The organism is Stenotrophomonas sp. YJH_SMC_133 (assembly GCF_059370655.1).
The window spans coordinates 57,672-113,573 of the sequence record NZ_JCAFTW010000008.1 but is presented as its reverse complement, the minus strand read 5'-3'; the positions used below and the strand labels follow the sequence as shown (position 1 = coordinate 113,573).

The following is a 55,902-nucleotide window of genomic DNA, read 5'->3' as shown; positions in this document are numbered from 1 at the left end:
TCTGCACATCGGTCACGCGCGCCTGCGCTTCGGCCGGGCTCATGCCGGTTTCGCGCGCGATCAGCTGCGCCAGGTACTGGGTGTCGGCCGGATCCAGGCCATCGCCCTGCAGGCTGTTGACGATGATGCGGTTCACTTCGGCACGCACTTCGCGGCGGTCACCCATCGGGCCATTACCCGGCATCGGGCGCGGCGGCAGGCCTACGCGCACATCGCGCGGCCCGACGCTTGCAGCCGGCGGCGGTGGGGCCGGATCTGTCGCCGCCACGCCGGACGCTGCATCAGGCGCGCCCGGGGCCGGCGGCGCGCCTGCAGCTGCCGGACCCGCATCGGTAGCGTTGCGGAACAATGAATCCACCCAGTAGTTGAGGTCGCCTTCCGGGGCCGCCGCGGCAGTGCTGCCCGCGCCCGCGGCAGCAACGCCGGCCGTGGATGCGGCAACGCCCGCGGCGGCACCGGCCACCTTTGCGCCGGCGCCCAGCACGCCACCGATTGCCGATGTGAGCAAGCCCGCGGTCAGCAGCGTGGCGACGGCCCACGACACGAAGCCATGCGCGGTATCGCGGAAATAGGTTTCATCGCCATGGATCTGCGTCCACTTGGTACGCAGGCGGCCCGCCAGATAGCCACCCAGGCCGGACGCGGCCAATGCGGTGAAGGTGAGCCAGATGATGCTGGACCAACCGAAGGTCTCTTTGCTGACGCCTTCGAACGACCATGGCGACACCGACGACAGGCCGAGGCCAACACCGAGGATCAGCAGGATGAGGGAGAGTGCAGCGGCAGCGGTGGCGCCAGCGAAGATCGCGCCCCAGGAAACGGCGCTTTCGCTGGGAGGGGCGACGATCGGGGCGGTGACGACGGCGGCGACGTCAGGGCCGAGCGGTCCGCGCTCGGGTGGGTCGAATCGGGTACTCATCGGGATGGACGCTCCATTTCAGGTGCTGCGGATGCAGCTGGCGTCCTGAGGCTGCGCGAGCGCTTGTGAAGCTGGCGAGACCCTTGAATCACGCGGTCTTGGCACGATGAAGCGCGTGCCAACCAAGGTTGGCACCTACCGAAGGCGGGTGCGGCGGTAGATCCGCGCCATGCGTGGATGGGAAAGCGTGCCAACCAAGGTTGGCACCTACCGAAGGCGGTTGCGGTGGTAGATCCGCGCCGTGCGTGGATGATTTTTCGCGGGCGCCGAAATCGTGCGGACCAACGGTCCGCACCCACCAGGTCCGCTCAAAAAAAAACGCCCCGCGGATGCGGGGCGTTCTCGGCACAACCTACGCGGGGCGATCAGCCCTGGTAGTCGCGCACGTCGCTGCCGGTGTAGACCTGGCGCGGACGGCCGATCTTCATTTCCGGATCAACCTGCTGTTCCAGCCAATGCGAGACCCAGCCGGAGGTACGGCCCAGGGCGAACATGACGGTGAACATTTCGGTCGGGATCTGCAGCGCCTTGTAGATGATGCCGCTGTAGAAATCGACGTTCGGGTACAGCTTGCGGGCGACGAAGTACTCGTCCTGCAGGGCGGCCTGTTCCAGCTTCACGGCCACGTCCAGCAGCGGATCCTGCACGCCCAGCTGCTTGAGCACCTTGCTGGTCATCTCGCCGATGACCTTGGCGCGCGGGTCGAAGTTCTTGTAGACGCGGTGGCCGAAGCCCATCAGGCGGAAGCCGGAGGTCTTGTCCTTGGCCTTGACCACGGCGGACTCGACGTTGTCGGCGCTGCCGATCTCTTCCAGCATCTTCAGCACGGCTTCGTTGGCACCGCCGTGGGCCGGACCCCACAGCGCGGTGACGCCCGCAGCGACCGACGCGTACGGGTTGGCACCGGTCGAGCCGACCAGGCGCACGGTCGAGGTCGAGGCGTTCTGCTCGTGGTCGGCATGCAGGATGAACAGCAGGTCCAGTGCCTTGACCACGTCCGGGTTCAGGTCGTACTGGCCGTCAGCCGACTCGAAGGTCTGCTTCAGGAAGCGGCTGACGTAGTCCAGCGAGGTGTCCGGCTTGTTGGCCGGCAGGCCCTTGCCATGGCGGTAGATCAGCGCCGACAGGGTCGGCACCTTGGCGATCAGGCGCACGGCGGCCTTGCGGCGCTGCTCGGCGTCGGACAGGTCCAGCGAGTCGTGGTAGATGGCCGACAGCTGCGCGATCGCGGCCGCCAGGATCGCCATCGGGTGGGCATCCTTGGCGAAGCTGCCGATCAGGGTGTTGATCGAATCGTCGACGTTGGCTTCGGCGGTCAGCTCATCGGTGAAGGCCTTCAGCTGCTCGGCGCTCGGGCGCTCGCCGTTGATCAGCAGGTAGGCCACTTCGACGTAGCTCGACTTTTCCGACAGCTGTTCGATCGGGTAGCCGCGGTACAGCAGCACGCCCTTGTCGCCGTCGATGTAGGTGATGGCGGACTTGCAGCTGGCCGTCGCGGTGAAGCCGGAATCGTAGGTGAAGAACCCCGTTTCCTTGGTCAGCTTCGCGATGTCGACGCAGTCGTTGCCAAGGGTGGGTTTGATGACGGGCAGAACGACCGACTTGTCGCCGGCGTTGAGCGTGACCTGATCAAGATCGGACACTGTGTGCGCTCCTTCATGGGAAGGCGCCTGCCCAAGCGCATTGGTCAGGCACGTGAATGACGTCCTCGGCCTGTGCCGGGGATCAGGTCATTATCGCACAGCAGCATTTGCCCGGCGCTAGACAGAAGTCGTATACGACAGGCAGCCAGACACCGGCCGTTGAGCGGCCCGGATCGGCAAAAGCGTTGTCACACGAACGCAGTGTTCCGCCCATCCAAACGCCCGTTGGGTTGGCGTTGGGGAAAAACAAACGGCCGCGCAGAGCGCGGCCGTTGGTTCGAAGCTGGATCGACAGATCAGCGCGCGTAGCGCTTCTGGAACTTGTCGATACGGCCCGAGGTGTCGATGACCTTGTGCTTGCCCGTGTAGAACGGGTGCGAAGCCGAGGAAATTTCAACCTTGACCAGCGGGTATTCGTTGCCGTCTTCCCACTGGATGGTTTCCTTCGTCGCCATGGTCGAGCGGGTCAGGATCTTGAAATCGGAGGTGACGTCATGGAAGACGACGTCGCGGTAGTTCGGATGGATATCGGCCTTCATGGGCTCACACCGTAAATGGGCTGGTGGTCAAGAGTGGCATTATAAGCACCGGTTGCCGCCCGGGGCAACCGGTGCCGGTCAATCGACGTCAGTCCGCACCCAGGGCCTGGCGCACCAGGGCCTCGAAACGCTGCTGGTCGTAGGCCATCAGCAGATCGCAGTTGTCCGGCTGGCCGGTCTGGCGGTTCCAATCGACGATGGTGGCGCCGCGGCTGAACGTGCCGTTCAGCTCCACGTTCAGCGGGCGCGACTCGACCCGCAGCTGCCCTTCGGGGTTCAGCGCCCAGGCCATGGCCACCGCATCGGCGGTGTACCAGCGCCCGCCCTTGCTGTCTTCGGACAGGCCACGGGTCTTGCGCGAGATCAGTTCGTAGAAGCGGGCGCGATCGGAATCGGCCTGCAGCCACTTCTCGGCGTCCTGCAGCGGCAGGCCATGGGCGACAGTGGCCTCCCAGTCCGACACCAGCAGGTGCTTGAACGAGGTGAACACCACGTGCGCCGCTTCCGGGTCGAACGCAATGTTGAATTCGGCCGCCGGGGTGATGTTGCCGTGGCAGGTGACCGCGCCGCCCATCACCACGATGCGCTTGATGCGCTCGGGCAGGGTCGGGTCCAGCTTCAGTGCCAGGGCAAGGTTGGTCAGCGGGCCCAGCATCACCAGCATCAGTTCGCCGGCGTGCTCGTGCGACAGGCGCAGGATGGCCAGTGCGGCGTGTTCGGCTTCAGCCTGGCGGCTCGGCGGCGGCAGGTCCACGTCGCCGTAGCCGTCACGGCCATGCACGTGGGCAGCGTCAACGGAGGGATGCAGCAGCGGATCCGGGCTGCCGGCAAACACCGGTACGTCGGTGCGGCCGACGATGTCGCAGAGCTTGAGGGCGTTGCGGACGGTGTACTGCAGGCCGACGTTGCCGGCGGCGATGGTCAGGGCGACCACGTCATGCCGTTCGTCGGCAAAGGCCATCAGCAGGGCCAGGGCGTCGTCCACACCGGGGTCGGTGTCGATCAACAGGGGGATCTTGTGGGTCATCGTTGCCGTCTTCAGATCGGCAACGAAGTGTGGACCGGGATGATGACCGTTGCAAGTACGGGGGTTGGGGTTCGGCAGGGCTGCGCCCTGCACCCGCCGAATCAACGGCAAAAGCGGGTTTCCTGGGGGATGGCGGGGTGGGTCCGGTTGCGGGGGACGCTGCAAGTACGTCCATGTAAGCTCGGTCGCCGCATCCATGCGGCTCACGCCCCCGCAACCGGATCCACCCCGCCTTCGACAGATTTCCGCGGCTGTTGGTGGGTGTCGACCTTGGTCGACACATCCATGCAATGCGTGGATGAACATGGAAATGATCCAAAGCGCTGTCTGTAGAGTCGAGCCTTGTCCGACTCCCGCGCGCAGCGCGAGGTAGATCCACGCCATGCGCGGATGAGCATCCCGGAAATGGGGTCAGAGCCCTTTGCTGCACAAAGGGATCCGACCCCTGGGTACTTACGCCGAGGCGTAACGCACGGCGGTGCCGATCCAGCGCTGCACCACACGATCGGCCAGCGTGGGTTGCTGGTCCAGCAGGCGCTCGGCCAGGTCGTGCACGCCGGGCAGCAGGCCGGCGTCGCGGGCCAGGTCGGCGATGCGGAAACCGGCCAGGCCGGTCTGCCGGGTACCCAGCAATTCACCGGGACCACGCAATTCCAGATCCTTCTCGGCAATGACGAAACCATCGTTGGTTTCGCGCATGGTCTGCAGGCGCTCGCGTGCCATCTGCGAGAGCGGTGCCTGGTACAGCAGCACGCAGCGCGATACCGCCGAACCACGGCCGACGCGGCCGCGCAGCTGATGCAGCTGGGCCAGGCCCAGGCGCTCGGCATTCTCGATCACCATCAGCGAGGCGTTCGGCACATCCACGCCCACTTCAATCACCGTGGTCGCCACCAGCAGGTCGATGTCGCCGGCCTTGAACGCCACCATCGTCGCCAGCTTTTCGGCGGCTTTCAGACGGCCATGCACCAGCCCCACGCGCACGCCCGGCAACAGCGCCTGCAGCGATTCGTAGGTGGCCTGCGCCGGGGTGGCATCCAGTTCTTCGCTTTCCTCGATGAGGGTGCACACCCAGTACACCTGCCGCCCTTCCTGGCAGGCCAGTGCGATGCGCTCGATCAGCTCGGGACGACGATCGTTGTTGAGCGCGACGGTCTGCACCGGGGTACGGCCCGGCGGCAGTTCGTCGATGGCCGACACATCCAGGTCCGCGTATTCGGACATCGCCAGCGTGCGCGGAATCGGCGTGGCGGTCATCACCAGCTGGTGTGGCACGCTGTTGCCGCCCGCGCCCTTGTCGCGCAGCGCCAAGCGCTGGTGCACGCCGAAGCGGTGCTGCTCGTCGACGATGGCGAGCGCCAGATCCTGGAACACCACCGCCTCCTGCATCAGCGCGTGGGTACCAACCACCACCTGCGCTTCGCCGCTGGCGACCTGCTCCATCACCTTGGCGCGCGCCTTGCCGGTGACTTTGCCGGCCAGCCAGGCGATGCGCACACCGAGCGGTTCCAGCCAGCCGCGCAGGTTGTTGAGATGTTGTTCGGCCAGCAGCTCGGTGGGCGCAGCCAATGCAACCTGCTTGCCCTGCTCCACCGCCAGCATCGCCGCCAGCGCGGCGACCACGGTCTTGCCGGAGCCCACATCGCCCTGCACCAGCCGCAGCATCGGGCTGGGCCGCGCGAGGTCTTCGCGGATCTGCTTGAACACGCGCGCCTGCGCGCCGGTGAGCGCGAACGGCAGCTGCTTCAGCAGCGCCTTGGCCAGCTTGCCAGGACCGGCCAGCGGCGGCGCATGGTGTGCCTGCAAGGCAATGCGCTGGCGACGCAGGCTGAGGTGATGGGCCAGCAGTTCTTCCATCGCCAGGCGGCGCTGCGCCGGGTGGGTGCCGGCGGCCAGCGCGGCCAGATCGGCATCTGGTGGCGGCCGGTGCACGGTCAGCAGCGCGCTGCGCAGTGACGGCAGCCCGAGGCCATCGAGCCAGCCGCTGGGCAGCAGTTCCAGCGCGCTCTCCTCGGGCAGGCGGTCCAGCGCCTGGCCGATCAGCTTGCGCATGGTCATCGGACCGACGCCTTCGACGGTGGGATACACCGGGTCGAGGCGGTCGCCGAGTTCGGGATCGTCGTTGCGGCCCAGCACCTGGTAGCTGGGGTGGACGATTTCCAGGCCGAGCTGGCCCGGTTTGGGCGTGCCGAAGCAGCGCAACCGGTTGCCGACCGCGAACTGGCCGACCTGCTGCTGGCGGAAGTGGAAGAAGCGCAGCACCAAAGTGCCCCGCCCTTCGTCTTCCACCGCCACTTTCAGCATCGGCCGGTAGCGCATGCCGCGCTCGACCGCGACCACCCGCCCTTCCACCTGCGCCGGCACGCCGTTGCGCAGGTCTTCAATGCGGGTCAGCCGGGTCCGGTCTTCATAGCGCAGCGGCAGATGAAGCCAGAGATCCTGCAGGGTGGCCAGGCCACGCGCCTGCAGTTTGGCGGCCACGGCCGGACCGACGCCCGCGAGCATCGCCAGGGATGCTTCGCCGGACGGTGACAGGACCGGGGTGACCGCCGCCTTGCGTGCCACGTGGCGGTCAGTCGATGACCATCACCGCGTCGACCTCGAAGTTGGCGCCCTTCGGTAGGCCGGAGACTTCGATGGTGGAACGGGCCGGGTACGGGGCCTGGAAGTAGTCCTGCATGACCGCGTTGACCTTGGCGAACTCGCCCAGATCGGTCAGGTACAGGCCCAGACGCACGACCTTGTCCAGCGAGCCGCCAGCGGCTTCGGCCACGGCCTTGAGGTTGTCGAAGGCGCGGCGGGCCTGTGCTTCGACGTCGCCGGCGCCGACGATGTCGCCGGTGGCCGGGTCGAGCGGGATCTGGCCGGAGAAGTACACGGTGTTGCCGGCGCGCACGGCCTGCGAGTACGGGCCGATGGCGGCGGGGGCCTTTTCGGTGTTGATGATCTGGCGGGACATGGGTCGCTCCGGTGCTTGGGGGAAAACAGAGCGGTGATTGTACCGGGTGGGCGCGGCATCGGCTGGGGTCGGATCCGTTTCCCGGCGGGAAACGGCTCTGACCCCGTGCATGCGATCGGGTCACGCGATGGGGTCAGAGCCCTCTCCGTTGGAGAGGGATCCGACCCCGGATCCGAAGCAGGGTTATTGGCGGCGTACCGATTGCACGACCGACAGGCGGCGCAGGCGGCGCATCACTTCGGCCAGGTGGTTGCGGTCGCGCACCTGGATGTTGAACGCCAGCACGGCGGCGTTGAAGTCGCGGTCCAGGTAGTCCACGCGCTCGATGTTGGAATGGCTCTGGGCGATGGCGGCGGCCAGCTGCGCCAGCACGCCGGTGCCGTTCTCTACTTCCACCACCAGCGAAGTGTCGTAGTCGCCGGAAACGGTGGTGTCCCAGCCGATCGGCACCCAGCGCTCGGGCGACTTGCGCAGCTCGGCCAGGTTCGGGCAGTCCATGCGGTGCACCACGATGCCCTTGCCGGCGGTGTGGTAGCCCATGATCTCGTCGCCGGGAATCGGCTGGCAGCAGCCGGCGAAGGTGACCACGCCGCGCTCGCTGCCGTTGATCAGGATCTTCTCCTGCGAATGGTGGCGCGAATGCGGGCCGCCACGCAGTTCGGCGTAGGCCATCAGCGCCTGCGCGGCCTGGGTCGGCATCCAGTTGCCCAGCGCGACCTCGGCCAGCAGCGCCTCCAGGCGCGGGAAACGATGCTCGGCCAGGAACGCATCCAGGCGCCCCTTCGGCAGCCGTTCCAGCGACGAATCCATCGCCTCCAGCGCACGGTCGAGCATGCGGTGGCCCAGCTGCACGGCATCTTCGTGTTCCAGCTGCTTGAGCTGGTGGCGGATGGCAGTGCGCGCCTTGCTGGTAACCACGAATTCCAGCCACTGCGGTTTCGGCGTGGCCGAGCGTGCGGTGATGATCTCCACCGACTGCCCCGACACCAGCTTGGTGCGCAGTGGCACCAGCTTCTTGTCAACGCGCGAGGCCACCGCCATGTTGCCGACATCGGTATGCACGGCGTAGGCGAAATCGAGCGCGGTGGAATTGCGCGGCAGGGCCAGGATCTTGCCCTTCGGGGTGAACAGGTAGACCTCGTCCGGGAACAGGTCGACCTTGACGTTGTCGAGGAACTCCAGCGAAGAGCCGGCAGCGCGCTGCGAGTCGATCAGTTCGACGATCCAGGCGTGGGCACGGCTCTGCGCGCTGTTGGGCGAATCGCCACCAAACTTGTAGGTCCAGTGCGCGGCCACGCCGCGCTCGGCGATCAGGTCCATTTCCTCGGTACGGATCTGCACTTCGATCGGCGAGCCATACGGCCCGAACAGCACGGTGTGCAGCGACTGGTAGCCGTTGGCCTTGGGAATGGCGATGAAATCGCGGAAGCGGCCATCCAGCGGTTTGAAGGTGGCATGCACCGAACCCAGCGCGTGGTAACAGCTGGGCACGCTGCGCACGACCAGGCGGAAGCCGAACACGTCCATCACCTGGTCGAAGGATTTGTTCTCGTCGCGCATCTTGTTGTAGATGCTCCACGGGGTCTTGATGCGGCTGATCAGCCGATGCTCGATCCCCTCCTTGGCCAGGCGCTGCGACAGCTGCACTTCCACCTGCGCCATCGCCTCGCGGCGCACCACCGGCTGGCTGCGGATGTGTTTTTCAATGATGGCGTGGCGCCACGGGTAGAGCGCCTTGAAGCCGAGGTTCTGCAGCTCGCTCTTGACCAGGCTCATGCCCAGGCGCTGGGCGATGGGTGCGTAGATCTCCAGCGTCTCGCGGGCGATGCGGCCGCGCGCTTCGCGGCTCTGCGCGCCCAGCGTGCGCATGTTGTGCAGGCGGTCGGCCAGCTTGATCATGATCACGCGCAGGTCGCGCGACATCGCCAGCAGCATCTTGCGGAAGCTCTCGGCGGCCGCTTCCTGGCGGTCGCGGAACTTCAGCTTGTCCAGCTTGGTCACGCCGTCGACCAGTTCGGCCACGGCCTCGCCGAACTCGGCAGCCAGCGCCTCGCGGGTGAGCGGGGTGTCTTCGATGGTGTCGTGCAGGATCGCGGCGATCAGCGCTTCCACGTCCAGGCCGAGCTCGGCCAGCACCTGGGCCACGGCCACCGGATGGGTGATATAGGGCTCGCCCGACTTGCGCGTCTGCCCAGCGTGCGCGGAGGCACCGACTTCCCAGGCACGGCGCAGCAGCGGCAGCTGTTCCGGCGGCAGGTAATGGGCGGCGCGTTCAAGCTGGAGGACGTAGTCGGGTACGGCGGCAGCGGGGGCTGCGGCGACCTTGGCAGTGGGGCCTGGGTTCATGCCCGAAGCCTATTCCAGCGCGACGTTTACGGCAAATCCTGAATGCGAAACAGCCCGCACGGGGCGGGCTGTTCGGCGATCCAGCAATGACGTTGATCGATGCGATCAATCGTCGTTCTTGGACATGTCTTCGTCGGCGACCACTTCGGCGGCAGCCCACTCCAGCGCTTCGCGCTCGGCGCGCTCACGCTCGGCCTTCTCGACTTCGTCGATCAGCGCGTTGTCGATCTTGCGGGCGGCGATTTCGCGCAGCGCCAGCACGGTCGGCTTGTCCTCGGTCTCGCTGTTGTCCAGCGTGGCCTGCACGCCGTTGGCGAGCTGGCGGGCACGCTTGGATGCCATCATGACCAGTTCGAAACGGTTGTTAACGACTTCCAGGCAATCTTCTACGGTGATGCGGGCCATACGGGCTCCCGGCGACCGGTCGGCCGCTCAGTCGAATGAGGGAAAGGGGACGGAGTGTACTGGCAGGAGCTGGACAAAATCAAGCCAACCCCCACCCGATTCTTTTGGAATCAGTCAGTTGCACCCGGATCGGGGGTCAGCAACGCCTGGATCAGGCTGGCGTGGCGGACCTTCTGGGCCTCCCGTCGCAGGCGGCTGGCGGTGAAGATGGCGCACAGCTCGTCCACCGCAGTGTCGAACACCTCGTTGACGATGACGTAGTCGAACTCGTTGAAGTGCAGCATTTCATCGCGGGCCGCGCCCAGGCGCTGGGCGATGACCGCCTCGCTGTCCTGGCCGCGCTTGCGCATGCGGTCCTGCAGGGCCTGCTTGGATGGCGGCAGGATGAACACGGTAACCGTGCCCGGCACCAGCTGGCGCACCTGCTGCGCGCCCTGCCAGTCGATCTCCAGCAGTACGTCCTGGCCGGCGGCCAGCTGCGGCTCCACCGACTGGCGGGCAGTGCCCTTCCAGTCGCCGTGCACCCAGGCGTGTTCGAAGAAGTCGCCGGCGGCGATCATCTGCTCGAACTTCTCGGCACTGACGAAGTGGTAGTGCTGGCCATTCACTTCACCGGGGCGCATTGCGCGCGAGGTGAAGGAGATCGACAGGGCGATCTGCGGGTCACGCGCCAGGGTGGCATTGACGATGCTGCTCTTGCCGGCACCGGACGGGGCGGCAACGATGTAGAGCGTGCCGCGCGCAACGGCGTCCGACGGCTTCGACGGGGCGCTCATGCGGGGGATCCAACGGGTTGATTTCGCAAAATTTTTCCTCGGTGTTCCAGATCCGGCGCGGAGGATCGCGCCAGGACGGCGGGGCTGCGCGGAACATCCTGGAACCAGGCCCGGCAGACGCTTTCCCCGGGGGGCGGGCACGCAACTTTACCAGAGCGGCCCCGTTGCGCGCCCGTCTGGCGGGCGCCGGGCCTTGTGCCACATGGGCGTGCGGGGGCTGTGCTATAACCGGGCCGTACCCAACGACAGCCCGGAGGCCTGCGCCTCCCCGCCATCCCAGGAGAACGGCATGCCATCGATGAGCCGCCGCCAGTTCCTGAAAGTGACCGGGACAACCCTGGTCGGCTCCAGCCTGGCATTGATGGGCTTCGCGCCCGGCATCGCGCTCGCGGAGGTCAGGCAGTACAAGCTGACCCGCGCGACCGAGACCCGCAACACCTGTACCTACTGTTCGGTGGCCTGCGGCATCCTGATGTACAGCCTCGGCGATGGTGCCAAGAACGCCGAGCCGAGCATCTTCCATATCGAAGGCGACCCGGACCATCCGGTGAACCGCGGCACGCTGTGCCCGAAGGGCGCCGGCCTGGCCGACATCATCCACAGCAAGTCGCGCCTGCTCTACCCCGAGTACCGCGCGCCGGGCTCGAACGAGTGGAAGCGGCTGAGCTGGGACGATGCGCTGGACCGCATCGCGCGGCTGATGAAGGAAGACCGCGATGCCAACTTCGTGCAGAAGAACGAGGCCGGGCAGACGGTCAACCGCTGGCTGACCACCGGCATGCTGGCGGCCTCGGCCACCAGCAATGAAACCGCGGTGCTGACCCACAAGGTCGTGCGCTCCCTTGGCATGTTGGCATTCGACAACCAGGCACGTGTCTGACACGGCCCGACGGTGGCAGGTCTTGCCCCGACGCTAGGCCGTGGTGCGATGACGAATCACTGGGTCGACATCAAGAATGCCGACCTGATCCTGATCATGGGTGGCAATGCCGCCGAGGCGCACCCGTGCGGGTTCAAATGGGTGACCGAGGCCAAGGCACACAACAAGGCACGCCTGATCGTGGTCGATCCGCGCTTCAACCGCTCGGCCGCGGTGGCCGACGTGTACGCGCCGATCCGCACCGGTACCGACATCGTGTTCCTGGGGGGCCTGATCAACTACCTGTTGACCGAGGACCGCATCCAGCACGAGTACGTGCTGAACTACACCGACATGTCGTTCCTGGTGAAGGACGAGTTCGCCTTCAAGGACGGCCTGTATTCGGGCTACAACGCAGAAAAGCGCAGCTACGACCGCTCCAGCTGGGACTACGCCTACGGTGACGACGGCTTCGTGCGCAGCGACCCGACGCTGAAGGACCCGCGCTGCGTCTACAACCTGCTCAAGCAGCACTATGCGCGCTACACGGTGGAGATGGTCGAACGCATCTGCGGCACGCCGGCCGACAGCATCCGCCAGATCTGGGACATGATCGCGTCCACCGCCGGCAAGGACAAGGCGATGACCATCCTGTACGCGCTGGGCTGGACGCAGCACTCGATCGGCGCGCAGAACGTGCGTGCCGGCACCATGGTGCAGCTGCTGCTGGGCAACATCGGCGTGGCCGGTGGCGGCATGAACGCGCTGCGCGGGCACTCCAACATCCAGGGCCTGACCGACATCGGCCTGATGTCCGACCTGCTGCCCGGCTACCTGACGCTGCCGAAACAGGATGAGCAGGACTACAACGCCTACATCGCCAAGCGCACGCAGAAGCCCCTGCGCGCCAACCAGATGTCGTTCTGGCAGAACTACCCGAAGTTCCACGTCAGCTTGATGAAATCGTGGTGGGGCGATGCCGCCACCGCCGACAACAACTGGTGCTTCGATTACCTGCCCAAGCTCGACAAGCCGTACGACATGCTGCAGGCGTACGAGCTGATGAACGAGGGCAAGATCCACGGCTACATCTGCCAGGGCTTCAATCCTCTGGCCTCGGCGCCGAACAAGGGCAAGCTGATCAGCGCGTTCTCCAAGCTGAAGTTCATGGTCAGCATGGACCCGCTGGAAACCGAGACCATCGCCTTCTGGCAGAACCACGGTGCGTTGAACGACGTCGACCCGAGCACGATCCAGACCGAAGTATTCCGCCTGCCGACCACCTCCTTCGCCGAGGAGAACGGCGCGGTGGTGAATTCCTCGCGCTGGCTGCAGTGGCACTGGAAGGGTGCCAACCCACCGGGAGAAGCACGCAGCGACATCGAGATCATGTCCGAGCTGTTCCATCGCATCAAAGCGATGTACGAGAAGGACGGCGGGGCGTGGTGGGAGCCGGTGCGCGACCTGGCCTGGAACTACGCCAACCCTGAGGTACCCACGCCCGAAGAACTGGCGATGGAATACAACGGCAAGGCGCTGACCGACGTGTTCGATCCGAAGGACCCGACCAAGCTGGTGCGCAAGGCCGGCGAGCAGCTGGCCGCGTTCGGCGACCTGCGCGACGACGGCAGCACCTCCTCCGGCTGCTGGATCTACATCGGTGCCTGGGGCCCGACCGGCAACATGATGGCGCGGCGTGACAACAGCGACCCCACCGGCATCGGCAACACGCTGGGCTGGGCCTGGGCGTGGCCGGCCAATCGTCGCGTGATGTACAACCGCGCCTCGTGCGACGTCGCCGGAAAGCCATTTGATCCACGGCGCACGCTGCTGGCGTGGAACGGGAAAAACTGGGGCAGCGTGGACGTGCCCGACTTCAAGGCCGACGAAGATCCCGCCGGCGGAATGGGCCCGTTCATCATGAACCCGGAGGGCATCGCCCGCTTCTTCGCCAAGGCCGGCATGGCCGAAGGCCCGTTCCCTGAGCACTACGAACCGTTCGATACACCGCTGCGCAGCAACCCGCTCAGCCCCGGCCAGGCACTGACGCTGAACAACCCGGCCGCCCGCGTATTCGCCAGCGATCGCGCACAGATCGGTTCGCCGGACGAGTTCCCGCATGTGGCCACCACCTACCGCCTGACCGAGCATTTCCACTTCTGGACCAAGCACGGCAAGTTGAACGCCATCATCCAGCCCGAGCAGTTCGTCGAGATCGGCGCGGCGTTGGCCGACGAGCTGGGCATCAACAACGGCAGCCGCGTGCGGGTCAGTTCCAAGCGCGGCCACATCGAAGCGGTCGCCATGGTGACCAAGCGCATCAAGGCCCTGCAGATCGATGGCCGGACCGTGCACCAGGTGGGCGTGCCGATCCACTGGGGCTTCCTCGGTGCGGCCAAGCCCGGATACATCGCCAATACGCTGACCAACGCCATCGGTGACGGCAACTCGCAGACGCCCGAATCGAAGTGCATCCTGGTCAAGGTCGAGAAGGTGTAGGAGACACGCCATGTCACTGCAATCCCTGGACATCATCCGCCGCTCGGCCACCACCACGCCCTCGCCGGAGGCACGTGGTGCGCACACCGGCCAGGTCGCCAAGCTGATCGATGTGAGCAAGTGCATCGGCTGCAAGGCCTGCCAGGTCGCCTGCATGGAGTGGAATGACCTGCGCGACGAAGTGGGCAGCTGCGTTGGCAGCTACGACAACCCGCCCGACCTGAGCGACCAGTCGTGGACGGTGATGAAGTTCCGCGAGTACGAGGATGAGAAGGGCAAGCTGGAGTGGCTGATCCGCAAGGAAGGCTGCATGCACTGCAGCGATCCGGGCTGCCTGAAGGCCTGTCCGTCGCCCGGCGCGATCATCCAGTACGCCAATGGCATCGTCGACTTCCAGGAAGAGAACTGCATCGGCTGCGGCTACTGCGTGACAGGTTGTCCGTTCGACGTGCCGCGCATCTCCAAGAAGGACCACAAGGCCTACAAGTGCACGCTGTGTTCGGACCGGGTGGCGGTGGGCCAGGAACCGGCCTGCGTGAAGACCTGCCCGACCGGCGCAATCACCTTCGGCAGCAAGCAGGCGATGACCGAGCACGCGGCCGGACGCGTGGAAGACCTGAAATCTCGCGGCTACGAGAATGCTGGCCTGTACGATCCGCAGGGCGTGGGCGGCACCCACGTGATGTACGTGCTGCAGCACGTGGACAAGCCGGAGCTGTATGCCGACCTGCCCAAGGATCCGCGCATCAGCCCGATGGTGGAGGTGTGGAAGGGCGTGGCCAAGCCGCTGGGCGTGCTGGCGATCGCCGCCACCGCCTTCGCCGGCTTCCTGCATTACATCGGCATCGGCCGCAACACGGTCAATGACGAGGAAGAAGAGGAAGCCGAGCACGAGGCGAAGAAGATCGAAGAGGAGCAGCGGCCATGAAGTACGCCCCGCACCCGCGCCAGATCATCCGCTACCGCGCACCGACCCGCATCAACCACTGGATCGTGGCGATCTGCTTCGTGCTGACCGCGCTGTCCGGGCTGGCGCTGTTCCACCCTGCCCTGTTCCCGTTGACCCAGCTGTTCGGTGGCGGACCGTGGACGCGCATCCTGCATCCGTTCATCGGGCTGGCCATGGTGGTGGGCTTTGCGCTGCTGGCGTTCCGCATGTGGCGCGACAATCTGCCGACCGCCGACGATCGCGCATGGATGCGCGGCATGCGCGATGTACTGCGCAACGAGGATGAGAAGCTGCCGCCGGTGGGCCGTTTCAATGCCGGCCAGAAGCTGTTGTTCTGGGCCATCATCGGATGCCTGTCGGCGCTGCTGCTGACCGGCTTCGTGATCTGGCGGCAGTACTTCAGCCACTTCTTCCCGATCGGGGTGATCCGCTTCTCGGTGCTTGCCCATGCGCTGTTCGGCTGGGTGCTGATCTGCGCGATCGTGGTGCACATCTATGCGGCGATCTGGATCAAGGGATCGGTGCGGGCGATGACCCAGGGCAAGGTGACCTATGGGTGGGCGTACAAGCACCACCGGCAGTGGTTCAGGGACATCCTGCGCGGACGTCGGGAAGAGGGTTAGCGGCAGGGCCTGCGGCCCTGCACCCGCAGAGGCAAGGTCAACGTCAACGTCAACGTCAAAAGCGGGCTTCCTGAGAGGGGTGGCGGGGTGGGTCCGGTTGCGGGGGACGCCGTAAACCCGTCCTTGGGGGCTTGGCCGCGGCATCCATGCCGCGGACACCCCCGCAACCGGACCCACTCCGCCTTCGACAGTTTCCCGCTGCTGTCGGAATGGCATGAGCTGCTCTTGGTGGGTGTCGACCTTGGTCGACACGATGAACATGGCAACGACCGAAACCGGTTTTTGTAGAGTCGAGCCGTGCTCGACTGCTTTGCTCGACTGCGTTGTTTGAACCCGCTGGACGCCAGCGCCGACAACGACGAGGATGGAGGCTGGTTCTTCTGGCTGGCCCTGCATGGCGCAACGCATCCTTGAACCCGGTGAGATCGAGACGCTCGCCTCGCGCGATGTGCCGCGCATCATCCTGCCCGATATCGAGTCACTGTTCGCTGAGCGCGCGACGCGCCTGCGCAGCCTGGCCGCGCACAGTGCCATCGGCGGCTACCTGCAGCTGCTGGCGGCGTTGGCCGATGCACAGCAGGCGCTGCTGGATGAGCTGACACCGCAGCAGCGCGAGGCACTGCAGTCGCAGGCGCGCGCGCAGCAGTCGAGTGCGGCGGCCGGTGCCGGCATGCCGTTGCGGCCGGCCAACACGCTTCAGCTGGATGGATGCTGGCGCGACTGGCTGCGCACGCTGTGCCAGCACTGTGCCGACGAAGCCGGGCTGCCGGTGGAAACCCGGCAGGAGCTGCAACGCGTCGCCGCGGCCGACGACGGCTGGCTGGATGCGCAGGCGCACGCGGTGCTGGAGCGCGATGACGCGCCGTCGGTGGATGCGGTCGCTGCGCTGCTGGTGATGAACGCACTGCAGGTTTACTGGGCGGTGCTCGCAGCCAGCTTCCGCCCTACCGACCTGAAGCCGCTGGCTGATGCGCCAGGGCTGTGCCCGCTGTGTGGCACGTTGCCGGTGACCAGCGTGGTGCAGGCGCGGCCACCCTATGCGTCCTACCGTTACCTGTCGTGCTCGCTGTGCGCCTGCCAGTGGCACTACGTGCGCGTGCAGTGCAGCCAGTGTGGTGCCGCCGGCAAGGACATCGCCTATCGCGCCCTGGCCGATGTGGACGGCGACAGCGGCGAGGCGGTGCGCGAGAGCGCGGTGCGTGCCGAGACCTGCGACCACTGCCACAGCTACCGCAAGATCCTGTATCTGGAAAAGGACCCGTCACTGGAGCCGGTGGCCGATGACCTCGGCACGCTGGCGCTGGATCTGCTGCTGGCCGAGGAAGGCTATGCGCGTGCCAGCCAGAATCCTCTGCTGTGGCAATCCGACGGCGATTGAGGCGATGACAACCATGCCCCCCGCCCCGGCATCGGCCGCCGCCCTGCCCTCGCTGGACCGGGTGCTGCGCCTGCCTGCACTGGCGCCACTGATCGAAGGCCACGGTCGAAGCCGCATCACCCAGCTGCTGCGTTCGCACCTGCAGGTGCTGCGTGAGCGTGTCAGCGCCGGCCAGTTGTCTCCCGCGCAGCTGCAGGGAGCGGTCGACGGCCCGGCGCTGGTGGCAGCGGTCGAGGCCGCACTGGCAGCCGATGCACGGCTGGACCTGCAAGCGATGTTCAACCTGACCGGCACCGTACTGCATACCAACCTGGGTCGCGCATTGCTGCCCGAGGCCGCGGTGCAGGCAGTCACCCGCGCGATGACCGCGCCGGTCGATCTGGAGTTCGACGTCATCCGTGGCCGTCGCGGCGACCGCGATGCGCGGGTACAGGCATTGATCTGCGAACTGACCGGCGCCGAAGCGGCCACTGTGGTCAACAACAATGCAGCAGCGGTCCTGCTGCTGCTCAACAGCCTGGCCAACCGCCGCGAGGTGGTGGTGTCGCGCGGCGAGCTGGTGGAGATCGGCGGCGCTTTCCGCATCCCGGATGTGATGCGCAGCGCGGGCGCGCGGCTGCTGGAAGTAGGTACCACCAACCGCACCCATCCGGCCGACTTCACCAACGCCATCGGCGCGCGCACAGCGCTGCTGATGGAGGTGCATGCCAGCAACTACGCGATCAGCGGATTCACTGCCAAGGTCGACACGGCGGCGATGGCCACGATCGCGCACGAACACGGCCTGCCGCTGGTGGTGGACCTGGGCAGTGGCAGCCTGTGCGATCTGGCCACGTTCGGCCTGCCGCACGAGCCCACCGTGCAGGAAACACTGGCGGACGGCGCCGATCTGGTTTCGTTCAGCGGCGACAAGCTGCTGGGTGGCCCGCAGGCCGGCATCATCGCCGGTCGCGCGGACCTGATCGCGCGGATCAACCGCAACCCGCTGAAGCGGGCACTGCGCATGGACAAGATGGGCCTGGCCGCACTGGAGGCGGTGCTGGCCCTGTACCGCGAACCCGAGCTGCTGGCACAGCGGCTGCCGACACTGCGCACTCTCTCGCGCACGCAGGATGACATTGATGCGCAGGCCCAGCGCCTGCTGCAGCCGATGCGTGCCTCGCTGGCGGCGGACTACAGCCTCGAGCCTGCTTCGATGCACAGCCAGATCGGCAGCGGCGCGCAGCCACAGGCGCAGCTGGCCAGCGCCGGACTGCGCATTACCAGCGCGCGCCGTGGCGGACTGGATCGCCTGGCCAAGCGCCTGCGTCAGCTGCCGCGACCCATGCTGGGCCGCATTGCCGATGACGCGCTGTGGCTGGACCTGCGCTGCCTGGAACCGGCCGACGAAGCCGACTTCCTCGCCCAGTGGAGCACGCTGCAGGCATGATCGTCGGCACCGCCGGGCATATCGACCATGGCAAGACCAGCCTGGTACGGGCACTGACCGGCATCGAAACCGATCGCCTGCAGGAAGAGCGTACGCGTGGTATTTCCATCGAGCTGGGCTATGCCTATGTTCCTGTGGAACGCAGGGACGGCACAGGTCCTGTCGCGACGCTGGGTTTCGTCGACGTGCCAGGCCACGAGCGCTTCGTGCACACGATGGTGGCCGGCGCCACGGGTATCGACGTCGCCCTGCTGGTCATTGCTGCCGACGACGGCGTGATGCCACAGACCCGCGAGCACCTGGCCATCCTGCAGCTGCTGGGCGTGAACCGGGGTGCGGTGGCGCTGACCAAGATCGACCGTGTGGATGCGGCGCGCCTGGCCCGGGTCGAGATCGAGGTCGCTGCCCTGCTGGCCGGCACGCCGCTGCAGGATTCCCCTGTGTTCACCTGCAACAGCACCGCACCCGACGATGCTGGCATCAACGCGCTGCGTACCCAGCTGCACGCGTGGGCGGCGGACGACGCCAGCACGCGCCAGGCCGAACTGCGCAGCGAGCTGTTCCGCATGCCGGTGGACCGCGTGTTCTCGCTGGCCGGCCACGGCACGCTGGTGACCGGCGCAGTGCACGGCGGCATCGCCTCGGTGGGTGAGCATCTGCAACTGATGCCGGCCGCCACTGAAGTGCGCATACGCAGCATCCACGCGCAGAACCAGGCCAGTGACCACGCGATGGCCGGGCAGCGCTGCGCGCTGAACCTGGCGGCCATTGCCCGTGACGATATCCACCGCGGTGACTGGATCGCCGACGCACGCGCACTGCTGGCCACCACCCGCGTTGATGTGCGGTTGCGGCTGTCCGCGTTGGCCGCACCGTTGCGCGACTGGGCACCGCTGCATATCCACTGGGGCACGATGCACCGGCAGGCCCATGTGGTGCTGCTGGAGGACCATGACCACGGTGATGGGCAGTTGGTGCAGCTGGTGTTCGATGCTCCGGTCTGTGCGATGTGTGGCGATCGCTTCATTGCCCGCGATTCAGCGGCCACCCACACACTGGGCGGCGGCCTCGTGCTCGATCCGGACCCGCCACAGCGGCGCCGGCGCAGTCCTGCACGGCTCGCATGGCTGGGAGCACTGGAGCAACTGGCCGCGGGTGCAGGAATCGGCCCACTGTTGCAGCAGGCGCCCTTCGGCGTTGCCATGGCCGCGCTGCAGCGCTACTGCCGGCGCGCCGCCGACCGGATCGATCTTCCTGCAGACACGCGACGCATCGTCACCCGCGAAGACACGGTAGTCATCCTTGTGTCGCACTGGCAGGCATTGCGCGAGCAGGTGATCGCCTCACTGCGTGGATGGCATGAGCGACGCCCGGACGAACCCGGTGTCGACAGCGGCCGCCTGCAGCGCAGCACCCTGCCCGCGCTTGCAGCGAGCCTCTGGAATGCGCTGCTGCAGGACCTGCTGGACGACGGCAGCGTGCAACGCGTGGGTGCCTGGTGGCGCCTGCCCGGGCATGACCATGCGCCACCGGAACGCGAGCGTCTGCTGCTGGAACGCGTGCTGCCGCAACTGCACGCCGGTGGCTTCGATCCGCCGTGGGTGCGCACCCTTGCTGCCGAGATCGGCCTGGCCGAAGACGAAGTCCGCGCCGTCCTGCGCCGCGCCACCGCACGTGGCGAGCTGTTCCAGGTGGTGCCGGACCTGTTCTACGCACCCGCGCGCATTGCGGAACTCGCCGCGATCGTCGCGCAGCTGTCACAGGCCAGCGGCACGGTGGATGCGGCCACGTTCCGCGATGCCATCGGCCTGGGCCGCAAACGCAGCATCCAGATCTTGGAGTTCTTCAATCGCGTTGGCTACACTCGACGCGTCGGTGACCAGCATCGGCCGCGCGGCGACCTGCAATGGAACGCAGCCCGCGACTGAGTCGACCGGTACCGCGGTACTTTCGGAAGGCATGCGCATCCGGGCATGCGGCTGGGCTTCAAACCCAGTAGGGGGCGTCGATCGTTCCCTGGTAGGTTCGACTCCTGCTGCCTTCCGCCATTCGTGTTTCCGCAGGAGATGTCGGCATGGCCACGCACGCGCAGTCCCCCGCCCCTTCAACGGCCGATGCCCCGCAACGCCTGACCTCGCTGGCGCATGGCGGCGGCTGCGGCTGCAAGATCGCGCCGGGCGTGCTGAGCGAACTGCTGCGTGGTGTTCCAGCACTTCCGGCACCAGCTGAACTGCTGGTTGGCCGCGAGACCAGCGACGACGCCGCGGTGTACCGCCTCGATGATCGCCAGGCAATCGTCGCCACCACCGATTTCTTCATGCCCATCGTCGACGACCCGTTCGACTTCGGCCGCATCGCGGCCACTAACGCGCTGTCGGACCTGTATGCGATGGGCGCGCGCCCGCTGTTCGCACTGGCCATCGTCGGCATGCCGATCAACACGCTGCCGCAGGACACGATCCGCGGCATCCTGCAGGGTGGCGAACGCGCCTGCGCCGATGCGGGCATCGTGGTCGCTGGTGGCCACAGCATCGATTCGGTGGAACCCATCTACGGCCTGGCCGCGATCGGCGTGCTCGACCCGCAACGACTCAAGCGCAATGCCGATGCCCGCGCCGGCGACGTGCTGGTGCTGGGCAAGCCGTTGGGCGTGGGCGTGTATTCGTCAGCACTGAAGAAGGAAGTGCTGGACGCCGACGGCTACCAGCAGATGATCGCGTCGACCACCCGCCTGAACACCGTGGGCGTGCCGCTGGCCGCCCTGGACGGCGTGCACGCCATGACCGACGTCACCGGCTTCGGCCTGCTCGGCCACCTGCTGGAAGTGTGCCGCGCCAGTGGTGTCGCTGCCGAGGTGGACAGTGCACAGGTGCCGCTGCTGCCGCAGGCGCTGGAGCTGCTGCAGCGTGGCTGCGTGACCGGCGCATCCAACCGCAACTGGGCCTCCTATGGCACCGAGGTGCGCTTCGCCGATGGGTTGCCGGCACACTGGCAGCCACTGCTGACCGACCCTCAGACCAGCGGCGGCCTGCTGGTGTCGTGCGCCCCGGAAGCGGCGGATGCGGTGCTGGCCTGCTTCCACGACGCGGGGTTCGGCCAGGCAGCCGTGGTCGGGCGTTTGAGCGAAGGAGCGCCGGGCGTCAGCGTGGTTTGAGACGTGAAGGTTTGCCAACGTGCCACTTCCGGGCACTTGAATCATGTCCAAAATATTGGACACTAAAGCCATGAACCTGATCGACATCGGCAAGGCGGTTCGTACCCGCCGTGAGCAGCTTGGCCTGTCGCAAGGCCAACTGGCTCATCTCAGCGGCCTTTCCCGGCAGACCGTGGTCGGCCTGGAAGGGGGCACCCTTAGTGATCTGGGCGTCAATCGCGTGGGACAGCTGATGGCCGTGCTCGGTCTGGATGTTCCGGCACCCACCACCGAGAACCGGCTGCGCAAGCAAGGCCTGAAAATGGCCGCGCGAACCGCGAACGTGAGCTACGCAAGCGAATTGACTGCGGGCGAGCTGGCCCGCGTACTGGTCAGCGGGGAAGTTCCTGCCACCTACGCGGCGCAGATGGCGCACCTGCTGGATGAAGCCCCTCCCGCCATGGTGGTGATGGCGGTCGAGGAAGCTGCAATCGGCGCGCAGATGCCACCACGGCGCATCTGGCGCAACGTGGCGAAGATGGCCAACACACTTTCTGCTCACCGCAAGGACCTGTGGATGTGAACCGCGAATTGCCGGCCGGCGCCTGGCAGGCGCTGCTACCCCGGGCGCTTGTCCTCATCGGGGAGATCCGGCGCCACGGCGGCATCACCGATCCGTTCTGGACGTTGGGTGGCGGAACGGTACTGATGTTTCGACATCGGCACCGGCTCAGCAAGGACATCGACATCTTCGTGCCGAACCCCCAGTACCTGGGCTTCGTCACTCCCCGCTTGAGCGATGTGGCCGCGAGCCTTACCGGCGACTACAGCGAAGATCCCAGCGCATGGGTCAAGCTGCAGTTCGAGGAAGGCGAGGTGGATTTCGTCGCAGCTCCCAATCTTCTCGATGACGCCTGGGAGGAATGGACGATCGATGGCCGGCGCATACGCGTGGAAACGTCGGCGGAAATCATCGCCAAGAAAATGTTCCATCGCGGGCATCGAACAACGGCCCGAGACCTGTTCGATCTTGCGCTGGTCATCGAACGCGAGCCGGACGCGCTGGCGGCCGCAGCAGACGCACTGGTCCGCCATCGATCAACGTTTCTTGATCAGATCCGCAATCCCCATCCGACATTGAAGATTGCGTTCAAGGCCATCGACACGCTGGACTAATCGCCAGACTTCGACCACTGCGTCGCGATAGCTGCGGACTACCTGGAAGGACTGTGATCCTCCCAGGCGATTGCGCAGAACATCACTCGATGTTCTGCACCTGTTCGCGGATCTGGTCGATCAGCACCTTCAGTTCCACCGCGGCATTGGACGTGCGGCTGTCCACCGACTTCGAGCCCAGCGTGTTGGCTTCGCGGTTGAACTCCTGCAGCAGGAAGTCCAGGCGGCGGCCGACCGGCTCGCGCTGCTTGAGCACGCGACGAATCTCGACGATATGGCTGCCAAGGCGGTCCAGCTCTTCATCCACGTCCAGCTTCTGCAGCCACAGCACCAGCTCCTGCTCGGCGCGGCCGGGGTCGACCGGGTGCGGCAGGTCAGCCAGACGGGCGGCCAGCTTGGCGCGCTGGCCGTCGCGAATGGCCGGAATCAAGGTGCGCACTTCGGTGGCGATGCGCTCGATGCCGTCCACACGCTCGCTGATGGCCGCAGACAACTTGCCGCCTTCGCGCTCACGGGCCTCGACGAAGCCATCCAGCACCTGGTCCAGCAGCGCCAGCGCCTCGACCTGCAGGGCGGCGGCATCGGTGGCCTCGCCACGGGTCACGCCCGGCAGCTGCAGCAGGTCGGTGAAGCTGACCTGCAGGTTGGGGAAATCGGAGGTCAGGCGGTGCGCCAGGCGGCCCAGCTGGGCCAGCAGGGCCTCGTCAACCTGCAGGTTGGCCGCCGCTTCCGGCGCGCGCAGGCGCATCACCAGATCCAGCTTGCCACGGCTCAGGCGCGCGGCGATGCGCTCGCGCAGCTGCGGTTCCAGCGCCCGCAGCTCCTCGGGCAGGCGGGTGCCGACCTCCAGGAAGCGGTGGTTGACGGAGCGCAGCTCGCAGCCCAGCGTGCCCCACGGGGTGACCCGCTCGCCGCCGGCATAGGCGGTCATGCTTCGAATCATGGATTGTGTCCGGTGCGTGCAAAGGGGGAATGGTACCCTAGCGCCCTCACCAGAGCCCCCTTGCCCGCCCCGTGAAGGCTGCGGGCGTGGCGGCGTACTCCCTTGCCATTACGGAACCCGCACCATGTCCGATTCCCGCCCCAGCGGCCGCCAGCCCGACCAGCTCCGCCCGGTCGTCATCCAACGCGGCTTCACCCGCCACGCCGAAGGTTCGGTGCTGGTGTGCTTCGGTGAAACCCGTGTGCTGTGCACCGCCAGCGTCGAGAACCGCGTGCCGGGCTTCCTGCGCGGCAAGGGCGAAGGCTGGGTCACCGCCGAATACGGCATGCTGCCGCGCGCCACCCACACCCGCAGTGACCGTGAAGCGGCCCGTGGCAAGCAGGGTGGCCGCACGCTGGAGATCCAGCGCCTGATCGGCCGCAGCCTGCGCGCCTGCGTGGATCGCAACGCGCTGGGCGAGCGCACCATCACCCTCGACTGCGACGTGCTGCAGGCCGACGGTGGCACCCGCACCGCCGCCATCACCGGCGCCTACGTGGCGCTGGTCGATGCGGTGAACGTGCTGATGAAGCGTGGCGACATCAAGCGCAACCCGATCCTGGGCGCAGTGGCCGCCGTATCGGTAGGCGTGTACCGCGGCACCCCGGTGCTGGACCTGGACTACGCCGAAGACAGCGACTGCGACACCGACATGAACGTGGTGATGAACGACGGTGGCGGCTTCATCGAGCTGCAGGGCACCGCCGAAGGCCACGCCTTCCGTCGCGATGAACTGGATGCGCTGCTGGGCCTGGCCGAAAAGGGCGTGGGCGAACTGCTGGCCGCACAGCAGGCGGCGCTGTCGGCATGAACCGCCGCATCGCCCTGACCACCCTGGTGGTGGCCGACTATGACGAAGCCATTGCCTGGTACACCGGCAAGCTCGGCTTCGCACTGTTGGAGGACATCGACCAGGGTCACAAGCGCTGGGTGGTGGTCGGCCCGACCGACGGCAGTGCCGCCGCCCTGCTGCTGGCCCGCGCCAGCGACGAGGAACAGCGCAGCCGCATCGGCAACCAGACCGGCGGCCGCGTCGGCTTCTTCCTCAACACCGACGACTTCCGTCGCGACCACGCGGCGATGGTCGCCGCCGGCGTCGAGTTCCTGGAAGCGCCGCGCGAAGAACCCTATGCAACGGTTGCGGTGTTCCGCGATCTGTATGGCAACACCTGGGACCTGCTGGAGCCCCGTCAATGAAGAAACTGGTACTGGCCAGCCACAACGCCGGCAAGCTGGTGGAGATGCAGGAGATCCTTGCCGATCTGCCGCTGCAGATCACCTCGGCCGCCGAACTGGGCCTGGGCGATGTGGAAGAGACCGGCCTGACCTTCGTCGAGAACGCGCTGCTGAAGGCACGCGCGGCCTGCGAAGCGACCGGCCTGCCGGCGCTGGCCGATGATTCGGGCCTGATCGTCGATGCCCTCGGCGGTGCGCCGGGCCTGTACAGCGCACGCTATGCCGGCCACCCGACCAATGCTGCGGCCAACAATGCCAAGCTGCTGGACGCGATGGCCGACATTCCCGATGGCCAGCGCAGCGCCCGCTTCTATGCGGTGATCGTGCTGCTGCGCCACGCCACCGACCCGCAGCCGCTGATCTGCGAAGGCCGCTGGGAAGGCCAGATCATCCGCGACCTGCGTGGCACCAATGGTTTCGGCTACAACCCGGTATTCCTGGACACCACCCACGGCCTGACCGCCGCGGAAATGGAGCCGGCGCTGAAGAACGCCATCAGCCACCGCGCCATTGCCCTGCAGCAGCTCAAGCAGCAGCTGGCGACGCTGTACTGACGCCACCCGATCGACCCAGGGAAGCCGGCCAGCGGCCGGCACTACCGAAGAAGCCCATGCCGCACGCCCACGACCACTGCAACCACCTGCCCGGCGAAGCCTGCTCCGCCGACCACGACAACCCGCCGCGGCTGGTGCCGCCACCGCTGTCGTTGTACGTGCACCTGCCGTGGTGCGTGCGCAAATGCCCGTACTGCGATTTCAATTCGCACCAGGCCAAGGGCGAGCTGCCGTTCGACGCTTATATCGATGCGCTGCTGCGCGACCTCGACCAGGACCTGCCGCTGGTCTGGGGCCGGGTGGTGCACAGCGTGTTCTTCGGTGGCGGCACGCCCAGCCTGTTCCCGCCAGAGGCGATCGACCGCTTCCTGCAACAGGCCAGCGCACGCCTGCGTTTCGCGCCCAATGCCGAAATCACCCTGGAAACCAACCCGGGCACCGCCGAACATGGCCGCTTCGACCGCTACCGCGCGGCCGGCGTGAACCGCCTCAGCTTCGGCATCCAGAGTTTCGACGATGCGATGCTCAAGCGCCTGGGCCGCATCCACGACAGTGGCGAAGCCGAGCGCGCGGTGAAGATGGCGCAGGACGCGGGCTACGACAACTTCAACATCGACCTGATGTACGCGCTGCCGGAACAGACCCTGGCCGGTGCCGAGGCCGACCTGGAACGCGCGTTCGCGCTGCAGCCAGCACACATCTCCCACTACCAGCTGACCCTGGAACCGAACACGGTGTTCTTCGCGCGGCCGCCGCAGGGCATTCCCGATGAAGACAACGCCTGGGACATGCAGGAACACTGCCAGGCATTGCTGGCACAGGCCGGTTTCGGCCAGTACGAGGTCAGCGCTTATGCGCGCCCCGGCCGGCAGAGCGCGCACAATCTGAACTACTGGCGCTTCGGCGACTACCTGGGCATCGGTGCCGGCGCGCACGGCAAGATCAGTTCCGGCGCCGAGGAGCATGTGCTGCGACGTTGGAAGCTGAAGCACCCGCAGGCCTACCTGGACAGCGCCGGCACGCCCGCCTCGTTCGGCGGCAACGATGTGATCGCGCCGGAGCGCCTGCCGTTCGAATACATGCTCAACCTGCTGCGCCTGCACGAAGGTTTCGGCCTGCGCGATTTCGAGTCGCGCACGGGGCTGCCGCGCAGCGTGCTGGACGCTCCCCTGGCCGAGGCCGTGCAGCGCGGCTGGCTGGACATGACCGATGGGCATGTGCAGCCGACCGAGCTGGGCCGCCGCTTCACCAACGATGTGGTGAGCCTGTTCCTGGAAGATTGATCCTCGCCTGACAGAGGATCGTTCCGGCCGCTGGCCGGCAATCCGGTGAAGACATATCTGCCGGCCAGCGCCCGGCACTACCGTTCATCGGTCGGGCCAGGCCCGGCGGATGCGATTCACGTTCAGCCTAAAGTAGCGCCGACATCGGCCGACACGGTAGATTCACCAGATCGATCCGCGGGAATCCGGGTACCGCCTGCCGATGTCAGCCGTCTTTTCCATCACTCCTGCCGACAAGAACCGACTGGCCGCCAGCGACCTGCCACCGCGGGTACGTGAGCTGTTGGGCGCGCTGATCGGCCTGTGCCGGCAGACGCTGGCGGCGCCCCTGATCCTGACGGTGGAGGCGCTGGAGCAGAATCTGCTTCACGACGCCGACCGCGCACGTAATCCGCAGCAGCAGGCCGAGCTGATGGCCCAGCGTGGGCAGCTGCATGCGTTCTCCGGCCACTTCGCCGACCGTATGCTCGACGCCGTGGCCGATGCCCTCGCACGGCTGCGCGAACCGGCCAGCGGTGTCAGCACCAGTGCTACGCCGCCAGCGCTGCCGGGCATGCTCGGGCTGTCGCTGGTCGATGAGCATGAAGTGGATCGCGACCTGCTGCTGACCGAGATGGTGCGGCGCGAAACCCTGCGTTCAACCAACACACTGAACCTGCTGGGCCAACGCCTGGGCGTGCTGGCGGCGGCGCCGGCCTTCGAGGCCGACACCCTGCCACTGGCACCGCAGGCACTGTGCGCGATGGTGCGCCGGATTGCCGAACAGGACGCGCTGAGCGTCGAGGTACAGCTGGCGCTGTATCGCAGTTTCGAACGGCAGGTGCTGGAACGGCTGGGCGATATCCTTGACCGTGCCAATGCCCTGCTGGCCCAGTCCGGCGTACTGCCGGGGCTGGTCTACACCCCCTACCTGGCACGCTCGTCGAGCACGCGGCGGATCATCACCCAGTCGGTGGGGGGCGGCCGCACCACGCAGCCGGCCAAGCGCGCCGCAGCCCCCCTGACCGGCTGGAACGGTTCGGCACCGGCCGGCTCCTGGTCCAGCCTGGTACAGGACGCCTTCCACGGGGGCGGCGCAACCGGCCCCGCCACGCCGGGCGTAACCACGTCCACCGGCGGTGCATTGCATGAACTGCTGCAGCAGGCACGGCACGCCAGCCCTGCCCCGGCGGACAGCGGCGCGGTGCCCAGCGCGGCAGTCGACGCGGTCCTCGCGCGCCTGCAGGCCCAGTCCAGTGCCGCAACCGGAGTGGCCGACCTGCAGGCTGCCGTGGTCGCGCAGCTGCGCAGCGAGCATGGTGCGCAGGCCCAGCTGGGCAGTCACGACCGGGACAACCTCGACCTGCTGCGCATGCTGATGCAGCAGGTGCAACAGCAGCAGCGTCCCGATCCGGTGCCGGCTGCCCTGCTGGCGCGCCTGCAGGTGCCCCTGGCACGCGCGGCCATGGCCGACCCGGGCTTCTTCGTGCGCGACGAACACCCCGCGCGTGAGCTGCTCAACCAGATCGCCGAAGTCGGCGCCAACTGGCTGGGCGATGACGATGTGGACCCACAGCTGCTGCAGCGCATGGCGCAGAGCGTGCAGGGCCTGCTGGGGCAGGATGCGCGCGCGCCGGAAGCCTTTGCCGCCGCCAACGAAGACGTGCAGCAGCACCAGCGCGCGGCGGCCCATCGTGCCGAACTGGCCGAGCGCCGCCATGTGGAAGCCGCCCGCGGCAAGGAACGATTGGAACTGGCCCGTCGCCAGGCCACCGCACAGATCGACCAGTGCTGCGACACGCAGTCGCCGCCGCGCTTCGTGCAGACCCTGCTGCGCCAGGCCTGGGCCGATGCACTGACCCTCACCCGCCTGCGCCATGGTGACGATTCGCCACAGTGGCAGGAGCGCCTGCAACAGACCGAGCGCATCGCTGCCATCACCGCACAGGCCGTCGACGCCCCTGGCGGCACCGATACCGCGCTGGCAGCGGACGTGGAGGCCGCACTGCTGCAGGTCGGCTACCACGCCGAGGAAGCCGCCGCCGTCGCGCGCAGGCTGGCCACGCCCGGCGGCGAGGATGAAAGCACCTCGCGTACCGAGCTCAGCGCACGCCTGAAGGCACGTGCGCGCTTGGGCGAGCACGCCGGCACGAACAGTGGCACCGCGCCTGCCACACCACGCAGCAGCGCCGAAGAAGCGGCCTACCAGCAGCTGTCCACGCTGCCGTTCGGCAGCTGGTTCGACATCGACACGGGCGATGGCACGCTGCGCCGCCAGCGCCTGTCCTGGTACAGCCTGCTGACCGGCCACGCGTTGTTCGTCAATGCGCGCGGGCAGAAGATCACCGATACCGACCTGGATACGCTGGCACGGCAGATCAGTGCCGGGCGCGCGCAGCTGGTCACCGAAGACAAGGGCCGGCTGGTCGACCGTGCCTGGGAAGCCAGCCTCGGTGCGCTGCGTGCACTGGCCACGGGCCGCGCACAGGAGACCCCCGCATGAAAGCCGTACCGCCGCAGGACACCCGCCGCGCGCCGCGCCGCCAGGTCTCGGACCTGGTGCCGGTCACCGACCAGATGCGCGAGTGCGTGGTCGGGCGCCTCGGCAATGTCTCCGAAACCGGCATGCTGATGCTGGCCAGCGTGCCGCTGCGCGAGGATGCGCTGTACCAGCTGCGCTTCCCGTTGCCACTGGGTGATGGCCGCCAGCAGGCCATCGACGTGGGCGTGCATCTGCTGTGGAGCGAGCCCGCGCACGTTCCCGGGCAGAGCTGGACCGGCTTCCGCTTCCTCACCCTGTCACGCGAGCATCGGCAACTGCTGCGGCAGTGGGTGGGCGAGGACAGCGACGAGGGACCGGTTTCGACGGCCTGAGTGCCGGTTCCGGCACAGCGGTTTTTCGCGGTATGCGGCAGAATCTAGGGCCGTTTTCCGTGTCGAGCCACCGCAATGATCCAGCAAGACCCCGGCGCCCTGTATTCCGACCACCTGGCCGTGCTGTGCCGACGTGCCGAACAGGCGCTGGCCCGCGGTGGCTTCGATCACCTGGTGGTGCCCAGCGGCACCCTGCACTACCAGGTGTTCGACGACCGCGACTACCCGTATGCGGTCAATCCGCAGTTCAAGGCCTGGCTGCCGCTGACCCGCGTGCCCAACAGCTGGATCGTGTTCACCCCGGGCAAGCGCCCGGCCGTGATCTTCCACCAGCCCTTCGACTACTGGCACGTGGTGCCGGACGCCCCCAGCGGCTGGTGGGTGGAGCACTTCGACATCCACATCATCCGCAAGCCCGAAGAGGCGCTGGCCCTGCTGCCGGCCGACCCGGCGCGCTGCGCCATCCTCGGCGAGCCGCAGAGCGCGCTGGGCAACTACGTGCCGAACAACCCGGCGCCGGTGGTGAATTACCTGGAATGGCACCGCGGCAGCAAGACGCCGTATGAGATCGCGCTGATGCGCCAGGCGCAGGTGCTGGGCGTACGCGGCCACCGCGCCGCCGAAGCCGCGTTCCGTAACGGCGCCGACGAGTTCAGCATCCACATGGCGTACTGCCAGGCCGTGGGCCAGGACGCCAACGAGCTGCCGTACGGCAACATCGTGGCGTTGAACGAACACGCCGCCGTGCTGCATTACACCGAGCTGGGCCGCAAGGCGCCGCAGCCGCTGCGCAGCTTCCTGATCGATGCCGGTGCCAGCGCCTACGGCTACGCCAGCGACATCACCCGCACCTACGCCGCGCAGGGCCACGACGAGTTCGCGGCGATGATCGCCGCCGTCGACGCGGCCCAGCAGCAGATGTGCGCGGCGGTGCGCCCGGGCTTCGACTACAAGCAGCTGCACGTGGACGCGCATCTTTCGCTGATGGGCGTGCTGAAGGACTTCGGCGTGATCAAGGTATCGCCGCAGACCGCGCTGGAGACCGGCGTCAGCGCCGCATTCTTCCCGCACGGCATCGGCCACCTGATCGGCCTGCAGGTGCACGACGTGGCGGGGTTCGCGGCCAGTGACGAAGGCGGCCGCATCGAACGCCCGGCCGGCCATCCGTACCTGCGTCTGACCCGCGTGCTGGAACCGGGCATGGTGGTGACCATCGAACCGGGCCTGTACTTCATCGACATGCTGTTGAACGAAGTGAAGGACGCCGGCCATGGCGACGCGATCAACTGGGAGCGCGTGGACTTCTTCCGTCCGTATGGTGGCATCCGCATTGAAGACGAAGTGCTGTGCACTGATGGCGAGGCGGACAACCTGACGCGGCCGGCGTTTGCGGCGGCGAACGGCTGAGCCCCTCGTGGTTGGGTGCTGAATTCAAAAGCCGCGCTTTGCCGGGCGGGGTGGGTTTGCAGGACACGCCGTAAACCCATCCATGGGGGCTCGATGGCGCCATCCATGGCGCCAACGGTCCTGCAAACCCACCCCGCCCGGCCTTTGACAGTTTCCTGCGCGCGTCCAACCACGGAAAAGAAAAAAAAAGCAAAAGCGGGTCGCTCGCTGCGCTCGCTCTGTGTCGACCAAGGTCGACACCTACCAACAGCCGCAATTGCCCGTAGATCCACGCCATGCGTGGATGATTCGTTCGATATCTGACAGATGTGCCGACCAACGGTCGGCACCCACCAACAGCCACAGGAATCTGTCGGGGGTGGGGCGATGTGGGTGGGCAGGACCGTTGGCGCCATGGATGGCGCCATCGAGCCCCCATGGATGGGTTTACGGCGTGTCCTGACCACCCACACCGCCCCGCCATCCCACGGAATGCCGCTCTGGCATTGGCAGTTGCCGTTGATTGCAGCAGGTGCAGGGCTGCAAGCCCTGCAGAACACCCCTTACCCCGCCATCACCGCTTCAATCTCGTCGGCGCTGCGCGCCAGGCCTTCGGTCAGCACGCGATGGCCGTCATCGGTGATCAGCACGTCATCCTCGGTACGGATGCCGATACCGCGCCAGCGCGGTTCCACCGTCGTGTCATCCACGCCGATGTACAACCCGGGCTCGATGGTGAACGCCATGCCCGGCTCCAGCAGACGCGAGTCACCCGCCAGGCGGTAGTCGCCCACGTCGTGCACGTCCATGCCGATCCAGTGCCCGGTCTTGTGCCGGTAGAAGCGCTGGTACAGGCCTTCGGCCAGGTTCTTTTCCAGCGTACCCTTCAGCAGGCCCAGCCGCAGCAGGCCCTCGGTCAGGGTCTGCACTGCGGCGAGGTGACCGGCTTCGTACGGCACGCCCGGCCTGGCCTGGGCCAACGCAGCGGCCTGCGCATCGCCGACCAGGTCGTGCAGTGCACGCTGCTCAGCGCTGAAGCGGCCATTCACCGGGAACGTGCGGGTGATGTCACTGGCGTAGCCACGGTACTCGGCACCGGCGTCGATCAGCACCAGCTCGCCGTCGCGCGAACGCGCGTTGTTGTCGCGGTAATGCAGGATGCAGCCGTTGCGGCCGGCGCCGACGATGCTGCAATAGGCCGGCACGGCGTCGTTGGCGCGGAACACGCGTTCCAGCTCCGCCTGCAGTTCGTACTCGTGGATGCCGGCCCTGGCGGCCCTCATCGCGGCCAGATGCGCACGCACGCTGATCTGCGCGGCGTGGTGCATCAACGCCACTTCGGCACCGGACTTGAACAGGCGCTGCTCGTGCAGCAGGTGGCCCAGTTCGAGGAACTCGTGCGGCGGCTGCGCACCGTGGCGCACCTGCGAACGCACGCGGTTGACCCAGCCGATCAGCTTCAGGTCGAAGTCGGCATCCCGGCCGAAGTGGTAGTAGACGCGCGAACGGCCTTCCAGCAGGCCCGGCAGGATGTCGTCCAGATCATCGATCGGGTAGGCGTCGTCCATGCCGTACTGCGCCACCGCGCCTTCCTGGCCGGCGCGGCTGCCGTCCCAGGCTTCGCGTTCGGCATCGCGCTCGCGGCAGAACAGGATGGCCTCGCCGTGGCGTCGGCCCGGGATCAGTACCAGCACTGCTTCCGGCTCCGGGAAGCCGCTCAGGTACTGGAAATCCGAATCCTGCCGGAACGGATAATGGGTATCGAGGCTGCGCACCTTCTCGGCTGCGGCCGGCAGTACCAGGATCGCGTCCTCGCCGGCCATGTCCATCAGCTGGCGGCGGCGACGCTTGTATTCGCCGGCCGCGATGCCGGTGCGCTGCTTGATGTCCATCAGTTCAGGCGCTGCCGATGGCGCGAGGCCAGCACCACGTCACCGTGCAGCAGCAGCACCGCCACGCGGATGAATTCCTCGATCTCCGACAGGGCTTCGTCGTCATCATCGCCGCCGGCCTCGAAATCCTCGCTGGAGGCGCGGGCCAGGCTGGCCATGTCGGTCAGCGCTTCCTCGCCCTCTTCGGACAGGGCTGGCCGGTTGCCACCACTGCCCAGACCGAAGCCGCCCAGGAACGAGCGGGTCCAGCTGAACATGGCATCGGCCTGCGCGGACACGTCATCGTTATCGGTCAGCAGCAGTTCGAAGGCGAAGTCACGGTCTTCCAGCTGCTTGATGGTGACCTGCAGCAGCTGCGCCAGCACGCTGTCGGCAGCCACCGGCGCCAGGCTGTCGTCGGCCAGCACGCGCGCCGGCCAGTCGTTGCCGGGGGCGCCGCCGGCGGCCAGCCAGCCACACAGCGCGCCGTGCAGCTCGGCAGCGGTGGCGCCCAGGCCCAGTTCCTGGCTGGCGCGGGTAACGTCGTCGACGGAGGGAAGTTCGGTCATCGTGCGGCTCGTTCGGAAAGGAAACCCGGGGCGCGCACGCGCGCGCCCGTGAGACCCCGTAGTGTAGCAACCCGACGGCATCCTCTCCGCAGCCGTCCAGCCTTGCTGCGACAACGCTTGACCGCCCTTACCCGGCTTGCCTATCGTGCCCGTATGGAACCCGCTGATCCCCTTGCCCAGCTGCAGGACTTCGCCGCCCGCGTGGAAGCGTTGCTTGAACGCAACCAGCGCCTGGCCGAGGAGAACCGCAGCCTGCGCCACCAGCAGGAACAGCTGGTGGCCGAGCGCTCGACGCTGCTGGCCAAGAATGAGCAGGCACGTTCGCGGGTGGAAGCAATGATCAGCCGGCTCAAATCCCTGGAGCAGCACACATGAGCGCCGAACCGGTCAGTGTCCGCATCCTCGATCGTGAATACACCGTGGGCGTCGGCGGCGATGAACGCGACAGCCTGATGGCCGCCGCGCGCCTGCTGGATGCGCGCATGCGGGAGATCCGCGGCAGCAACCGCATGGCCGCGGTCGATCGCGTCGCCGTGCTGGCCGCGTTGAACCTGGCCCACGAACTGCAGCTGCTGCGCGACGAAAACGCCCGCCAGGCGGTGGCCCTGCAGCAGACGCTGGCCGACCTGAACCGGCGCCTGGACCGCGCCATCGACGGCGGCGCCTGAAAATCGCGCAGAACGCGTCTTCTCATATCTGAATTGGCACGGACTGTTGCCGACGAACGGCCTATCCAGATTCTGCACGCTGGCTATAATGGCCACGCGTTCTCTGCGGTACTCGACGGCATGTGCAAACATTCGCCTTGTCCCTTAAGAACGACACCGGGAGCGCGACAGCGCCGGGAGTGCAGGTCCGCCTTGTAGCGGGAAGCCCGATGGTCCTCCAGCGTTCCCACTTGAGCCCCCGGGTTCAAGGTCGTTTCGCATGCATCGACATTGCGGAGAATGCAATATTCCAGCAAGGGCGGCGTCTTCGGGCGTCGCCCTTGTTCTTTGCGGCACAATGACGGCTGATCCTTGCCGCACGCTGCCATGACCGACCCGCGCCAGGCCCTGCGCCACGACCTGCGGCAACGCCGCCGTGACCTTTCCGCCGCTGAGCGCATCGCCGCCGCCGAATCCCTTGCCGATGCCCTGCTGGCGCTGCCGTTCGCCCCGCGCGAAGGCGCCGTGGCTGGCTACTGGGCGCTGGATGGCGAAATCGCCCTGCACCGCTGGCAGCTGCAACTGCCCGAAGGCCTCACCTACTGCCTGCCGGTGCTGGCCGGTGAGGTGCTGCGCTTCGCGCCGTGGCGGCCGGGGCAGCCGCTGACCAGCAACCGCTACGGCATTCCCGAGCCGGACGTGGCGCTGGAAGACACCCTGGAACCAGCACAGATGGCGCTGGTGGTGGCCCCGCTGGTGGGTTTCGACACGCAGTGCCGGCGGCTGGGCATGGGGGGCGGCTGGTATGATCGCAGCTTCGCCTTCCGCCACGACCGGCCGGCGCCGCCCTGGCTGGTCGGTGCTGCGTTCGCGGTGCAGCAGGTCGAGTCCTTGCCGGTGGCGTCGTGGGACGTGCCGGTGGATGCGATCTGCACCGAAGACGGCACCCTGTTCCCCTCCGCTGCCCCCGTGAACGCATGACCGCCCGCAAGCGCTACTGGCTGATGAAGTCCGAACCGGACGCCTTCTCCATCGATGACCTGGCCAAGGTCAAGGTCGAACCCTGGAACGGGGTGCGCAACTATCAGGCGCGCAACTTCATGCGCGATGGCATGCAGGTGGGCGACGGCATCCTGTTCTACCACTCCAATACCAAGGTGCCCGGCATCGTCGGCCTGGCCACCGTGGCCAGTACGGCCTACCCGGACGACACCCAGTTCGATCCGAAATCCGACTACCACGACCCCAAGAGCACGCGCGAAAACCCGCGCTGGATGCTGGTGGACGTGGCCTTCGACCGCAAGCTCAAGCAGGTGATCGCGCTGGACGAGATCAAGCTGCACGCCGAAGAACTCGGCGAGGGCTTCCCGCTGGTTGCCAAGGGCAACCGCCTGTCGGTGTTCCCGGTGACCGCCGCGCAGTGGAAGCTGCTGCTGTCGCTGGAAAAGAAATCCTGATTCCCTGCCTGAGAGTTCTCCCATGTCCGAAGCCAAGCGCCTGGCCGCCGAGAAAGCCATCGAGTACGTTGAAGACGGCATGATCGTCGGTGTCGGCACCGGTTCCACCGTGGCCTATTTCATCGATGCCCTGGCCCGCATCCAGCACCGCATCAAGGGCGCTGTTTCCAGCTCCGAGCAGAGCACCGCGCGCCTGAAGCAGCACGGCATCGAGGTGATCGAGCTGAACCACAGCGGCAACCTGTCGCTGTACGTCGATGGCGCCGATGAGTGCGACGCCAACAAGTGCCTGATCAAGGGCGGCGGCGCCGCGCTGACCCGCGAGAAGATCATCGCCGAGGCCAGCGAGCGCTTCATCTGCATCGTCGACCCGAGCAAGCAGGTGCCGGTGCTGGGCAAATTCCCGCTGCCGGTGGAAGTGATCCCGATGGCGCGCAGCCTGGTCGCCCGCCAGATCCGCGACATGACCGGCGGCCAGCCGACCTGGCGCGAAGGCGTGGTCACCGACAACGGCAACCAGATCCTGGACATCCACAACCTGCAGATCACCGATCCGGAAAAGCTGGAGCGCGAGCTCAACCAGCTGCCGGGCGTGGTCTGCGTGGGCCTGTTCGCGCGCCGTCGCGCCGATGTGGTGATCGTCGGCGGCGAGCCGCCGGTCGTGCTCTGACCCTTTCGAAGGATCCTGACGATGTCGCTGTTGCGTTCGCTGCTGATGCTTCCGCTGCTGGCCCTGGCCGGCTGTGCCACCGACGCGGCCCGCCATTGGGTCGAGCTGGATGGCGCCCGCTACCAGGTCGAGCTGGCCACCAACGATGAAACCCGCGCGCGCGGGTTGATGTTCCGCGACCAGATGGCCGCCGACCACGGCATGCTGTTCATCCACGACCGCGAGGAAATGCAGGCGTACTGGATGAAGAACACGAAGATCGCGCTGGACATCCTGTACTTCGACAGCGAGCGCAGGCTGGTCAGCCAGCAGCGCGACGTTCCGCCGTGCTCGGCCGGCGACATGTGCCCGCCGTATCCCAGCGGTGGCCCGGCCCGGTACGTGCTGGAGCTCAATGCGGGCCAGGCCGAGAAGCTGAAGCTGAAGGACGGCACGGAGCTGAAATTCGGCCCAGGCATCGAGTAACAGGGTTCTGCCCGCGGTAGTGCCGGCCGCTGGCCGGCAACCCTGCAGGGGTCAGATCCCTTTCGCACGCGAAAGGGATCTGACCCCCGGATTTTTCACGCGGCACCGCTTGAAACCGCCTGCGAATGACGCCAGTCTGTGGTCATGCAGGACCGGATCACACTCCCCGACTGGGATGCACTGGCCGACCTCGAAGACGAGGCGCTGCCCTTGTTGCCGACCGCGCTGCTGATCGCGCGCGATGAATACCCCGATCTGCAGCCGTCCACCTACGACGCGCTGATCCAGAGCCATGTCGACCACCTCCGCTCGGAAGTGGAGAGCATCGACAACAGCCCACTGAAAATGGCGGCGATCAACCGCCACCTGTTCGACGAGCTGGGCTACAGCGGCGACCACGACGAGTATTACGACCCGCGCAACAGCTACCTCAACCAGGTGTTCGAGCGGCGCCTGGGCAATCCGATCTCGTTGGCGCTGGTGCAGATGGAAGTCGCGCGCCGGCTCGGCATACCGTTGGATGGCGTGTCCTTCCCCGGCCACTTCCTGGTGCGCTTGCCGGTGGACGACGGCGTGCTGGTGATGGACCCGTTCAACGGTGGCCGGCCACTGGACGTGGACGAACTGCGCGAACGCGCCAAGTCACACCTGGGCGGACAGATGCCCGATGACCAGGTGCTGGCGCAGATCCTCGACCCGGCGCCGGCGCGCGCGATCCTGATGCGCATGCTGCGCAACCTGCATGGTGTCTACGCCGAAGCCGGTGAATGGGATCGTGCCGCACGCAGTGCCGACCGCCTGCTGAAACTGGCGCCCGAGCAGGACGACGCGCTGCGCGACCGCGGCCTGGCGTACCTGCAACTGGAGTATCTGGCCGGTGCCCGCCATGACCTGGGGCAGTACCTGAAGCGCAATCCCGAGGCCAGCGACGCGCAGTGGCTGCGCGAGAAGCTGATCGACCTCGGCGGGCCGATGCCGCGGCTGCATTGAGGGTGTCGGTGTGTGGACCAACGGTCCACACCCACCCCAACGGTCCGCACCCACAGGATGGGCCGGGTGGCCCGCCGGTCAATCGACCTCGACCATCTCGAAATCGGCCTTGGTCACCCCGCAGTCCGGGCAGGTCCAGGTTTCGGGAATGTCCTCCCAACGCGTCCCGGGCTCAATACCCTCCTCCGGCAAGCCTTCCGCTTCGCTGTACAGGAAGCCGCAGACCACGCACATCCAGGTTCGCAGGGTGGTGGGGCTGGCGTCGCTCATCGGATAATCGGGGCTGGATTCACGGGCGGCCATTGTCCCATTGCAGCCCACGCACCGGTAGCCATCGATGACTTCTGCTTCCCCGGCGCCCCGCGGCGTCTACCTGATCACCCCGGACGAGCCCGATACCGCGCGCCTGCTGGCCCGTACCGCGCCGCTGCTGGCCGCGGGTGCCACCTGGCTGCAGTACCGCCACAAGACCGCCAGCGATGCCCTGCGGCAGGAACAGGCAACGGCCCTGCAAGGCCTGTGCGCCGCCCACGGCGTGTCGCTGATCGTCAACGACGATCCGGTGCTGGCCAAGGCCGTGGGCGCGGCCGGCGTGCATCTGGGCGGCACCGACGGAGACATCCCCAGCGCGCGCGCGCTGCTCGGTGCCGAGGCCATCATCGGCGCCTCCTGCTACGACCAGCTGGCCAATGCCGAGAAGGCCGTGGCGGCCGGCGCCAGCTATGTGGCCTTCGGCGCCTTCTTCCCGACCACCACCAAGGTCACCAGCAGCCGCGCCCACGCCGACCTGCTGCGGCAAAGCGCCGCACTCGGCGTGCCGCGGGTGGCGATCGGCGGCCTGACGCCGGACAATGTCGGTCCCATCATCGACGCCGGCGCCGATCTGGTGGCCGTGGTCAGCGGTATCTATGCCGCATCGGACCCGGTCGCGACCCAGCGCGCCTATCTCGCCCAGTTCGCGTAATGCCCAGGAAAGCCCCATGAACCACGACCAGTCCCACGCCCTGTTCTCCCGTGCCCAGCAGCTGCTGCCGGGCGGCGTCAATTCGCCGGTACGTGCGTTCAAGTCGGTCGGCGGCGAGCCGTTCTTCGTTGAACGCGCCGATGGCGCCTACCTGTACGACGTCGATGGCAACCGCTACATCGACTACGTCGGTTCCTGGGGCCCGATGATCGTCGGCCACAACCACCCGGCCGTGCGCCAGGCGGTGAAGAAGGCGATCGACAGTGGCCTGTCCTTCGGTGCGCCGTGCGCGGCCGAAGTCACCATGGCCGAGACCATCACCGGCCTGGTGCCATCGTGCGAGATGGTGCGCATGGTCAACTCCGGCACCGAGGCCACGCTGTCGGCGATCCGCCTGGCGCGTGGCGCCACCGGCCGCAACCGCATCGTCAAGTTCGAAGGCTGCTACCACGGCCACGGCGACTCGTTCCTGGTCAAGGCCGGCAGCGGCATGCTGACCCTGGGCGTGCCGACCTCGCCGGGCGTCCCGGCCGGCCTGAGCGAACTGACCCTGACCCTGCCCTACAACGACTTCGAAGCGGCCACCGCCCTGTTCGAACAGCAGGGTGACGACATCGCCGGCCTGATCATCGAACCGGTGGTCGGCAACGCCAACTGCATCCCGCCGCGCGAGGGCTACCTGCAACACCTGCGTGCGCTGTGCACGAAGCATGGCGCGCTGCTGATCTTCGACGAAGTGATGACCGGCTTCCGTGTTGCCCTCGGCGGTGCGCAGGCGCATTACGGCATCACCCCGGACCTGACCACTTTCGGCAAGATCATCGGCGGTGGCATGCCGGTGGGTGCCTACGGTGGTCGCCGCGAGCTGATGCAGCAGATCGCACCGGCCGGCCCGATCTACCAGGCCGGCACGCTGAGCGGCAATCCGGTGGCGATGGCCGCCGGCCTGGCGATGCTGGAGCTGGTCCAGCAGCCGGGTTTCCATGCCGACCTGGCCGAGCGCACCGCACGCCTGTGTGCGGGTCTGGAAGCGGCCGCCGCCGACGCCGGTGTGGCCGTGACCACCACCTGCGTGGGTGCGATGTTCGGGCTGTTCTTCACCAGCGAGAAGGTGGAGACCTATGCGCAGGCCACCGCCTGTGACATTCCGGCGTTCAACCGCTTCTTCCACGCGATGCTGGAGCAGGGCGTGTTCCTGGCCCCGTCGGCGTACGAGGCCGGCTTCCTGTCCAGCGCGCACGACGATGCCGTGATCGAGGCGACGCTGGCCGCAGCACGCGTGGCGTTCAAGGCTGCCAAGGGCTGATCGCAAAAAAGGGGACGGAGGGGATTAAGTCGTTTGTGCACAAACGACTTAATCCCCTCCGTCCCCTTTTTTTCAACCGAAGACGAACTTGCCCTTCATCATCGCGAAGTGGCCGGGGAACGAGCAGAAGAAGGTGTAGTCACCGCCCTTCTGCAGGCCCTGGGTGGAGAAGCGCACGCGCGTGGTCTCGCCACCGCCGATCACCTTGGTGTGCGCCAGCACGCGCTTGTCGGCCTTCGGCAGGTAGCTGTCGGCCAGGGTCATGCGCATGCCCGCCATCGCCACCGGCTGGTAATCGGCGGTACGGGTCAGCACCCAGTTGTGACCCATCGCGGTGACAGCCAGCTTGCCGGTGTGGCGCAGGGTCAGCTCCACGGCGGTGCAGTCGGTGGCGACCTTGATCTCGCGGCTGCTGAAGCTCATCTGGTCGGTGCTGTCGATGCTGACCGCACACACCCGCGCCATCGCCGACGGCGCCAGCATCAGCGCGCCCAGTCCCACTGCCACCATCCAAGCCTTCATCGTTGCATCTCCTGCGGATTCAAGCGCCATTCTAGGCAGCCCCCTGTGGCCGCGTCTGCGACCGTCTGTCGCACGCGCACTCCAGGGTTTCCGCGCATCCACCGCGATGGCATGCTCGGCTGATGCGGATCGATCTGTTGCTGCTGGATGTGGACGGCGTGCTGGTGCAGTACCAGCGCGCGCAGCGCGTGCTGCATCTGGCACAGGCGCTGGATGTCGCGCCGGAAACCGTGCAGGCCGCGCTGTACGACAGCGGGCTGGAAGCGGCACATGACAATGGCACGCTGTATGGCCCGGCCTATCTGGCGCAGCTGAGCAAACAGCTGGGCCGTACCGTTGATGTACACACGTGGATCGCGGCGCGACAGGCCGCCAGCCATCCACAGCCGGCCGTGCTGCAGCGCCTGCAGGCCCTGCAGCTGCCGATGGCGGTGCTGACCAACAATGGCGCACTGATGCAGCAGGCCTTGCCGACTCTGCTACCGGAACTGTTCCCGGCGCTCCAGGGCCGCGTGTTCTGCAGCGCGGAGTTCGGTCTGCGCAAACCGGCGCCCGCGGTGTTCCTGCGCACGCTGGAAGCACTGGACGTGGCACCTGCGCGCACGCTGTTCGTCGATGACCTGTTCGCCAACGTGCGCGGCGCACGCGCCGCCGGCCTGCACGCGGAAACCGTGCGCGATGGCCGTGGGCTGGGCAAGGTGTTGAAGCGTTACGCGGTGGGCTGATCGGGGTCAGAGCCCTCTCCGCAGGAGAGGGATCCGACCCCAGCATTATGGCGTCAGCGTGCGGCGATGAACGCGGCAATTGCCGCGCGCAGGCGCTTGAGGCCTTCAGCCACTTCTTCGTCGGTGATGTTCAGCGACGGCACGAAGCGCAGCACGTCCGGGCCGGCCTGCAGGGTCAGCAGCCCCTGCCCGGCGGCGTGGTCGAGGATCGCACCAGCCTGGCCGGCGAAGTCCTTGCTCAGCACCGCACCCAGCATCAGGCCGCGGCCACGCACCTCGCTGAACACGCCGAACTCTTCGTTGATGCGCGCGAAGCCATCGCGCAGCGCCTTCGACTGGCGGCTGACGTTGGCGGCGATCTCCGACGAGGCCAGCTTGCGCAGCGCCACGCGGGCCACCGCAGCGGCCAGCGGGTTGCCACCGAAGGTGGTGCCGTGCGCGCCAAACTGCATGGTCTCGGCCACCTTCGGGCCGGCCAGCATCGCACCGATCGGGAAGCCGCCACCCAGTGCCTTGGCCAGGGTGACCATGTCCGGCACCACGTCGTCCTGCCAGTGCGCGAACAGCGTGCCGGTGCGGCCCATGCCGGCCTGGATCTCGTCCAGCACCAGCAGCGCGTCGTGCTGGTCGCACAGTTCGCGCACGCGCTTGAGGAAGCCGGACTTGGCCGGCATCACGCCGCCCTCGCCCTGGATCGGCTCCAGCATCACCGCCGCCACGTCACCGGCGGCCATCGCGGTTTCCAGCTGCACTTCGTCGTTGAAATCGATGTAGCGGAAGCCACCCGGCAGCGGCTCGTAGCCTTCCTGGTACTTCGGCTGCGCGGTAGCGGTCACCGCGCCCATGGTGCGGCCGTGGAAGCTGCCACGGAAGGTGATGATGACGCGCTTGTCGGCCGGGCGGCCCTGGCTGGAGGCCCACTTGCGGATCATCTTGATCGCCACTTCGTTGGCTTCGGCGCCGGAGTTGCACAGGAACACCCGCTCGGCGAAACGACTGGCCTTCACCAGTTCCTCGGCCAGGTGCAGCGGCGGTGCGCTGTAGAACACGTTGCTGGTGTGCCAGAGCTTGCCGGCCTGCTCGACCAGCGCGGCCACCAGGTCCGGATCGTTGTGGCCCAGGCCGCACACGGCGATGCCGGCAGCCAGGTCGATGAACTCACGGCCCTGGCTGTCCCATACGCGGGCGCCCTGGCCTCGCTCCAGTACCACCTGGCGGGGCTTGTAGACCGGCAGGTAATAGTGCGAAAGGGAGATCAGCGGATCGGTCGCGGCGGTCATGGCAGTCGGCAGGGTTCAGGAACGCCCATTCTCGCGCCGGAACCCCTGCGGCACAATGCGCCCATGCGACCGTTTTCCGCCCCCCAGCTCAACCCCGCCACCGAGACCGGCTGGCGCCGTCGGTGGTTCGACATCATCTACCGCCATGACACCCGCCCTTCGCGCAATTTCGACCTGATCCTGGTGGTGGCGATCGTCGCCAGCATCCTGGTGGTGATGATCGACAGCGTGCAGCACCTGCATGCGGAATGGTCCACCGGCCTGTACATCCTGGAATGGGGATTCACGATCATCTTCACCGCCGAGTACCTGCTGCGGCTGGCGGTGGTCAAGCGCCCGCTGCGGTATGCAGTGAGCATCTGGGGCATCATCGACCTGCTGTCGATCCTGCCCGCCTACCTGTCGATGTTCATCCCCGGCGCGCAGAGCCTGCTGGTGGTGCGCGCGCTGCGCATCCTGCGGGTGTTCCGCATCCTGAAGCTGACCCGCTACATCGAGGAAAGCGGCGTCCTGATGACGTCGCTGTGGCGCAGCCGGCGCAAGGTGCTGGTGTTCCTGTTCACGGTGATCACCATCACCATCATCGCCGGTGCGCTGATGTACGTGATCGAGGGCCCCGAACACGGTTTCACCAACATCCCGGCCAGCATGTACTGGGCGGTGGTGACCATGGCCACGGTCGGCTTCGGCGATATCGTGCCGCAGACCGTGCTCGGCCGCTTCGTCACCTCGGTGCTGATCCTGATCGGCTACAGCATCATCGCCGTGCCCACCGGCATCTACACCGCCGAACTGGCCAGCACCATGCGTGAAGCCGAGCAGGCCGCACGCCGCGATGCGCGTGGCTGCCCGGACTGTGGGCTGGAAGGCCATGAACCGGATGCACTGCACTGCCGCAAGTGCGGCGGCAAGCTGCCGGATGCGTTCAGTCATTGATGCGAGCGCCGGCGATGTACACCGGCGCACGCTGATCACGCCATGAGCGGGAGCACTACTGGCGGTTGCTCTGGAAAACGAGCGTGTTGTATTCCTGCATCAGCTTGCTGGCCGATCCACGGGGCGCCATCGACGGCGAATCAAGCATGCGTCGTTCGAAATCGGTGTAAGGCTCTTTCTCGCTGACGCGCTGCAGCCGCGCCTTGCCTTCCCGACGGAAGTTCTCGGCCTCACGCTCGAAGCTGTTCCAGTCCAGCTTGCCCGGTTCCTGATCAGCCACCTTCGCATGTGCTTCGTCGGAAATGCGGTTGAACGCATCCAGACGCTCGCGGGCCTTGGCCTGATCGAAATCATCCTCGCTCATCAGATCCATGATGGCCTTGGCTTCCAGCATCATCGCCAGGCGGTAGTACTCGCGCGTGCGACCCTCGGCCTGCTCCAGTGCCTTGAGCTGCTCGCGCTGGGCGGCGTCGTTCTGGCGCTCCAGCTCGGCATTGAACGTTTCGCTGGCAGCCACGAAATCCTTGAAGGCGACCATCAGGGGCGCGTGCAGCTGCTTGCCCTTGGCGAACTGGTCGTCTTCGTAGTCCTGGCGATCGTAGTAGTCGTGCGCGTCCTTGCTGATCGGCACCAGTGCCTTCAGCGCCTGCTGGTAGTGGCCAGCAGCAGCATCGAGTTCGGCCAGCACTGGCTTGGCAGCGATCGCCTCGGTCACGGGGGCATCGCACTGCTTCATGTCGTAATCGCTGATCTCGAACGGACCGTACACCTGTGTCTCGCGACCGGTCGGGCCGGCGGCGACATCCTTGATCCAGCGCGTATAGGACTCGATGCTGCCGTGGGTCTTCGAATCAAGCGCGTTGAAGCAGCCGATGTAGGCGTTGAGCTTGGCGGTCAACTGCTGCTGCGGGTCGGACGGCGCCGCGCTGGCGTCCGGCGTGCCGGATGCAGCGGCGCCGCCCGCAGCGGCGGGTGCCTTGCCACCGCAGGCGGCCAGGATCAACGACAGCGAAGCGGCCAGCGCCGCGACGGAAAGAGTGCGTGGCATGTGTTCACATCCCTGTTGAAAACGATTACAGACGCACATTCTAGCGCAGCAGGCCGAAGCTCGCAGCCTCGGCCTCTTCCGGCGACGTACGATCAATCCAGGAACAGATCCGGCAGCAACGGACGCGATGGATCCACTGCGTAGCCCGAAAGATCGGTGATACCCGCCTGCGCCAGCACGTCATCGTCGATCAGGAACTGGCCATGGAAGCCCGCCGCTTCGCGCACCAGCACCGCATGCGCGGCATCAGCCATGATCTGCGGCATGCGGCAGCCGGCCGCATCCACGCCCGGGATCATGTTGATCGCATCGGTGGCGATGACCGTGCGCGGCCACAGCGCATTCACCGCCACGCCCTGCGGGCCGAATTCCGCGGCCAGGCCCAGGGTAACGAAGCTCATGCCCATCTTCGCCAGCGTGTAGCCGGTATGCGGTGCCCACCACTTCGGCTCCAGACTGGGCGGCGGTGCAAGGGTGAGGATGTGCGGATTCGGCGCCTGCAGCAGGTACGGCAGGCAGGCCTGCGCGCACAGGAAACTGCCGCGCGCATTGACCTGCTGCATCAGGTCGAAACGCTTCATCGGCGTATCCAGCGTACCGCGCAGCCAGATCGCGCTGGCGTTGTTGACCAGGATGTCGATGCCACCGAAGGTATCGACCGTGGCCGCAACCGCCGCGTGCACCTGCTCTTCCTCGCGGATGTCGCACTTCAGGGCCAGTCCCTGCCCGCCTGCCGCCGTCACCGCTTCGGCCGCGGTATGGATGGTGCCCGGCAGCTTCGGATTCGGCACCGACGACTTGGCCGCAATGGCCACGTTGGCGCCGTCGCGCGCAGCGCGCAGTGCGATGGCCAGGCCGATCCCACGCGAGGCTCCGGTGATGAAAAGCGTTTTGCCCTGCAGACTGCCCACGTTCCACACTCCAGCGTATGCAATGAGCCGCTAGTATGCCGCGCCGACGCGGAGTTCACCCGGCCTTGACGATACTCGGGCCTCCAGCCAACGCACGAGGTCCACGCCATGCGCCGTTCCCGCCTGTTGCTGCCTGCCCTGGGGCTTGCCCTGCTGACTGCCTGCCAGGGCCGTTCGCCGGAACCCGGCAAGGAGCCACCCGCCGGTGACGCGCCCAGCGCGGAGAAGGCCGCCGCCGACGGCAAGATGCGCTGGAGCGAGGCCGTGGTCTGGGATGGCGATCTGAACGCATGCCGCCAGGGCGAGAATGCCGCCACCCGGGATTGCCTGCGCGATGCGATGCGAGCGGGGGGAGCAAGCGCCGAGGCGATCACCGCGGCCGAGCAACTGTCCAGCGCCGGGGAACTGGCGTATGTGACCGCCTGGCATGAGAACGAGGGGCTGGGCATTGCCACGGTCGAGTATCCCTTCCGGGCCAACACCAACGAAGGCACCCGCCTGGTCGACGCCAGCGGCAAGCGCATCGATGTGGATGCCGTACAGCTGGACGACACGCTGCGTGCCGACCCGGCCGTGCAGGAGCTGTTGAAGGCCAACCCGCAGGCCACGCCATTCGCGCCGGCGCAATCGGCCGGAGCGACACCGCTGGAGGGCGGCGGGATCCGCCTGCTGTACCGCACACCGCTGCGCGACTGCCACGCCTGCCCGGACGTGGGCCAGCTGCAGATCGCCTATGACTTCGATGCCAAACGCAACTTCATCGGCCAGCAGGTGGTGCCGGCGACGCCGTAATCCGGAAACGCCGCGTGTCGCCTGGCATGGCCCGGCGAGCGCAGTGTCGAATCATCGGTACGCCTGCACCTGCTTCTGCAGCAGATGCGGCACGATCAACCTGTGCACGGGCGCGACCGGCAGCATGTAGAGGCGCCCGAATGCGTTATGCGTATGCACCACCGTCACCACTTCCAGCGCATCGCCCTGCCATTGCAGGGCCAGCTGTACGCGCAGGTGGCGATCATCGTCTTCCAGCACGATGGCGTCGTCATCCAGCGACTGCAGGGTGAAGATGCCCAGCCGCTGGCCGGCAGCCGGATCGTCGGTGTCCTGCACCGCACGCAATGAGCCAAGGTGCTTCATCCCAAGCAGGCGCATGCCGTGGTTGCGCAGCGCCATCAGACCATCGAACCAACCGGGAATGCTCGCGGCCATGTCGCGATAGGCCTGCAAGGCCGAGCGCCCATCACGACGGGTGGTCGCATGGCACGCATGCACGAAATCCGCACCGGGCAGCTGAGTTCGCAGCACGCTGCCCGCGCTCGGCGGCGCGCTCATCACCTGCGATGCACTCACGGCTTCGGTCCCTGCCCCTCGTTGTCTTCCCAGTGCAGGATGCGGCGGGTGACGAAGCGGTAGACCGGCTTGCCGGTGGCGAACCACAGCTCGCGCACCCACGACGTACGCTTGAGCACGCGCTTCTCCACCGGGGTGAGTGATTCGCGGCAGTACATGCGCTTGTGCTTGAGCAGGTGGCGCAGGTCCTCGCGGGCCAGCAGCCGCATCCAGCGCGAGCGCGGGTTGCCGATCACCGCCAGCTGGAAGTCGATCAGCGCCGGTCGTCCATCTTCAGTGACCAGCCAGTTGGCTTCCTTGGCCAGGTCGTTGTGGGCCACGCCATTGCGATGCAGCTGCTGCAGCAGGCGACGCGCGGCGCGGAACCAGGCCAGATCGCCGCGCGGCGGACGCTGGTACATGGCATCGCCGGCCATGAAGCTGCGGTCGAGGTGGCGGCCATCCCAGGCCAGCAGCTGCGGCACATCGGCCATGCCATGGATATGGCGCAGCGCGCGTGCTTCGCGACGTGCAAGCCACCACGCGGGCAACCGCAGCCACAGCGGCGTGGCCCCCAGATCGCGGCGTACGAACGGGCCATCGGGCCCTTCAACCAGAAGGATCTGACCGAAACTGTCGGCCTTCAAAGCACGGTGGGGAGCGTCTGGCGTATGCGGCATGACTCCATTCTAGGCGATGGCGCCGGTTGCAAACGGTCACGAAGCGGCTGGGAACCAGTCACCTTCACGCCCCTATAATCGGGCAATGGACTCTTCATGGATCGACGCCACGCTCGCGTGGATTGCCGCTCACCCCGTGCTGGCGGGCGCCGTTATCTTCCTCATCGCCTTCTGCGATGCGGTCATCATTCTTGGCGCCATCGTGCCGGCGCTGCCACTGCTGTTCGCGGTGGGCGTGTTCATTGGCCTGGGCCAGATCTCCGGGCCGTACGCGGTGGCGGCTGCGGCATTGGGTGCGTTTGCCGGCGATGGCATCAGTTACTGGATCGGCCGCCGCTGGGGCGACCGCCTGCGCGGCGTGTGGCCGTTCAGCCGTTACCCGCAGCTGCTCGACCGCGGCGAAAACCTGTTCCGCCGCAATGCCTTCAAGAGCATCCTGGTGGCACGCTACGTCGGCGCGATCCGCCCGTTCGTGCCGGCCATCGCCGGCATGATGAAGATGCCCGCCAGCCGCTACGTGCAGGCCAGCGGCATCGCCAGCATTTCCTGGGCGGTGCTGTTCCTGGCGCCGGGCTGGATCCTCGGCGAAGCGTACGACGCGGTGGCTGCTGTGGCCGGGCGGCTGGTGGTGGTGGTCGGCCTGCTGGCGGTGATCCTTGGCCTGGTCTGGGCTATCGTGCTGTACGGCTACCGCTGGTCGGCCGCACGCATGGACAACTGGCTGGCACGCCTGCTGGACTGGTCCAACCGCCACCCGACGCTGGGCCGCTACACCGTTGGCGTGCTGGACCCGAAGCGGCGCGAATCGGTGCCGCTGGCGATGCTGGCGCTGATGCTGCTCCTGCTGGGCTGGGGCTGGTTCGCGCTGTTGACCGTGGTGGTCGCACACGGCGAGCCGCTGGCGATCGACCTGCTGGTGCACCAGGCCATGCTGGCGCTGCGCAATCCGCTGGCCGACTACCCGATGGCTGCGCTGGCGTCGCTCGGGGCCTGGCAGGTCCTGCTGCCGGCCACCGCCGCGGCGATGGGCTATCTGATCTGGCGCCGACGCTGGATGGCCGCTGCGCACTGGCTGGCGGCACTGGCCTTCGGCCTGGCGCTGACCATGCTGCTGGGCGCCACCGTGGATGTGGTGCGCCCGATCGACGCCAGCAGCGGCTTCGGCTTCCCGTCGGTGTCGGTGACCATGGCCACCATCACCTTCGGCTTCTTCGCGGTGCTGATCGCACGCGAGATGCCCGGCCGCACCCGCGTCTGGCCGTACCTGGTCTCGGGCATCGTGGTCAGCCTGATCGGCTTCTCGCGCCTGTACCTGGGCGCGCATTGGCTGAGCGACGTGATCGGCGGCATGCTGTTCGGCACGTTCTGGCTGCTGGTGCTGGGCATCGCCTATCGCCGCCGCTTCAACCGCTCGTTCTGGGTGAAGCCGGTGGCCTGGCTGTTCTACGGCGTCTTCGCCGTGGCGGCGATGTGGTACGCACCGCGCAACATCCCGGTGAAGCTGGAACGCTTCGAACCGACCCTGCCGGCCCCGCAGGCGATGGACATGCAGGCCTGGTGGCAGCACGACTGGGCCACGCTGCCGGCGCGCCGCAACGAGTTCGACGACGACCAGCGCTGGCCGCTGGACGTGCAGGTGGCCGGGCCATTGGCACCGCTGCAGGCGCAGCTGGAAGCGCGTGGCTGGAAGCGGCAGGAACAGGCCGGCTGGCAGCAGGCGCTGCTGATGCTGGACAAGAACACCGGCGCCGATGAACTGCCGGTGCTGCCGGCGACGCTGGACACCCGCGTGGAAGCACTGCTGATGGTGCGCCAGGGTGCGAAGCCGGACGAACGCTATGTGCTGCGCCTGTGGCCGGCACCCGCGCAGCTGCAGGCGGGCAACACGCCGCTGTGGCTGGGCAGTGCACAGACCCTGCGTTACGAACGCCACTTCGAGTGGATCGGCATGTGGCACCCGCTGCGTGGCGTCGACCCGGCGTTGAACGCGGTGAAGGACGCCGTGCAGGACCTGCCGCAGCGCGAGGACGTGCACAGCGAAACCGGATTGCCGGTGCTGCGGTTGAAGACCACCACGCCCTGAGGAGGCCGCCGGGCATGACCCGGCGCTGCCGCAACACGGACAGGTAGCGCCGAACCATGCCCGGCGGAGTAGATCCACGCCATGCGTGGATGACATTCCCCGCATGCACCAGCGTGTGCACCAAGGTGCACACCCACCCAAAGCAGGCTGCTACGGCATCCAGCCCAGCAACTGCTGCAACCGCTGGTGCGGGTCGTCCATCTGCAGCAGCTGCAGGCGCTGCTGCTCGCTCAGCGGCAGCAGTTCGGCCAGCCGCCAGCCAACCCAGCTGGCCTGGTCCAGCAACGCCGGATTGGCCGGCGCATAGGCCTCACCGGCCTGCTCGATGATGTGCCCCAGCACCGTGGCCAGCAGCGCATGCTGCGGCCGCAGCTCATCGTCGGGGTCTTCGTCGCACCAGCGCACGTCGGCCACCACCAGGCCGTTGTCGCGTACGCGGGTGCGCTCGACATGGAAGCGGCGGGTGCCTCGCAGGCGCAACTGCAGCACGCCGTCGGCGCCGACATCGAAGTCTTCGATGCGTACCTGCACGCCATAGGCTGCCGGTGTCGCCGGGGCTCCCACTTCCTGGCCGTCGAGGATCAGGCAGACACCGAAGCCCTCGCCACTGCGGCCGCTGTCGCGGACCAGATCCAGGTACCGCCGCTCGAACACGCGCAGCCCGACCGCTGCACCCGGCACCAGCGTGGTGTGCAGCGGAAACAGCGGCAGTGACGTGTCGCTGCTCATCGGGCCTGCAGCGCGGCGAGGAAGCGACGCGGTGCGCCGTCGAAGCCCCCATTGGACATGAACACCACGTGGTCGCCACTGCGCGCGCTGGCCTGCAGCTGCGCCAGCAGCGCGTCGGTATCGGGCACCGCGTGCGCTTCGCCGCGCACCGCGGCGATCACCGCGGCCGCATCCCAGGCCAGTTCCGGGCGATGCAGGAACACCACCTCGTCAGCCAACGCCAGCGACGGGGCCAGCGCCTGCGCGTGAGCGCCCAGCCGCATCGAATTGCTGCGCGGCTCCATCGCGACCACGATGCGCGCGTCACCCACCTTGGCACGCAAGCCTTCCAGCGTGGTGGCGATCGCGGTCGGGTGATGGGCGAAATCGTCGTAGATGGTGATGCCGTCATGGCGGCCGATCACTTCCATGCGGCGCTTGACGCTGCGGAAGCGCGCCAGCGCAGGAATCACGTCGGCCGGCGCCACGCCCACCGCATGTGCGGCAGCCAGCGCAGCCAGGCCGTTGAGCACGTTGTGGCGGCCCAGCAACGACCAGTGCACATCGCCCATTGCCTGCCCGCGGTGGTGCACGCGGAAGGCGCTGCCATCGGCGGCCAGCAGCTCGGCATGCCATTCCAGCGACGGGTCGAAGCCGAAGCGCTCGACCGGGGTCCAGCAGCCCATCGCCAGCACTTCGGCCAGATGCGGGTCCTCGCCGTTGACGATCAGTCGGCCACGCGCCGGCACCGTGCGCACCAGGTGGTGGAACTGGCGCTGGATCGCGGCCACGTCCGGGAAGATGTCGGCGTGGTCGTATTCAAGGTTGTTGAGGATGGCCACCAGCGGCCGGTAGTGCACGAACTTGCTGCGCTTGTCGAAGAACGCGGTGTCGTACTCGTCGGCCTCGACCACGAACTCACGGCCCTGGCCCAGCCGGGCGGAGACGCCGAAATCCTCGGCGACGCCGCCGATCAGGAAACCGGGCGAACGACCGGCGCTTTCCAGCAGCCAGGTGAGGATGGTGGTGGTGGTGGTCTTGCCATGGGTACCTGCCACGGCCAGGGTGTCGCGACCCGGCAGTACCTGTTCGGACAGCCATTGCGCTCCCGAAATGTAGCGCTGGCCGGCGTCGAGCACGGCCTCAACGGCGGCATTGCCGCGCGAGAGGGCGTTGCCGATCACCACGTCATCGGTGCCGGCCGGCACGCTGTCGGCGCGGTAGCCCTGGTCCAGGGCGATGCCCAGCTGCTCGAGCTGGGTCGACATCGGCGGATAGATGGCCTGGTCGCTGCCGCTGACCGTATGGCCCAGTTCCCGCGCCAGGGCGGCCACGCCGCCCATGAAGGTGCCGGCGATTGCAAGGATATGTACGCTGCTCATGACCGAGGATTGTGACCGATGACGGCTGTATAGGGCCAATGTCCGCCCCCGGGTAAGACAAGTCCTACACGGGATGTGAGAAAACTCCAATCACCTGTCAGGGAATTCCCGATAGCGATGTTCTGTGAACCCGGACACAATTCGAACTGCCAGCCGCAGTACCCGAACCGGTCCTACTCCCCAAGAGGCCATCCCCAAGGGAGCTCATGCTGCGGGGCCCTGAGCAAGCCCTTCGCTGGCGCCTGTCAAACGACACAGGCCTGATCCTCACGGACCAGGCCTGTGTTTTTTTGCGCCCGAAGGGCCGGCAACAGACCGGCCCCGCCGGATCAGGCCTTGATCGCCGCCAGGATGCGGGCTTCGATCTCGTCCAGCTCACCGACGCCATCGACGCGGGCCAGGGTGCCACGGCCGGCGTAGAAGTCGACCACCGGGGCGGTCTGGTCGTTGTAGACCTGCAGGCGCTGGCGCACCGCTTCCGGCGTGTCGTCGGCGCGGCCCTGTTCCTTGGCACGACCGGCGATGCGCTCGACCAGCAGCTCGGTGGCCACGTCCAGCTGCACCACGGCATCCAGCGGCTGGCCGATCTTGGCCAGCAGGCCGTCCATCGCATTGGCCTGGGCCACATTGCGCGGGTAGCCATCAAGAATGAAGCCCTTGGCGACATCGGGCTGGGTCAGGCGCGACTCCAGCATGCCCAGCAGGATGTCGTCCGACACCAGGTTGCCGGCATCCATCACCGTCTTGGCCTGCTTGCCCAGCTCCGTGCCCGCGGCGATTTCCGCGCGCAGCATGTCACCGGTCGAAATGTGGGCGATCCCCAGCTTTTCCTTCAGGCGCGTCGCCTGTGTCCCCTTGCCCGAACCGGGCGGTCCCAACAGAACCAATCGCATTGACCTGACTCCAACGTGTTGAAAACAAAGAAGGTTCGCATCCCGGACGGACCGGTATCGCTGCACCGCAATAGCGCCACTTTACCGCATCCGGGTAATGTCCCTGCAATGTCCTTTCCCCCGAGCAGGTAGACGCATGCGCAACGGTACTCTCCTCTACGCCCAATCCGGTGGTGTCACCGCGGTCATCAACGCCACGGCGGCGGCGGTGATCGAGCAGGCCCGGGCCAAGGGCATCAAGGTCCTGGCCGCGCGCAACGGCATCCTCGGCGCGCTGCGCGAGGAACTGATCGACACCAGCAAGGAGAGCGCTGCGGCCATCCGCGCCCTCGCCCATACCCCGGGCGGCGCGTTCGGCTCCTGCCGGGTCAAGCTGAAATCGCTGGACGCCGACCGCGCCCGCTACGACCGCCTGCTGGAGGTGCTGCGTGCCCATGACGTGCGCTGGTTCCTCTACAACGGCGGCAACGACTCGGCCGATACCGCGCTGAAGGTCTCGCAGCTGGCCAAGGCCTCCGGCTACGACCTGACCTGCATCGGCGTGCCCAAGACCATCGACAATGACCTGGCAGTGACCGACACCTGCCCCGGCTTCGGCTCGGCGGCCAAGTACACCGCGGTGTCGGTACGCGAGGCAGCGCTGGACGTGGCGGCGATGGCCGAAACCTCCACCCGCGTCTTCATCTACGAGGCGATGGGCCGCCACGCCGGCTGGCTGGCCGCGGCCGCTGGCCTTGCCGGCAACGGCGATGACGAAGCGCCGCACATCATCCTGCTGCCCGAACGCGCCTATGACGAGGCGGCGTTCCTGGCCAAGGTGAAGGCCGTGGTCGAGCGCGTCGGCTACTGCGTGGTGGTGGCGTCGGAGGGCATCGCCACCGCCGATGGCCGCTTCGTCGCTGACGCTGGCGGCGGCAAGGACTCGTTCGGCCACTCGCAGCTGGGCGGCGTGGCCGCGCACCTGGCCGGCCGGGTCAAGGACCAGCTGGGCCTGAAGGTGCACTGGGCGCTGCCCGACTACCTGCAGCGCTCGGCCCGGCACCTGGCCAGCAGGACCGACTGGGAGCAGGCGCAGGCGGTCGGCAAGGCCGCCGTGCAGCTGGCGCTGAAGGGCCAGAACGGCGTGATGCCGGTGATCGTACGCAGCAGCGATGCGCCCTACCGCTGGAAGATCGAAGCGGCGCCACTGTCGAAGATCGCCAACCATGAAAAGAAGATGCCCGCCGGCTTCATCCGCCGCGACGGCTTCGGCATCACCGCCAGGGCGCGGGCCTATCTGTCGCCGCTGATCAAGGGCGAAGCGCCGCTGCCGTATGGCGCCGACGGCCTGCCGAAGTACGTCACCCTGAAGAACGTGGCGGTGAAGCAGAAGCTGCCGCCGTTCGAGGGCTGACCCGAAAAAGGGGACGGAGGGGATTAAGTCGCATACGCCCCTCTGTCATCTCCAACAGCGTCAGCATTGGGTCGGATACGACTTAATCCCCTCCGTCCCCTTTTAATGGAGGAACACCATGGCATTGCGTGTTGTTCGACTCGGTACGCCGCGCGTGCCTGGCGAGGGCCTGCGCATCGGCACCGTGCGGCGGCCGCCGCGCGGCGTTCCGCGCAGCGAGTTCGCCCGACAGGACTGGTACGACGTCTGGTTCCCGACCCTGTCACCCAGCGCGGAACTGGTGAAGCGGGCGCATGAGGCGAAGACGGCCGCCGACTGGACCGCGTTCTTCCGCCACTACAAGGCCGAGATGAAAGCGCCCGATGCCGCCCATGCACTGGACCTGCTTGCCGCACTGTCGCAGCACAGCGACATCAGCGTGGGGTGCTACTGCGAGGATGAGGCGCACTGCCATCGCAAGGCCCTGCGCGAGCTGCTGGCGGCGCGCGGGGCGACGCTGGCCGAGTGATGATTGCAGGGTTGCCGGCCAGCGGCCGGCACTACCCGTGTATGACCGCTTGGGTACACCGCCCAGGCAATTTCAGTTGCAGGCCTTGCCTTCCATCTGCAGCTGCGCGGCGAACATCGTCACCTGCGGAATCTGGCCGGCAGCGGCCTGCTTCTTCGCTTCCTCCAGATAGATGCGCGACTGGCCCTGACCGTCCAGCTCGACCTTGTTGGTCGACGGCAGGCGCCACACGCGCACCACCGCCTGCTGTGCCGGGCATGCTGCGCTGGGCACGCGGATCACATCATTGAGCTTCCAGCCCTTGTCGGCACTTGGCTGCGCCTTGGCGTAGTCGACGAAGCGCGCGCGCGGCTGGCACTGCTCACTGGTACGCACCGCAGAGAAGCGGTACGGCTCGGCCGCCTGCCCGGTGAAGGCGCCTTCCAGGCGCGCACAGGCCTCGGGGATCTGCCGCAGCGTATGCACCGCGCCTACCGCCTGCGGAGCGCCCACGGCGCGCTGTAGCTCCGGGGTTTCCGCGGCGAGTGCTGGTACAGCCGGGACCAGGGCGGCAAGCATCAACAGGGACAGGCGCATGGGAGATCTCCTACAGGACTGAGCGCAGGCTTGCAGAGCTTGGCTTAACGGGGTGCAAAGGCCTGTGACTCTCGTGCCCCTGGCCCGGCGACAGGGCCCGCGCGCATGGCGATGCCTTCCATCCTGAGGGCACCCACAGGTTCAGGAGGCGCGGCTAGTAGAAGCCAGTCGAGTACGGCTCGACTCTACAAGTGGCGGCACGCATACTGCGGGCACCAGGGAATGCTGAACACCGCCATACGTCGGACGACCGCCAAGGTCGGTACGGGTTGGTTCCAGGCTGCAGCCCGTCGTCCCCCTCGTGGTGCCGTTCATCGCCACTGGATGCCTACATCCATTCTGCGGAGGGGTCTAATGCTGGAACGTCACGGGCTGTCATTGGCGCTGGGCTGCGCCATTCTCGCGATCCTGTTCGGAATCGTCTCGGCGCGCTGGATCCTGCGCCAACCCACCGGCAATGAACGCATGATCGCGATCGCCACGGCGATCCAGGAAGGTGCGCGTGCCTATCTCAACCGCCAGTACCTGACCATTGGCGTGGCCGGTGTGGTGCTGTTCGTGCTGGTCGGTGTGTTCCTCAGCTGGTACACCGCGATCGGCTTCGCGGTCGGCGCGATACTGTCCGGCGCGGCCGGCTATATCGGCATGAACGTGTCGGTACGCGCCAACGTGCGCACTGCCGAAGCTGCACGCCACGGCATCAGCGCCGCAATGGACGTCGCCTTCCGCGGCGGTGCCATCACCGGCATGCTGGTGGTCGGCCTCGGCCTGCTGGGCGTGGCCGGCTACTACGCGCTGCTGCTGCGCATGGGCCTGCCGATGGAACAGGCGCTGCATGCGCTGGTCGGCCTGGCCTTCGGCTCGTCGCTGATCTCGATCTTCGCGCGGCTGGGCGGTGGCATCTTCACCAAGGGCGCCGACGTCGGCGCCGATCTGGTCGGCAAGGTGGAAGCCGGCATTCCCGAGGACGACCCGCGCAACCCGGCGGTGATCGCGGACAACGTGGGTGACAACGTGGGCGACTGCGCCGGCATG

At 67.1% G+C, this 55,902-nt stretch carries 55 protein-coding genes, 1 tRNA gene and 1 other RNA gene (2 of these 57 running past the window's edge); 34 read left to right on the top strand and 23 right to left on the bottom strand.

Annotation, left to right across the window (positions count from 1 at the left end):
- The 9 genes from AC5P78_RS13115 to gmk form a co-directional block, all read right to left on the bottom strand.
- A protein-coding gene (locus AC5P78_RS13115; RefSeq protein ID WP_012481150.1) for a membrane protein crosses the window boundary here: on the bottom strand, positions 1-919 show its 5' portion. It extends 170 nt beyond the left edge of the window; 919 of the gene's 1,089 nt are visible here — the first part of the coding sequence; the start codon lies at positions 917-919; its stop codon lies beyond the left edge, outside the window.
- Positions 920-1,284: 365 nt separating this feature from the next.
- Positions 1,285-2,562, bottom strand: a complete 1,278-nt coding sequence (locus AC5P78_RS13110) for a citrate synthase (RefSeq protein ID WP_005418950.1) — start codon at positions 2,560-2,562, stop codon at positions 1,285-1,287.
- Between the two features lie 296 nt (positions 2,563-2,858).
- Positions 2,859-3,101 (bottom strand): type B 50S ribosomal protein L31, encoded by a 243-nt coding sequence (locus tag AC5P78_RS13105; protein ID WP_005410871.1) that lies wholly within the window; start codon positions 3,099-3,101, stop codon positions 2,859-2,861.
- 88 nt (positions 3,102-3,189) lie between these two features.
- Positions 3,190-4,128 carry a nucleoside hydrolase gene (locus AC5P78_RS13100; RefSeq protein ID WP_005410872.1) on the bottom strand — a complete coding sequence of 313 codons (939 nt, stop codon included), beginning with the start codon at positions 4,126-4,128 and terminating at the stop codon, positions 3,190-3,192.
- Positions 4,129-4,581: 453 nt separating this feature from the next.
- On the bottom strand, positions 4,582-6,693 hold the full coding sequence (gene recG, locus AC5P78_RS13095; RefSeq protein WP_076739916.1) for an ATP-dependent DNA helicase RecG: 2,112 nt from the start codon (positions 6,691-6,693) through the stop codon (positions 4,582-4,584).
- 7 nt (positions 6,694-6,700) lie between these two features.
- Positions 6,701-7,087 carry a RidA family protein gene (locus AC5P78_RS13090; protein WP_005410875.1) on the bottom strand — a complete coding sequence of 129 codons (387 nt, stop codon included), beginning with the start codon at positions 7,085-7,087 and terminating at the stop codon, positions 6,701-6,703.
- A gap of 183 nt (positions 7,088-7,270) precedes the next feature.
- The gene (locus tag AC5P78_RS13085; RefSeq protein ID WP_005410876.1) at positions 7,271-9,433 is read right to left on the bottom strand and encodes a RelA/SpoT family protein; all 2,163 of its coding nucleotides are present in this window, start codon (positions 9,431-9,433) and stop codon (positions 7,271-7,273) included.
- Between the two features lie 105 nt (positions 9,434-9,538).
- On the bottom strand, positions 9,539-9,838 hold the full coding sequence (gene rpoZ / locus AC5P78_RS13080) for a DNA-directed RNA polymerase subunit omega (RefSeq protein WP_005410877.1): 300 nt from the start codon (positions 9,836-9,838) through the stop codon (positions 9,539-9,541).
- A gap of 110 nt (positions 9,839-9,948) precedes the next feature.
- Positions 9,949-10,614 (bottom strand): guanylate kinase, encoded by a 666-nt coding sequence (gmk, locus tag AC5P78_RS13075; protein WP_138969832.1) that lies wholly within the window; start codon positions 10,612-10,614, stop codon positions 9,949-9,951.
- 289 nt (positions 10,615-10,903) lie between these two features.
- On the opposite strand from gmk, the gene fdnG reads away from it, so the two are divergent.
- From fdnG to AC5P78_RS13025, 10 genes are all read left to right on the top strand, one after another.
- Positions 10,904-13,972 carry a formate dehydrogenase-N subunit alpha gene (fdnG, locus tag AC5P78_RS13070; RefSeq protein WP_143566001.1) on the top strand — a complete coding sequence of 1,023 codons (3,069 nt, stop codon included), beginning with the start codon at positions 10,904-10,906 and terminating at the stop codon, positions 13,970-13,972.
- 10 nt (positions 13,973-13,982) lie between these two features.
- Positions 13,983-14,900, top strand: a complete 918-nt coding sequence (gene fdxH / locus AC5P78_RS13065; protein ID WP_005410881.1) for a formate dehydrogenase subunit beta — start codon at positions 13,983-13,985, stop codon at positions 14,898-14,900.
- Positions 14,897-15,544: a formate dehydrogenase subunit gamma gene (locus tag AC5P78_RS13060; protein WP_049396154.1), complete on the top strand. Its 648-nt coding sequence runs from the start codon at positions 14,897-14,899 to the stop codon at positions 15,542-15,544. The genes fdxH and AC5P78_RS13060 overlap by 4 nt, the downstream gene beginning before the upstream one ends.
- Before the next feature lie 394 nt (positions 15,545-15,938).
- Positions 15,939-16,922 (top strand): formate dehydrogenase accessory protein FdhE, encoded by a 984-nt coding sequence (fdhE, locus tag AC5P78_RS13055; protein WP_060380692.1) that lies wholly within the window; start codon positions 15,939-15,941, stop codon positions 16,920-16,922.
- A 4-nt stretch (positions 16,923-16,926) separates the two neighbouring features.
- Complete coding sequence (selA, locus tag AC5P78_RS13050; protein WP_138969834.1) at positions 16,927-18,351, top strand: L-seryl-tRNA(Sec) selenium transferase; 1,425 nt, start codon at positions 16,927-16,929, stop codon at positions 18,349-18,351.
- Positions 18,348-20,279: a selenocysteine-specific translation elongation factor gene (gene selB / locus AC5P78_RS13045; RefSeq protein WP_087802591.1), complete on the top strand. Its 1,932-nt coding sequence runs from the start codon at positions 18,348-18,350 to the stop codon at positions 20,277-20,279. Before selA ends, selB begins: the two co-directional genes overlap by 4 nt.
- A 24-nt stretch (positions 20,280-20,303) precedes the next feature.
- A tRNA-Sec gene (locus AC5P78_RS13040) sits at positions 20,304-20,399 on the top strand.
- 26 nt (positions 20,400-20,425) lie between these two features.
- A complete protein-coding gene (gene selD, locus AC5P78_RS13035) occupies positions 20,426-21,505 on the top strand; it encodes a selenide, water dikinase SelD (RefSeq protein WP_138969835.1) in 1,080 nt (359 codons plus the stop codon).
- Positions 21,506-21,575: 70 nt separating this feature from the next.
- Positions 21,576-22,067 carry a helix-turn-helix domain-containing protein gene (locus tag AC5P78_RS13030; RefSeq protein WP_012481160.1) on the top strand — a complete coding sequence of 164 codons (492 nt, stop codon included), beginning with the start codon at positions 21,576-21,578 and terminating at the stop codon, positions 22,065-22,067.
- Positions 22,064-22,660 (top strand): nucleotidyl transferase AbiEii/AbiGii toxin family protein, encoded by a 597-nt coding sequence (locus tag AC5P78_RS13025; protein ID WP_012481161.1) that lies wholly within the window; start codon positions 22,064-22,066, stop codon positions 22,658-22,660. Before AC5P78_RS13030 ends, AC5P78_RS13025 begins: the two co-directional genes overlap by 4 nt.
- An 82-nt stretch (positions 22,661-22,742) precedes the next feature.
- Here the strand turns inward: AC5P78_RS13025 and AC5P78_RS13020 are convergent, their stop codons facing one another.
- A complete protein-coding gene (locus tag AC5P78_RS13020) occupies positions 22,743-23,603 on the bottom strand; it encodes a YicC/YloC family endoribonuclease (protein ID WP_012481162.1) in 861 nt (286 codons plus the stop codon).
- A gap of 124 nt (positions 23,604-23,727) precedes the next feature.
- Here AC5P78_RS13020 and rph point away from each other — a divergent pair, with 124 nt between their 5' ends.
- The 7 genes from rph (at position 23,728) to pepQ (ending at position 30,975) form a co-directional block, all read left to right on the top strand.
- On the top strand, positions 23,728-24,453 hold the full coding sequence (gene rph, locus AC5P78_RS13015) for a ribonuclease PH (protein WP_005410889.1): 726 nt from the start codon (positions 23,728-23,730) through the stop codon (positions 24,451-24,453).
- Complete coding sequence (locus tag AC5P78_RS13010) at positions 24,450-24,839, top strand: VOC family protein (protein ID WP_005414366.1); 390 nt, start codon at positions 24,450-24,452, stop codon at positions 24,837-24,839. Before rph ends, AC5P78_RS13010 begins: the two co-directional genes overlap by 4 nt.
- Positions 24,836-25,432, top strand: a complete 597-nt coding sequence (gene rdgB / locus AC5P78_RS13005) for an RdgB/HAM1 family non-canonical purine NTP pyrophosphatase (protein WP_012481163.1) — start codon at positions 24,836-24,838, stop codon at positions 25,430-25,432. The genes AC5P78_RS13010 and rdgB overlap by 4 nt, the downstream gene beginning before the upstream one ends.
- A gap of 56 nt (positions 25,433-25,488) precedes the next feature.
- Positions 25,489-26,715: a radical SAM family heme chaperone HemW gene (hemW, locus tag AC5P78_RS13000; RefSeq protein WP_138969836.1), complete on the top strand. Its 1,227-nt coding sequence runs from the start codon at positions 25,489-25,491 to the stop codon at positions 26,713-26,715.
- Between the two features lie 202 nt (positions 26,716-26,917).
- Positions 26,918-29,197 (top strand): DUF1631 family protein, encoded by a 2,280-nt coding sequence (locus tag AC5P78_RS12995; protein WP_138969837.1) that lies wholly within the window; start codon positions 26,918-26,920, stop codon positions 29,195-29,197.
- The gene (locus tag AC5P78_RS12990; RefSeq protein WP_010484030.1) at positions 29,194-29,568 is read left to right on the top strand and encodes a PilZ domain-containing protein; all 375 of its coding nucleotides are present in this window, start codon (positions 29,194-29,196) and stop codon (positions 29,566-29,568) included. Before AC5P78_RS12995 ends, AC5P78_RS12990 begins: the two co-directional genes overlap by 4 nt.
- Before the next feature lie 75 nt (positions 29,569-29,643).
- On the top strand, positions 29,644-30,975 hold the full coding sequence (gene pepQ, locus AC5P78_RS12985) for a Xaa-Pro dipeptidase (protein WP_138969838.1): 1,332 nt from the start codon (positions 29,644-29,646) through the stop codon (positions 30,973-30,975).
- 542 nt (positions 30,976-31,517) lie between these two features.
- Here pepQ and AC5P78_RS12980 read toward each other — a convergent pair.
- Both AC5P78_RS12980 and AC5P78_RS12975 read right to left on the bottom strand, forming a co-directional pair.
- A complete protein-coding gene (locus AC5P78_RS12980; RefSeq protein WP_086016280.1) occupies positions 31,518-32,840 on the bottom strand; it encodes an aminopeptidase P N-terminal domain-containing protein in 1,323 nt (440 codons plus the stop codon).
- Positions 32,841-32,845: 5 nt separating this feature from the next.
- Entirely contained in the window at positions 32,846-33,394 is a 549-nt protein-coding gene (locus tag AC5P78_RS12975; RefSeq protein ID WP_138969839.1) for a YecA/YgfB family protein, read from the bottom strand.
- Positions 33,395-33,547: 153 nt separating this feature from the next.
- On the opposite strand from AC5P78_RS12975, the gene AC5P78_RS12970 reads away from it, so the two are divergent.
- The 8 genes from AC5P78_RS12970 to AC5P78_RS12935 all read left to right on the top strand — a co-directional run bounded on the left by AC5P78_RS12970 (position 33,548) and on the right by AC5P78_RS12935 (position 37,623).
- A complete protein-coding gene (locus AC5P78_RS12970; RefSeq protein ID WP_005410898.1) occupies positions 33,548-33,769 on the top strand; it encodes a TIGR02449 family protein in 222 nt (73 codons plus the stop codon).
- Positions 33,766-34,062: a cell division protein ZapA gene (locus tag AC5P78_RS12965; RefSeq protein WP_006467013.1), complete on the top strand. Its 297-nt coding sequence runs from the start codon at positions 33,766-33,768 to the stop codon at positions 34,060-34,062. Before AC5P78_RS12970 ends, AC5P78_RS12965 begins: the two co-directional genes overlap by 4 nt.
- A gap of 97 nt (positions 34,063-34,159) precedes the next feature.
- Positions 34,160-34,345: non-coding RNA, 6S RNA (gene ssrS / locus AC5P78_RS12960), on the top strand.
- A gap of 83 nt (positions 34,346-34,428) precedes the next feature.
- The gene (locus tag AC5P78_RS12955) at positions 34,429-35,022 is read left to right on the top strand and encodes a 5-formyltetrahydrofolate cyclo-ligase (protein ID WP_138969840.1); all 594 of its coding nucleotides are present in this window, start codon (positions 34,429-34,431) and stop codon (positions 35,020-35,022) included.
- The gene (locus tag AC5P78_RS12950; protein WP_005410901.1) at positions 35,019-35,498 is read left to right on the top strand and encodes an EVE domain-containing protein; all 480 of its coding nucleotides are present in this window, start codon (positions 35,019-35,021) and stop codon (positions 35,496-35,498) included. The genes AC5P78_RS12955 and AC5P78_RS12950 overlap by 4 nt, the downstream gene beginning before the upstream one ends.
- A gap of 22 nt (positions 35,499-35,520) precedes the next feature.
- The gene (rpiA, locus tag AC5P78_RS12945; RefSeq protein ID WP_006389802.1) at positions 35,521-36,168 is read left to right on the top strand and encodes a ribose-5-phosphate isomerase RpiA; all 648 of its coding nucleotides are present in this window, start codon (positions 35,521-35,523) and stop codon (positions 36,166-36,168) included.
- A gap of 21 nt (positions 36,169-36,189) precedes the next feature.
- On the top strand, positions 36,190-36,633 hold the full coding sequence (locus tag AC5P78_RS12940) for a DUF192 domain-containing protein (RefSeq protein WP_138969841.1): 444 nt from the start codon (positions 36,190-36,192) through the stop codon (positions 36,631-36,633).
- A gap of 144 nt (positions 36,634-36,777) precedes the next feature.
- A complete protein-coding gene (locus tag AC5P78_RS12935) occupies positions 36,778-37,623 on the top strand; it encodes a SirB1 family protein (RefSeq protein ID WP_024957828.1) in 846 nt (281 codons plus the stop codon).
- 78 nt (positions 37,624-37,701) lie between these two features.
- Here the strand turns inward: AC5P78_RS12935 and AC5P78_RS12930 are convergent, their stop codons facing one another.
- Complete coding sequence (locus AC5P78_RS12930; RefSeq protein ID WP_005410905.1) at positions 37,702-37,926, bottom strand: rubredoxin; 225 nt, start codon at positions 37,924-37,926, stop codon at positions 37,702-37,704.
- Positions 37,927-37,960: 34 nt separating this feature from the next.
- Here AC5P78_RS12930 and thiE point away from each other — a divergent pair, with 34 nt between their 5' ends.
- Together thiE and hemL are read left to right on the top strand one after the other, a co-directional pair.
- Positions 37,961-38,587 carry a thiamine phosphate synthase gene (gene thiE / locus AC5P78_RS12925; RefSeq protein WP_049395370.1) on the top strand — a complete coding sequence of 209 codons (627 nt, stop codon included), beginning with the start codon at positions 37,961-37,963 and terminating at the stop codon, positions 38,585-38,587.
- 16 nt (positions 38,588-38,603) lie between these two features.
- Complete coding sequence (gene hemL / locus AC5P78_RS12920; RefSeq protein WP_049395371.1) at positions 38,604-39,893, top strand: glutamate-1-semialdehyde 2,1-aminomutase; 1,290 nt, start codon at positions 38,604-38,606, stop codon at positions 39,891-39,893.
- A gap of 72 nt (positions 39,894-39,965) precedes the next feature.
- Here the strand turns inward: hemL and azu are convergent, their stop codons facing one another.
- Complete coding sequence (gene azu, locus AC5P78_RS12915; RefSeq protein WP_138969842.1) at positions 39,966-40,415, bottom strand: azurin; 450 nt, start codon at positions 40,413-40,415, stop codon at positions 39,966-39,968.
- A 122-nt stretch (positions 40,416-40,537) separates the two neighbouring features.
- On the opposite strand from azu, the gene AC5P78_RS12910 reads away from it, so the two are divergent.
- Positions 40,538-41,140: an HAD-IA family hydrolase gene (locus tag AC5P78_RS12910; RefSeq protein ID WP_099561289.1), complete on the top strand. Its 603-nt coding sequence runs from the start codon at positions 40,538-40,540 to the stop codon at positions 41,138-41,140.
- 53 nt (positions 41,141-41,193) lie between these two features.
- On the opposite strand, the gene AC5P78_RS12905 is transcribed toward AC5P78_RS12910, so the two are convergent.
- On the bottom strand, positions 41,194-42,420 hold the full coding sequence (locus AC5P78_RS12905; protein WP_138969843.1) for an acetylornithine transaminase: 1,227 nt from the start codon (positions 42,418-42,420) through the stop codon (positions 41,194-41,196).
- 63 nt (positions 42,421-42,483) lie between these two features.
- Here AC5P78_RS12905 and AC5P78_RS12900 point away from each other — a divergent pair, with 63 nt between their 5' ends.
- Positions 42,484-43,356 carry an ion transporter gene (locus AC5P78_RS12900; RefSeq protein WP_005410911.1) on the top strand — a complete coding sequence of 291 codons (873 nt, stop codon included), beginning with the start codon at positions 42,484-42,486 and terminating at the stop codon, positions 43,354-43,356.
- A gap of 55 nt (positions 43,357-43,411) precedes the next feature.
- On the opposite strand, the gene AC5P78_RS12895 is transcribed toward AC5P78_RS12900, so the two are convergent.
- A complete protein-coding gene (locus tag AC5P78_RS12895; protein WP_138969844.1) occupies positions 43,412-44,404 on the bottom strand; it encodes a YiiG family protein in 993 nt (330 codons plus the stop codon).
- Between the two features lie 92 nt (positions 44,405-44,496).
- Positions 44,497-45,315, bottom strand: a complete 819-nt coding sequence (locus AC5P78_RS12890; RefSeq protein ID WP_062605701.1) for an SDR family oxidoreductase — start codon at positions 45,313-45,315, stop codon at positions 44,497-44,499.
- 108 nt (positions 45,316-45,423) lie between these two features.
- On the opposite strand from AC5P78_RS12890, the gene AC5P78_RS12885 reads away from it, so the two are divergent.
- A complete protein-coding gene (locus AC5P78_RS12885; protein WP_005414380.1) occupies positions 45,424-46,107 on the top strand; it encodes a hypothetical protein in 684 nt (227 codons plus the stop codon).
- A gap of 51 nt (positions 46,108-46,158) precedes the next feature.
- On the opposite strand, the gene AC5P78_RS12880 is transcribed toward AC5P78_RS12885, so the two are convergent.
- Together AC5P78_RS12880 and AC5P78_RS12875 are read right to left on the bottom strand one after the other, a co-directional pair.
- A complete protein-coding gene (locus tag AC5P78_RS12880; protein WP_012481179.1) occupies positions 46,159-46,647 on the bottom strand; it encodes a DUF2867 domain-containing protein in 489 nt (162 codons plus the stop codon).
- 14 nt (positions 46,648-46,661) lie between these two features.
- Positions 46,662-47,324, bottom strand: a complete 663-nt coding sequence (locus AC5P78_RS12875) for a serine/threonine-protein kinase (RefSeq protein ID WP_012481180.1) — start codon at positions 47,322-47,324, stop codon at positions 46,662-46,664.
- Positions 47,325-47,409: 85 nt separating this feature from the next.
- Here AC5P78_RS12875 and AC5P78_RS12870 point away from each other — a divergent pair, with 85 nt between their 5' ends.
- On the top strand, positions 47,410-49,407 hold the full coding sequence (locus AC5P78_RS12870; protein ID WP_012481181.1) for a bifunctional DedA family/phosphatase PAP2 family protein: 1,998 nt from the start codon (positions 47,410-47,412) through the stop codon (positions 49,405-49,407).
- Positions 49,408-49,557: 150 nt separating this feature from the next.
- On the opposite strand, the gene AC5P78_RS12865 is transcribed toward AC5P78_RS12870, so the two are convergent.
- From AC5P78_RS12865 to AC5P78_RS12855, 3 genes are all read right to left on the bottom strand, one after another.
- Complete coding sequence (locus tag AC5P78_RS12865) at positions 49,558-50,136, bottom strand: LON peptidase substrate-binding domain-containing protein (RefSeq protein ID WP_012481182.1); 579 nt, start codon at positions 50,134-50,136, stop codon at positions 49,558-49,560.
- Positions 50,133-51,497 (bottom strand): UDP-N-acetylmuramate:L-alanyl-gamma-D-glutamyl-meso-diaminopimelate ligase, encoded by a 1,365-nt coding sequence (gene mpl / locus AC5P78_RS12860; RefSeq protein ID WP_024957120.1) that lies wholly within the window; start codon positions 51,495-51,497, stop codon positions 50,133-50,135. Before mpl ends, AC5P78_RS12865 begins: the two co-directional genes overlap by 4 nt.
- Before the next feature lie 329 nt (positions 51,498-51,826).
- Positions 51,827-52,390, bottom strand: coding sequence for an adenylate kinase (locus AC5P78_RS12855; protein WP_005410920.1), 564 nt, complete (start codon positions 52,388-52,390; stop codon positions 51,827-51,829).
- 136 nt (positions 52,391-52,526) lie between these two features.
- On the opposite strand from AC5P78_RS12855, the gene AC5P78_RS12850 reads away from it, so the two are divergent.
- Positions 52,527-53,783: a 6-phosphofructokinase gene (locus tag AC5P78_RS12850; protein WP_005410921.1), complete on the top strand. Its 1,257-nt coding sequence runs from the start codon at positions 52,527-52,529 to the stop codon at positions 53,781-53,783.
- A gap of 118 nt (positions 53,784-53,901) precedes the next feature.
- Entirely contained in the window at positions 53,902-54,291 is a 390-nt protein-coding gene (locus AC5P78_RS12845; protein ID WP_065184001.1) for a DUF488 domain-containing protein, read from the top strand.
- 72 nt (positions 54,292-54,363) lie between these two features.
- Here AC5P78_RS12845 and AC5P78_RS12840 read toward each other — a convergent pair whose 3' ends face one another.
- Complete coding sequence (locus AC5P78_RS12840) at positions 54,364-54,867, bottom strand: hypothetical protein (RefSeq protein WP_005410923.1); 504 nt, start codon at positions 54,865-54,867, stop codon at positions 54,364-54,366.
- A gap of 354 nt (positions 54,868-55,221) precedes the next feature.
- Between AC5P78_RS12840 and AC5P78_RS12835 the strand changes: the two genes are divergently transcribed.
- Positions 55,222-55,902: the 5' portion of a sodium-translocating pyrophosphatase gene (locus AC5P78_RS12835; RefSeq protein WP_059035334.1), read on the top strand. Its footprint extends 1,347 nt past the window's final position; only the first 681 of its 2,028 coding nucleotides appear in the window; it begins with the start codon at positions 55,222-55,224; its stop codon lies beyond the right edge, outside the window.

Bases quoted from the DNA above. Each gene is read 5' to 3' on its own strand.
- AC5P78_RS13105 (WP_005410871.1), bottom strand. From the start codon at position 3,101: ATGAAGGCCGATATCCATCCGAACTACCGCGACGTCGTCTTCCATGAC.
- AC5P78_RS13100 (WP_005410872.1), bottom strand. From the start codon at position 4,128: ATGACCCACAAGATCCCCCTGTTGATCGACACCGACCCCGGTGTGGAC.
- AC5P78_RS13090 (WP_005410875.1), bottom strand. From the start codon at position 7,087: ATGTCCCGCCAGATCATCAACACCGAAAAGGCCCCCGCCGCCATCGGC.
- AC5P78_RS13085 (WP_005410876.1), bottom strand. From the start codon at position 9,433: ATGAACCCAGGCCCCACTGCCAAGGTCGCCGCAGCCCCCGCTGCCGCC.
- rpoZ (WP_005410877.1), bottom strand. From the start codon at position 9,838: ATGGCCCGCATCACCGTAGAAGATTGCCTGGAAGTCGTTAACAACCGT.
- gmk (WP_138969832.1), bottom strand. From the start codon at position 10,614: ATGAGCGCCCCGTCGAAGCCGTCGGACGCCGTTGCGCGCGGCACGCTC.
- fdxH (WP_005410881.1), top strand. From the start codon at position 13,983: ATGTCACTGCAATCCCTGGACATCATCCGCCGCTCGGCCACCACCACG.
- AC5P78_RS13060 (WP_049396154.1), top strand. From the start codon at position 14,897: ATGAAGTACGCCCCGCACCCGCGCCAGATCATCCGCTACCGCGCACCG.
- fdhE (WP_060380692.1), top strand. From the start codon at position 15,939: ATGGCGCAACGCATCCTTGAACCCGGTGAGATCGAGACGCTCGCCTCG.
- selA (WP_138969834.1), top strand. From the start codon at position 16,927: ATGACAACCATGCCCCCCGCCCCGGCATCGGCCGCCGCCCTGCCCTCG.
- selB (WP_087802591.1), top strand. From the start codon at position 18,348: ATGATCGTCGGCACCGCCGGGCATATCGACCATGGCAAGACCAGCCTG.
- selD (WP_138969835.1), top strand. From the start codon at position 20,426: ATGGCCACGCACGCGCAGTCCCCCGCCCCTTCAACGGCCGATGCCCCG.
- AC5P78_RS13030 (WP_012481160.1), top strand. From the start codon at position 21,576: ATGAACCTGATCGACATCGGCAAGGCGGTTCGTACCCGCCGTGAGCAG.
- AC5P78_RS13020 (WP_012481162.1), bottom strand. From the start codon at position 23,603: ATGATTCGAAGCATGACCGCCTATGCCGGCGGCGAGCGGGTCACCCCG.
- rph (WP_005410889.1), top strand. From the start codon at position 23,728: ATGTCCGATTCCCGCCCCAGCGGCCGCCAGCCCGACCAGCTCCGCCCG.
- AC5P78_RS13010 (WP_005414366.1), top strand. From the start codon at position 24,450: ATGAACCGCCGCATCGCCCTGACCACCCTGGTGGTGGCCGACTATGAC.
- rdgB (WP_012481163.1), top strand. From the start codon at position 24,836: ATGAAGAAACTGGTACTGGCCAGCCACAACGCCGGCAAGCTGGTGGAG.
- hemW (WP_138969836.1), top strand. From the start codon at position 25,489: ATGCCGCACGCCCACGACCACTGCAACCACCTGCCCGGCGAAGCCTGC.
- AC5P78_RS12995 (WP_138969837.1), top strand. From the start codon at position 26,918: ATGTCAGCCGTCTTTTCCATCACTCCTGCCGACAAGAACCGACTGGCC.
- AC5P78_RS12990 (WP_010484030.1), top strand. From the start codon at position 29,194: ATGAAAGCCGTACCGCCGCAGGACACCCGCCGCGCGCCGCGCCGCCAG.
- pepQ (WP_138969838.1), top strand. From the start codon at position 29,644: ATGATCCAGCAAGACCCCGGCGCCCTGTATTCCGACCACCTGGCCGTG.
- AC5P78_RS12975 (WP_138969839.1), bottom strand. From the start codon at position 33,394: ATGACCGAACTTCCCTCCGTCGACGACGTTACCCGCGCCAGCCAGGAA.
- AC5P78_RS12970 (WP_005410898.1), top strand. From the start codon at position 33,548: ATGGAACCCGCTGATCCCCTTGCCCAGCTGCAGGACTTCGCCGCCCGC.
- AC5P78_RS12965 (WP_006467013.1), top strand. From the start codon at position 33,766: ATGAGCGCCGAACCGGTCAGTGTCCGCATCCTCGATCGTGAATACACC.
- AC5P78_RS12955 (WP_138969840.1), top strand. From the start codon at position 34,429: ATGACCGACCCGCGCCAGGCCCTGCGCCACGACCTGCGGCAACGCCGC.
- AC5P78_RS12950 (WP_005410901.1), top strand. From the start codon at position 35,019: ATGACCGCCCGCAAGCGCTACTGGCTGATGAAGTCCGAACCGGACGCC.
- rpiA (WP_006389802.1), top strand. From the start codon at position 35,521: ATGTCCGAAGCCAAGCGCCTGGCCGCCGAGAAAGCCATCGAGTACGTT.
- AC5P78_RS12940 (WP_138969841.1), top strand. From the start codon at position 36,190: ATGTCGCTGTTGCGTTCGCTGCTGATGCTTCCGCTGCTGGCCCTGGCC.
- AC5P78_RS12935 (WP_024957828.1), top strand. From the start codon at position 36,778: ATGCAGGACCGGATCACACTCCCCGACTGGGATGCACTGGCCGACCTC.
- AC5P78_RS12930 (WP_005410905.1), bottom strand. From the start codon at position 37,926: ATGGCCGCCCGTGAATCCAGCCCCGATTATCCGATGAGCGACGCCAGC.
- thiE (WP_049395370.1), top strand. From the start codon at position 37,961: ATGACTTCTGCTTCCCCGGCGCCCCGCGGCGTCTACCTGATCACCCCG.
- hemL (WP_049395371.1), top strand. From the start codon at position 38,604: ATGAACCACGACCAGTCCCACGCCCTGTTCTCCCGTGCCCAGCAGCTG.
- azu (WP_138969842.1), bottom strand. From the start codon at position 40,415: ATGAAGGCTTGGATGGTGGCAGTGGGACTGGGCGCGCTGATGCTGGCG.
- AC5P78_RS12910 (WP_099561289.1), top strand. From the start codon at position 40,538: ATGCGGATCGATCTGTTGCTGCTGGATGTGGACGGCGTGCTGGTGCAG.
- AC5P78_RS12905 (WP_138969843.1), bottom strand. From the start codon at position 42,420: ATGACCGCCGCGACCGATCCGCTGATCTCCCTTTCGCACTATTACCTG.
- AC5P78_RS12900 (WP_005410911.1), top strand. From the start codon at position 42,484: ATGCGACCGTTTTCCGCCCCCCAGCTCAACCCCGCCACCGAGACCGGC.
- AC5P78_RS12895 (WP_138969844.1), bottom strand. From the start codon at position 44,404: ATGCCACGCACTCTTTCCGTCGCGGCGCTGGCCGCTTCGCTGTCGTTG.
- AC5P78_RS12885 (WP_005414380.1), top strand. From the start codon at position 45,424: ATGCGCCGTTCCCGCCTGTTGCTGCCTGCCCTGGGGCTTGCCCTGCTG.
- AC5P78_RS12880 (WP_012481179.1), bottom strand. From the start codon at position 46,647: ATGAGCGCGCCGCCGAGCGCGGGCAGCGTGCTGCGAACTCAGCTGCCC.
- AC5P78_RS12875 (WP_012481180.1), bottom strand. From the start codon at position 47,324: ATGCCGCATACGCCAGACGCTCCCCACCGTGCTTTGAAGGCCGACAGT.
- AC5P78_RS12870 (WP_012481181.1), top strand. From the start codon at position 47,410: ATGGACTCTTCATGGATCGACGCCACGCTCGCGTGGATTGCCGCTCAC.
- AC5P78_RS12865 (WP_012481182.1), bottom strand. From the start codon at position 50,136: ATGAGCAGCGACACGTCACTGCCGCTGTTTCCGCTGCACACCACGCTG.
- mpl (WP_024957120.1), bottom strand. From the start codon at position 51,497: ATGAGCAGCGTACATATCCTTGCAATCGCCGGCACCTTCATGGGCGGC.
- AC5P78_RS12855 (WP_005410920.1), bottom strand. From the start codon at position 52,390: ATGCGATTGGTTCTGTTGGGACCGCCCGGTTCGGGCAAGGGGACACAG.
- AC5P78_RS12850 (WP_005410921.1), top strand. From the start codon at position 52,527: ATGCGCAACGGTACTCTCCTCTACGCCCAATCCGGTGGTGTCACCGCG.
- AC5P78_RS12845 (WP_065184001.1), top strand. From the start codon at position 53,902: ATGGCATTGCGTGTTGTTCGACTCGGTACGCCGCGCGTGCCTGGCGAG.
- AC5P78_RS12840 (WP_005410923.1), bottom strand. From the start codon at position 54,867: ATGCGCCTGTCCCTGTTGATGCTTGCCGCCCTGGTCCCGGCTGTACCA.